Source organism: Pseudolysinimonas yzui (genome assembly GCF_014653215.1).
Taxonomy (GTDB): domain Bacteria; phylum Actinomycetota; class Actinomycetes; order Actinomycetales; family Microbacteriaceae; genus Pseudolysinimonas_A; species Pseudolysinimonas_A yzui.
The window spans coordinates 1-53,335 of record NZ_BNAI01000003.1; the positions used below are offsets into that span (position 1 = coordinate 1).

The 53,335-nt window shown below is 69.1% G+C and carries 65 protein-coding genes, 2 tRNA genes and 1 pseudogene (1 of these 68 cut by a window edge); 32 read left to right on the plus strand and 36 right to left on the minus strand.

Annotated features, from left to right (window positions below; translation table 11 throughout):
• The 5 genes and pseudogenes from IE173_RS15470 to IE173_RS08550 all read left to right on the plus strand — a co-directional run.
• Positions 1-113 (plus strand): annotated as a pseudogene (locus IE173_RS15470) (IS481 family transposase); the annotation flags it as partial.
• A 107-nt stretch (positions 114-220) separates the two neighbouring features.
• Positions 221-865, plus strand: coding sequence for a hypothetical protein (locus tag IE173_RS08535; protein ID WP_191283064.1), 645 nt, complete (start codon positions 221-223; stop codon positions 863-865).
• Between the two features lie 17 nt (positions 866-882).
• Positions 883-1,473, plus strand: coding sequence for a hypothetical protein (locus tag IE173_RS08540; protein ID WP_191283065.1), 591 nt, complete (start codon positions 883-885; stop codon positions 1,471-1,473).
• A gap of 43 nt (positions 1,474-1,516) precedes the next feature.
• Positions 1,517-2,560, plus strand: a complete 1,044-nt coding sequence (locus IE173_RS08545; RefSeq protein ID WP_191283066.1) for a hypothetical protein — start codon at positions 1,517-1,519, stop codon at positions 2,558-2,560.
• A gap of 52 nt (positions 2,561-2,612) precedes the next feature.
• Entirely contained in the window at positions 2,613-3,032 is a 420-nt protein-coding gene (locus tag IE173_RS08550) for a hypothetical protein (RefSeq protein WP_191283067.1), read from the plus strand.
• Positions 3,033-3,039: 7 nt separating this feature from the next.
• Here IE173_RS08550 and IE173_RS08555 read toward each other — a convergent pair whose 3' ends face one another.
• Complete coding sequence (locus IE173_RS08555) at positions 3,040-3,696, minus strand: response regulator transcription factor (protein WP_191283068.1); 657 nt, start codon at positions 3,694-3,696, stop codon at positions 3,040-3,042.
• On the minus strand, positions 3,693-5,006 hold the full coding sequence (locus IE173_RS08560) for a sensor histidine kinase (protein WP_191283069.1): 1,314 nt from the start codon (positions 5,004-5,006) through the stop codon (positions 3,693-3,695). The genes IE173_RS08555 and IE173_RS08560 overlap by 4 nt, the downstream gene beginning before the upstream one ends.
• A 261-nt stretch (positions 5,007-5,267) precedes the next feature.
• Here IE173_RS08560 and valS point away from each other — a divergent pair, with 261 nt between their 5' ends.
• Genes valS through IE173_RS08575 form a run of 3 tightly spaced genes read left to right on the plus strand, consistent with a single transcriptional unit; the run spans position 5,268 to position 8,801 of the window.
• On the plus strand, positions 5,268-7,853 hold the full coding sequence (gene valS, locus IE173_RS08565; protein WP_191283070.1) for a valine--tRNA ligase: 2,586 nt from the start codon (positions 5,268-5,270) through the stop codon (positions 7,851-7,853).
• The gene (locus IE173_RS08570) at positions 7,850-8,287 is read left to right on the plus strand and encodes a GNAT family N-acetyltransferase (RefSeq protein ID WP_191283071.1); all 438 of its coding nucleotides are present in this window, start codon (positions 7,850-7,852) and stop codon (positions 8,285-8,287) included. The genes valS and IE173_RS08570 overlap by 4 nt, the downstream gene beginning before the upstream one ends.
• 10 nt (positions 8,288-8,297) lie before the next feature.
• The gene (locus tag IE173_RS08575; protein ID WP_191283072.1) at positions 8,298-8,801 is read left to right on the plus strand and encodes a hypothetical protein; all 504 of its coding nucleotides are present in this window, start codon (positions 8,298-8,300) and stop codon (positions 8,799-8,801) included.
• Here the strand turns inward: IE173_RS08575 and IE173_RS08580 are convergent.
• Entirely contained in the window at positions 8,798-9,322 is a 525-nt protein-coding gene (locus IE173_RS08580; protein WP_191283073.1) for an SRPBCC family protein, read from the minus strand. The two genes, IE173_RS08575 and IE173_RS08580, sit on opposite strands and share 4 nt — an antisense overlap.
• Positions 9,323-9,345: 23 nt before the next feature.
• Here IE173_RS08580 and IE173_RS08585 point away from each other — a divergent pair, with 23 nt between their 5' ends.
• Positions 9,346-9,579 carry a hypothetical protein gene (locus tag IE173_RS08585; RefSeq protein ID WP_191283074.1) on the plus strand — a complete coding sequence of 78 codons (234 nt, stop codon included), beginning with the start codon at positions 9,346-9,348 and terminating at the stop codon, positions 9,577-9,579.
• Between the two features lie 21 nt (positions 9,580-9,600).
• Here the strand turns inward: IE173_RS08585 and IE173_RS08590 are convergent, their stop codons facing one another.
• Both IE173_RS08590 and IE173_RS08595 read right to left on the minus strand, forming a co-directional pair.
• Positions 9,601-9,825 (minus strand): hypothetical protein, encoded by a 225-nt coding sequence (locus IE173_RS08590; RefSeq protein WP_191283075.1) that lies wholly within the window; start codon positions 9,823-9,825, stop codon positions 9,601-9,603.
• Positions 9,825-10,451, minus strand: a complete 627-nt coding sequence (locus IE173_RS08595; RefSeq protein WP_191283076.1) for an ArsR/SmtB family transcription factor — start codon at positions 10,449-10,451, stop codon at positions 9,825-9,827. The genes IE173_RS08590 and IE173_RS08595 overlap by 1 nt, the downstream gene beginning before the upstream one ends.
• Before the next feature lie 105 nt (positions 10,452-10,556).
• Between IE173_RS08595 and IE173_RS08600 the strand changes: the two genes are divergently transcribed.
• Positions 10,557-12,584 (plus strand): M3 family metallopeptidase, encoded by a 2,028-nt coding sequence (locus tag IE173_RS08600; RefSeq protein ID WP_191283077.1) that lies wholly within the window; start codon positions 10,557-10,559, stop codon positions 12,582-12,584.
• A gap of 22 nt (positions 12,585-12,606) precedes the next feature.
• Here IE173_RS08600 and IE173_RS08605 read toward each other — a convergent pair whose 3' ends face one another.
• Positions 12,607-13,797, minus strand: a complete 1,191-nt coding sequence (locus IE173_RS08605; RefSeq protein ID WP_191283078.1) for a benzoate/H(+) symporter BenE family transporter — start codon at positions 13,795-13,797, stop codon at positions 12,607-12,609.
• Between the two features lie 116 nt (positions 13,798-13,913).
• Here IE173_RS08605 and IE173_RS15605 point away from each other — a divergent pair, with 116 nt between their 5' ends.
• A complete protein-coding gene (locus tag IE173_RS15605) occupies positions 13,914-14,591 on the plus strand; it encodes a hypothetical protein (RefSeq protein ID WP_191283079.1) in 678 nt (225 codons plus the stop codon).
• Between the two features lie 16 nt (positions 14,592-14,607).
• Here the strand turns inward: IE173_RS15605 and IE173_RS08615 are convergent, their stop codons facing one another.
• The gene (locus IE173_RS08615; protein ID WP_191283080.1) at positions 14,608-15,642 is read right to left on the minus strand and encodes a S66 family peptidase; all 1,035 of its coding nucleotides are present in this window, start codon (positions 15,640-15,642) and stop codon (positions 14,608-14,610) included.
• A 29-nt stretch (positions 15,643-15,671) separates the two neighbouring features.
• The gene (gene clpX, locus IE173_RS08620) at positions 15,672-16,949 is read right to left on the minus strand and encodes an ATP-dependent Clp protease ATP-binding subunit ClpX (protein WP_191283081.1); all 1,278 of its coding nucleotides are present in this window, start codon (positions 16,947-16,949) and stop codon (positions 15,672-15,674) included.
• 121 nt (positions 16,950-17,070) lie between these two features.
• On the opposite strand from clpX, the gene IE173_RS08625 reads away from it, so the two are divergent.
• The 3 genes from IE173_RS08625 to IE173_RS08635 all read left to right on the plus strand — a co-directional run bounded on the left by IE173_RS08625 (position 17,071) and on the right by IE173_RS08635 (position 18,974).
• Positions 17,071-17,643, plus strand: a complete 573-nt coding sequence (locus tag IE173_RS08625) for a hypothetical protein (protein WP_191283082.1) — start codon at positions 17,071-17,073, stop codon at positions 17,641-17,643.
• 85 nt (positions 17,644-17,728) lie between these two features.
• Positions 17,729-18,391, plus strand: a complete 663-nt coding sequence (locus tag IE173_RS08630) for a YcnI family protein (RefSeq protein ID WP_191283083.1) — start codon at positions 17,729-17,731, stop codon at positions 18,389-18,391.
• A 1-nt stretch (position 18,392) separates the two neighbouring features.
• Positions 18,393-18,974, plus strand: coding sequence for a copper resistance CopC family protein (locus tag IE173_RS08635; protein ID WP_191283084.1), 582 nt, complete (start codon positions 18,393-18,395; stop codon positions 18,972-18,974).
• Here IE173_RS08635 and IE173_RS08640 read toward each other — a convergent pair.
• From IE173_RS08640 to IE173_RS08650, 3 genes are all read right to left on the minus strand, one after another.
• A complete protein-coding gene (locus IE173_RS08640) occupies positions 18,967-19,650 on the minus strand; it encodes an ATP-dependent Clp protease proteolytic subunit (RefSeq protein ID WP_191283085.1) in 684 nt (227 codons plus the stop codon). The genes IE173_RS08635 and IE173_RS08640 overlap by 8 nt on opposite strands.
• Before the next feature lie 8 nt (positions 19,651-19,658).
• A complete protein-coding gene (locus IE173_RS08645; RefSeq protein WP_191283086.1) occupies positions 19,659-20,240 on the minus strand; it encodes an ATP-dependent Clp protease proteolytic subunit in 582 nt (193 codons plus the stop codon).
• A gap of 127 nt (positions 20,241-20,367) precedes the next feature.
• Entirely contained in the window at positions 20,368-20,955 is a 588-nt protein-coding gene (locus tag IE173_RS08650) for a TetR/AcrR family transcriptional regulator (RefSeq protein ID WP_191283087.1), read from the minus strand.
• 91 nt (positions 20,956-21,046) lie between these two features.
• Between IE173_RS08650 and IE173_RS08655 the strand changes: the two genes are divergently transcribed.
• Both IE173_RS08655 and IE173_RS08660 read left to right on the plus strand, forming a co-directional pair.
• The gene (locus IE173_RS08655) at positions 21,047-21,835 is read left to right on the plus strand and encodes an SDR family NAD(P)-dependent oxidoreductase (protein WP_191283088.1); all 789 of its coding nucleotides are present in this window, start codon (positions 21,047-21,049) and stop codon (positions 21,833-21,835) included.
• Between the two features lie 23 nt (positions 21,836-21,858).
• On the plus strand, positions 21,859-22,341 hold the full coding sequence (locus tag IE173_RS08660; protein WP_191283089.1) for a tetratricopeptide repeat protein: 483 nt from the start codon (positions 21,859-21,861) through the stop codon (positions 22,339-22,341).
• A gap of 5 nt (positions 22,342-22,346) precedes the next feature.
• On the opposite strand, the gene IE173_RS08665 is transcribed toward IE173_RS08660, so the two are convergent.
• The 4 genes from IE173_RS08665 to IE173_RS08680 all read right to left on the minus strand — a co-directional run bounded on the left by IE173_RS08665 (position 22,347) and on the right by IE173_RS08680 (position 24,892).
• Entirely contained in the window at positions 22,347-22,865 is a 519-nt protein-coding gene (locus IE173_RS08665) for a DUF1697 domain-containing protein (protein ID WP_191283090.1), read from the minus strand.
• A gap of 154 nt (positions 22,866-23,019) precedes the next feature.
• Positions 23,020-24,387: a trigger factor gene (gene tig / locus IE173_RS08670; protein WP_191283091.1), complete on the minus strand. Its 1,368-nt coding sequence runs from the start codon at positions 24,385-24,387 to the stop codon at positions 23,020-23,022.
• A gap of 39 nt (positions 24,388-24,426) precedes the next feature.
• Positions 24,427-24,503: transfer RNA gene (locus IE173_RS08675), tRNA-Pro, on the minus strand.
• A gap of 32 nt (positions 24,504-24,535) precedes the next feature.
• Positions 24,536-24,892, minus strand: coding sequence for a hypothetical protein (locus IE173_RS08680; protein ID WP_191283092.1), 357 nt, complete (start codon positions 24,890-24,892; stop codon positions 24,536-24,538).
• Between the two features lie 44 nt (positions 24,893-24,936).
• Between IE173_RS08680 and IE173_RS08685 the strand changes: the two genes are divergently transcribed.
• Both IE173_RS08685 and IE173_RS08690 read left to right on the plus strand, forming a co-directional pair.
• Positions 24,937-26,286: a D-alanyl-D-alanine carboxypeptidase family protein gene (locus tag IE173_RS08685; protein ID WP_191283093.1), complete on the plus strand. Its 1,350-nt coding sequence runs from the start codon at positions 24,937-24,939 to the stop codon at positions 26,284-26,286.
• A gap of 102 nt (positions 26,287-26,388) precedes the next feature.
• Positions 26,389-26,459 (plus strand) — tRNA-Gly (locus IE173_RS08690).
• Positions 26,460-26,562: 103 nt separating this feature from the next.
• On the opposite strand, the gene IE173_RS08695 is transcribed toward IE173_RS08690, so the two are convergent.
• Both IE173_RS08695 and IE173_RS08700 read right to left on the minus strand, forming a co-directional pair.
• Positions 26,563-28,089: a hypothetical protein gene (locus IE173_RS08695; RefSeq protein ID WP_191283094.1), complete on the minus strand. Its 1,527-nt coding sequence runs from the start codon at positions 28,087-28,089 to the stop codon at positions 26,563-26,565.
• Positions 28,090-28,209: 120 nt separating this feature from the next.
• On the minus strand, positions 28,210-28,878 hold the full coding sequence (locus IE173_RS08700) for a hypothetical protein (RefSeq protein ID WP_191283095.1): 669 nt from the start codon (positions 28,876-28,878) through the stop codon (positions 28,210-28,212).
• A 446-nt stretch (positions 28,879-29,324) separates the two neighbouring features.
• On the opposite strand from IE173_RS08700, the gene IE173_RS08705 reads away from it, so the two are divergent.
• Complete coding sequence (locus IE173_RS08705) at positions 29,325-29,903, plus strand: hypothetical protein (RefSeq protein ID WP_191283096.1); 579 nt, start codon at positions 29,325-29,327, stop codon at positions 29,901-29,903.
• A 473-nt stretch (positions 29,904-30,376) separates the two neighbouring features.
• On the opposite strand, the gene IE173_RS08710 is transcribed toward IE173_RS08705, so the two are convergent.
• The 3 genes from IE173_RS08710 to IE173_RS08720 all read right to left on the minus strand — a co-directional run bounded on the left by IE173_RS08710 (position 30,377) and on the right by IE173_RS08720 (position 31,356).
• On the minus strand, positions 30,377-30,748 hold the full coding sequence (locus IE173_RS08710; RefSeq protein ID WP_191283097.1) for a PIN domain-containing protein: 372 nt from the start codon (positions 30,746-30,748) through the stop codon (positions 30,377-30,379).
• Positions 30,745-30,987, minus strand: coding sequence for an AbrB/MazE/SpoVT family DNA-binding domain-containing protein (locus IE173_RS08715; RefSeq protein ID WP_191283098.1), 243 nt, complete (start codon positions 30,985-30,987; stop codon positions 30,745-30,747). Before IE173_RS08715 ends, IE173_RS08710 begins: the two co-directional genes overlap by 4 nt.
• A gap of 75 nt (positions 30,988-31,062) precedes the next feature.
• Positions 31,063-31,356 carry a hypothetical protein gene (locus IE173_RS08720; protein ID WP_191283099.1) on the minus strand — a complete coding sequence of 98 codons (294 nt, stop codon included), beginning with the start codon at positions 31,354-31,356 and terminating at the stop codon, positions 31,063-31,065.
• An 85-nt stretch (positions 31,357-31,441) separates the two neighbouring features.
• On the opposite strand from IE173_RS08720, the gene IE173_RS08725 reads away from it, so the two are divergent.
• On the plus strand, positions 31,442-31,579 hold the full coding sequence (locus tag IE173_RS08725; protein WP_191283100.1) for a hypothetical protein: 138 nt from the start codon (positions 31,442-31,444) through the stop codon (positions 31,577-31,579).
• A 46-nt stretch (positions 31,580-31,625) separates the two neighbouring features.
• Here IE173_RS08725 and IE173_RS08730 read toward each other — a convergent pair whose 3' ends face one another.
• The 6 genes from IE173_RS08730 to IE173_RS08755 all read right to left on the minus strand — a co-directional run bounded on the left by IE173_RS08730 (position 31,626) and on the right by IE173_RS08755 (position 34,899).
• A complete protein-coding gene (locus tag IE173_RS08730) occupies positions 31,626-32,492 on the minus strand; it encodes an AraC family transcriptional regulator (protein WP_191283101.1) in 867 nt (288 codons plus the stop codon).
• An 82-nt stretch (positions 32,493-32,574) separates the two neighbouring features.
• Complete coding sequence (locus IE173_RS08735) at positions 32,575-32,892, minus strand: DMT family transporter (protein WP_191283376.1); 318 nt, start codon at positions 32,890-32,892, stop codon at positions 32,575-32,577.
• A complete protein-coding gene (locus IE173_RS08740) occupies positions 32,892-33,239 on the minus strand; it encodes a DMT family transporter (RefSeq protein ID WP_191283102.1) in 348 nt (115 codons plus the stop codon). Before IE173_RS08740 ends, IE173_RS08735 begins: the two co-directional genes overlap by 1 nt.
• Positions 33,240-33,278: 39 nt before the next feature.
• A complete protein-coding gene (locus tag IE173_RS15680; protein ID WP_373298461.1) occupies positions 33,279-33,623 on the minus strand; it encodes a type II toxin-antitoxin system RelE/ParE family toxin in 345 nt (114 codons plus the stop codon).
• Positions 33,581-33,802, minus strand: a complete 222-nt coding sequence (locus IE173_RS08750; RefSeq protein WP_191283104.1) for an addiction module protein — start codon at positions 33,800-33,802, stop codon at positions 33,581-33,583. The genes IE173_RS15680 and IE173_RS08750 overlap by 43 nt, the downstream gene beginning before the upstream one ends.
• Before the next feature lie 53 nt (positions 33,803-33,855).
• Positions 33,856-34,899 (minus strand): DMT family transporter, encoded by a 1,044-nt coding sequence (locus IE173_RS08755; protein WP_191283377.1) that lies wholly within the window; start codon positions 34,897-34,899, stop codon positions 33,856-33,858.
• A 96-nt stretch (positions 34,900-34,995) separates the two neighbouring features.
• Between IE173_RS08755 and IE173_RS08760 the strand changes: the two genes are divergently transcribed.
• Genes IE173_RS08760 through IE173_RS08770 form a run of 3 tightly spaced genes read left to right on the plus strand, consistent with a single transcriptional unit; the run spans position 34,996 to position 36,120 of the window.
• Complete coding sequence (locus IE173_RS08760) at positions 34,996-35,586, plus strand: DUF305 domain-containing protein (RefSeq protein ID WP_191283105.1); 591 nt, start codon at positions 34,996-34,998, stop codon at positions 35,584-35,586.
• Positions 35,587-35,605: 19 nt separating this feature from the next.
• On the plus strand, positions 35,606-35,800 hold the full coding sequence (locus IE173_RS08765; RefSeq protein ID WP_191283106.1) for a PLDc N-terminal domain-containing protein: 195 nt from the start codon (positions 35,606-35,608) through the stop codon (positions 35,798-35,800).
• Positions 35,761-36,120 (plus strand): hypothetical protein, encoded by a 360-nt coding sequence (locus tag IE173_RS08770; RefSeq protein ID WP_191283107.1) that lies wholly within the window; start codon positions 35,761-35,763, stop codon positions 36,118-36,120. The genes IE173_RS08765 and IE173_RS08770 overlap by 40 nt, the downstream gene beginning before the upstream one ends.
• Here IE173_RS08770 and IE173_RS08775 read toward each other — a convergent pair.
• Entirely contained in the window at positions 36,117-36,773 is a 657-nt protein-coding gene (locus IE173_RS08775) for a response regulator transcription factor (RefSeq protein WP_191283378.1), read from the minus strand. The genes IE173_RS08770 and IE173_RS08775 overlap by 4 nt on opposite strands.
• A gap of 35 nt (positions 36,774-36,808) precedes the next feature.
• Complete coding sequence (locus IE173_RS08780) at positions 36,809-38,173, minus strand: sensor histidine kinase (RefSeq protein ID WP_229841991.1); 1,365 nt, start codon at positions 38,171-38,173, stop codon at positions 36,809-36,811.
• A gap of 150 nt (positions 38,174-38,323) precedes the next feature.
• Between IE173_RS08780 and IE173_RS08785 the strand changes: the two genes are divergently transcribed.
• Positions 38,324-38,812, plus strand: coding sequence for a Dps family protein (locus IE173_RS08785; protein WP_191283108.1), 489 nt, complete (start codon positions 38,324-38,326; stop codon positions 38,810-38,812).
• A 26-nt stretch (positions 38,813-38,838) separates the two neighbouring features.
• Here the strand turns inward: IE173_RS08785 and IE173_RS08790 are convergent, their stop codons facing one another.
• From IE173_RS08790 to IE173_RS08805, 4 genes are read right to left on the minus strand one after another with little or no spacing between them, the layout of a single operon-like run.
• The gene (locus tag IE173_RS08790; protein WP_373298462.1) at positions 38,839-40,260 is read right to left on the minus strand and encodes an amidohydrolase; all 1,422 of its coding nucleotides are present in this window, start codon (positions 40,258-40,260) and stop codon (positions 38,839-38,841) included.
• Positions 40,257-40,892: an FMN-binding negative transcriptional regulator gene (locus IE173_RS08795; RefSeq protein ID WP_191283110.1), complete on the minus strand. Its 636-nt coding sequence runs from the start codon at positions 40,890-40,892 to the stop codon at positions 40,257-40,259. The genes IE173_RS08790 and IE173_RS08795 overlap by 4 nt, the downstream gene beginning before the upstream one ends.
• Position 40,893: 1 nt before the next feature.
• A complete protein-coding gene (locus IE173_RS08800) occupies positions 40,894-41,844 on the minus strand; it encodes an Fpg/Nei family DNA glycosylase (RefSeq protein WP_191283111.1) in 951 nt (316 codons plus the stop codon).
• 3 nt (positions 41,845-41,847) lie between these two features.
• Entirely contained in the window at positions 41,848-42,333 is a 486-nt protein-coding gene (locus IE173_RS08805; RefSeq protein ID WP_191283112.1) for a ribose-5-phosphate isomerase, read from the minus strand.
• A gap of 168 nt (positions 42,334-42,501) precedes the next feature.
• Between IE173_RS08805 and IE173_RS08810 the strand changes: the two genes are divergently transcribed.
• The 6 genes from IE173_RS08810 to IE173_RS08835 all read left to right on the plus strand — a co-directional run bounded on the left by IE173_RS08810 (position 42,502) and on the right by IE173_RS08835 (position 51,254).
• Positions 42,502-43,158 carry a hypothetical protein gene (locus tag IE173_RS08810; protein WP_191283113.1) on the plus strand — a complete coding sequence of 219 codons (657 nt, stop codon included), beginning with the start codon at positions 42,502-42,504 and terminating at the stop codon, positions 43,156-43,158.
• Positions 43,159-43,276: 118 nt separating this feature from the next.
• Complete coding sequence (locus IE173_RS08815; RefSeq protein ID WP_191283114.1) at positions 43,277-44,302, plus strand: iron ABC transporter substrate-binding protein; 1,026 nt, start codon at positions 43,277-43,279, stop codon at positions 44,300-44,302.
• 83 nt (positions 44,303-44,385) lie between these two features.
• Complete coding sequence (locus tag IE173_RS08820) at positions 44,386-45,846, plus strand: ABC transporter permease (protein ID WP_229841993.1); 1,461 nt, start codon at positions 44,386-44,388, stop codon at positions 45,844-45,846.
• Positions 45,843-46,865 (plus strand): ABC transporter ATP-binding protein, encoded by a 1,023-nt coding sequence (locus IE173_RS08825; protein ID WP_229841994.1) that lies wholly within the window; start codon positions 45,843-45,845, stop codon positions 46,863-46,865. Before IE173_RS08820 ends, IE173_RS08825 begins: the two co-directional genes overlap by 4 nt.
• A 40-nt stretch (positions 46,866-46,905) precedes the next feature.
• Positions 46,906-49,473, plus strand: a complete 2,568-nt coding sequence (gene pepN, locus IE173_RS08830; protein ID WP_191283115.1) for an aminopeptidase N — start codon at positions 46,906-46,908, stop codon at positions 49,471-49,473.
• A 128-nt stretch (positions 49,474-49,601) separates the two neighbouring features.
• Positions 49,602-51,254: an FAD-dependent oxidoreductase gene (locus IE173_RS08835; RefSeq protein WP_191283116.1), complete on the plus strand. Its 1,653-nt coding sequence runs from the start codon at positions 49,602-49,604 to the stop codon at positions 51,252-51,254.
• Positions 51,255-51,337: 83 nt separating this feature from the next.
• Here the strand turns inward: IE173_RS08835 and IE173_RS08840 are convergent, their stop codons facing one another.
• Genes IE173_RS08840 through trxA form a run of 3 tightly spaced genes read right to left on the minus strand, consistent with a single transcriptional unit; the run spans position 51,338 to position 52,415 of the window.
• Positions 51,338-51,730 (minus strand): rhodanese-like domain-containing protein, encoded by a 393-nt coding sequence (locus IE173_RS08840; RefSeq protein ID WP_229841995.1) that lies wholly within the window; start codon positions 51,728-51,730, stop codon positions 51,338-51,340.
• A complete protein-coding gene (locus tag IE173_RS08845) occupies positions 51,727-52,038 on the minus strand; it encodes a rhodanese-like domain-containing protein (RefSeq protein ID WP_191283117.1) in 312 nt (103 codons plus the stop codon). Before IE173_RS08845 ends, IE173_RS08840 begins: the two co-directional genes overlap by 4 nt.
• On the minus strand, positions 52,035-52,415 hold the full coding sequence (trxA, locus tag IE173_RS08850) for a thioredoxin (protein ID WP_191283118.1): 381 nt from the start codon (positions 52,413-52,415) through the stop codon (positions 52,035-52,037). Before trxA ends, IE173_RS08845 begins: the two co-directional genes overlap by 4 nt.
• An 83-nt stretch (positions 52,416-52,498) precedes the next feature.
• Between trxA and IE173_RS08855 the strand changes: the two genes are divergently transcribed.
• Positions 52,499-52,756, plus strand: a complete 258-nt coding sequence (locus tag IE173_RS08855) for a metal-sensitive transcriptional regulator (RefSeq protein ID WP_191283119.1) — start codon at positions 52,499-52,501, stop codon at positions 52,754-52,756.
• Positions 52,757-52,828: 72 nt separating this feature from the next.
• Complete coding sequence (locus IE173_RS08860; RefSeq protein ID WP_191283120.1) at positions 52,829-52,990, plus strand: hypothetical protein; 162 nt, start codon at positions 52,829-52,831, stop codon at positions 52,988-52,990.
• A 1-nt stretch (position 52,991) separates the two neighbouring features.
• Here the strand turns inward: IE173_RS08860 and IE173_RS08865 are convergent, their stop codons facing one another.
• Positions 52,992-53,335, minus strand: the end of a protein-coding gene (locus tag IE173_RS08865) for an NAD(P)-dependent alcohol dehydrogenase (RefSeq protein ID WP_191283121.1). Its footprint extends 622 nt past the window's final position; the window shows 344 of its 966 coding nt (coding positions 623-966); its start codon lies beyond the right edge, outside the window; it ends in the stop codon at positions 52,992-52,994.

Consider the following 53,335-nt stretch of genomic DNA (forward strand, 5'->3'; position numbering starts at 1 on the left):
ACGCCGACCGCAACACAGCCCTCGGCCCCTGGCTCGATCACTACAACTACGCTCGAGCCCACACCGCCTGCGGAGGCCAACCCCCCATCAGCCGCGTGTCACCAACGCTCTGACCGAATACATCTAGGGCGGCCCGCTCCCCGGTATTGAGGCCAGCTCACCGCGAGCCCTATGCTGTGACCCGTCCGGGGGCAGCGCCCGGCTCGAGGCGAGGATCAGCATGACCGACGACACTCCCACGCAGCGACTCCCCGAGACGACGGACGCCGCCGGCGAGTTGGTCGAGGAACGCCAGAAGTCGAAGGCGCTGCTGTTCACCCTCATCGGGGTCGGCGCGGCGCTGTTGATCGCGATCATCGTCCTGCTGATCATCCTGTTCGGCGGCGGCAAGACGAGCCCCGACAGCAGCCCGACTCCGTCGGACACCCCCACGGTGAGCCCGACGCCGAGCGACTCCCCCACCCCGACGCCCACCCCCACCCCGACGCCGACCCCCACCGCGGACTCCGCTCCCCCGCCTCCGCCGCCGCCGGACACCTCGCCCGGCTTCGCCTCGTTCAGCCAGGGGCAGACCGTGTTCTGCAACAGCACGAACCCTCCCGGATACACGACCCCCGGCATCTCGTTCAACTACACGGCGAAGAACGCGTCGTCGGTGTGGTTCCTGTTCGGCGAGGGCGATGCCGCCGATGCGCAGGCATTCCCGATGCCGATCAGCGGCAACCAGAACGACGTGTACGGCGGTTCCACCGTCGAGTACCCGTGCGGTGCGGCCACGGCCAAGTTCACCCTGACGGTCGTCGGCACCAACGGACAGCACGTCAGCAAGACCTTCACCGTCACGAACACCGGCGACAAATTCTGAGCGACTGAGGAGCCCGCATGACCACCGTGCCCCTGCCGACGTCCGACCCCGGCGCGCCGCCTCCCGCGGCGGGGGGCCAGAACCGCATCATCCTCATCCTCGGGATCGTCGCGGCGGTGCTGCTGCTCACGGTGGTGGCGATCGTGTTCCTGCTCATCGGGCGCGGCACCGCCGGGCCGGGTGCGGGTGAGACCCCGACCCCGACCCTGACGGCGAGCGAGTCGCCGTCGCCGAGCCCGACGACGTCCGAGGAACCCGACGAGACCCAGGCGCCGGTCGACAACTCGACGCGCTTCACCAACTTCACCGCCGATCTCACCGTCGAGTGCGACCCGACGGGCGAGCAGGACAAGCCCGAGATCACGTTCTCGTGGACCGCCGCGAACGCCGTCGAAGCCTGGTACACCCCGAGCGACGAAGACGCGAAGAACGACAACTACATGCAGTTCCCGAACGCGAACGCGGGCAGCAACAACGACCTGACCGACGAGCATCTGTTCCCGTGCAACCACGACCAGTACCTCGACGTCACGATCACCCTCGTCGGCCCGAATGGCGAGCACGTCAGCCACCACGTCGTCTACGAAGACGTCAACTGGCAGGGCTGAGCACGCCTCGCCGGTGAGCACGGCCGGCGGTTAGGGTCGAGGGATGCGGCGCCCGCTTCTCATCGGCCTGATCGCCGGCGCGCTGGTGTTCGTCGCCCTCGTCGTCGTCGGAGTGCTCGTCACCCTCTCGCTCATCGACCGGCAGAATGCCGACGCCGACCACCGGTCCGCCACCACGCACCTGACGAATGCCGTCGAGACCTCCGAAGCCGCCGTCGCGGAGGCCGACCAGGTGCTCTCGCTCGCGACCGACCCGCTGCTGGCCGGCGATGCGCTCACCGCGGTGGCGACCGAACGGGATGCCGCAACGGGGTCGCTCGCCGAGGCGCAGAGCCTCCTCGGCACCGATCCCGAGCCGCTGGACACAGAGCAGCTCCGCGACCTCACGGCCGACCTCCGAGCGGCGGCCCGCGAGGTGGGCGACGACGTCGACCCGGTGGTCGCCGCACTCGACGAGCTGGTCACCGTCACCCAGGCCGCCGCACCCGCCGTCGAGGCGGCGAACTTCGATGCCGAGAACGCCCCGCACATCGCCTTCCGCACCGCTGTCGCCGATCTCGGCAGCGTCCCGGACGACGCGGTCGCCGAGTACCTCGTCAGCTACCTCGATGCCGCCCACGCGTTGGAGGCCTCACACGCCGAAGAGATCGCCGAGAAGGCCGGGCCGCTGCTCGACCGCCGACTTGTGGTGCAGGCCTTCGCGCGCTCGCTGGCCGGCGGTGTGCTGCTCGATTTCGACTGGGCGATGACGGTCAACGGATACGGCACCGGGGGCAGCTACGGCGGCACCAGCTACTGGTCCTCAGCCGACGGCGGCTCTGCCACCATCACGCTGTCCGACAGCGTGGCCACGATGTGGCCCGCGGCCGGGGTGCAGTCGCTCGTCGCGCACGAGGTCGGCCACGCCGTCTTGGCCCGCACGGACTGCAACGCGCTGTTCTTCGACTCGGAGTACGCCGCGGGCGGCGAAGAACCGTGGGCGACCGCGTGGGCGATCGGGTTGGGCTATACCGCCGAGGGCAACGGCGAGTCGATCTACGGCCGCCCGGCCGACGGGCTCATCCAGCTCACCACTCAGTGCCGGTGAGTCCCTCGTCCGGGGGGTCGACTGAGGGGTCTGTAGCGAGGATGATGTGGGCATGCGTTTCCCCCGCGCATCCGCCGTGATCGTCGCACTGTCGACGTTCGTCGCCGTGGCGACGGTCGCCGCTTTGGTGAGCCAGCTGTCGCCGGTCGACCGTGCGGGTGCGGTGCTGCCGGAAGGCGCCATCACGACCACCTCGCAACCGGGCGATCCGCTCGACGAGCCCGAGACTCCTGCCGCCGACGCTGCTGGTGAGTCCGCCGACTCGGGAGCCGACAGCTCGAGCGGTGGCGACCAGGGTGGAACGGCCGTGGGGCCGACCGTCGTCGCGCCCGCACCCGCCGAGCCGGTCACCTCCGGCCCCGACCCCGAACCTGAGCCCGAACCGGCCGCCCCGGGCAACAGCGGCGAGGCGCCAGGGCTGTCGGGATCGCCCGGCAACAGCGGCAGTGCGCCCGGCCAGGGGAAGCCGTAGCTTCGGCTCAGACCAGCCGGTAACCCGCCCCCCGCACCGTCTCGATGCGTTCGGCCCCGAGTTTCGTGCGCAGGTATCGAATGTAGACATCGACGACGTTCGACCCCGGGTCGAAGTCATAACCCCACACGCGACTCAGCAGTTGCTCGCGGCTGAGGACCTGGCCGGCGTGCCGCATCAGCTCCTCGGCGAGCGCGAACTCCCGGGCCGACAGCTCGATGTCGTGATCGCCGATGGTCGCCCGTCGTTCGAGCAGATCGAGCACGAGGCCGTCATGCTCGAGCCGGGTCGGCACCGCCCGGTCCCGATCCCGCAACCGCGCCCGGATGCGGGCGAGCAGCTCGTCGAAGGTGAACGGCTTCGGCACGTAGTCATCCGCACCACCGTCGAGTCCGGCTACGAGATCGCGGGCCGAGTCGCGCGCTGTCAGGGCGATCACCGTCACCATCGAGCCCTCGGCGCGCAGGCGAGCGAGCACCTCGAGACCGCTGATGTCGGGCAGTCCGATGTCGAGCAGCACCAGGTCGATTCCGCCGGCGCGCAGTAGCGCGAGCGCTTCGAGACCGGAACCGGTCGAACTGGTCGCGTAGCCGGCGGCGGTCAAGCCCCGGCGCACGAACGAGATGATCCGCTCCTCGTCGTCGACGATCAGGATGTGGGTCATTCCGCATCTCCCTTCGGAACGTTGATGACGAATCGGGACCCGTCGCCGGGTGACTCCACGCGCGCCGACCCGCCGTGCGCCCGGGCGATCCCGTCGACGATCGCCAGGCCGAGACCCGAGCCGTGCGCCGAGCCCTCGGTCGAGCGCACGAATCGTTCGAAGATCCGCGTCTCCTGCCCCGCAGCGATCCCGGGGCCGTAGTCGCGAACCCACAGGTCGAAGCCGCCCTCGACATCCCGGCTGCCCACCTCGATCGGGGTGCCGGGCGGGGCGTACTTCGCGGCGTTGTCGGCGAGTTGCAGCCAGGCCTGCGTGATGAGCGCCCGATCCACCGTGACCGTGCCTTCCGCGATCTCGGTCGCGAGCCACGGGTGACCGGGGATCGCGCTCGCCAGGTCGGCGACGTCCCGAGTGAGGCGGCCGACGTCGATCTCGCGAAGCTCGGGAACGGTCGCACGCACCTCGGCCAGGGTCGCGAGCCCGTCGACGAGCCCGGCCATGCGGTCCAGTTCTTCGATCGCGAGTTCGGCGGTGCGCCGCACGTCCCCGGGATCCGCGGGGTCGACAAGTTCGAGGTGGCCCCTGATGATCGTGAGCGGGGTGCGCAGCTCGTGCCGCACGTCGTCGAGCAGTTCGCGCTGATTGCGCAGAGCCGCGTCGAGCCGGTCGAGCATGTCGTTGACCGTCTCGGTGAGGCGCGACATGTCGTCGTTGCCTTCGACCGGGATGCGCTCCCGCAGGTCGCTCGCGGTGATCCGTTCGGCCGTGCGCCGCAGCCGACGCAGCGGCCGCAGCAGACGTCCCGCGACGAGCCACCCCGCGAGGGCGACCGCGACGAGCGTCGCGACCCCGACCACCGCGAAGATCGTGAAGGCGCGGTTCGTCGGCTCCAGTTCGCGGGCGACGTCGACGGCGACGAGATAGACGCCGGTGTCGGGTGCCCCGTCGATGAGCACCGCCACGCCGACGTAGCGGATCTCGACGCCGTCGAGAAGCGCCGTGCCGATGCGGGCGGAACCGTCGGAGACCTCGCTCACGACCCGCTCGACCAGGCCGGAGTCTTCGAGCGAGAACGCCACGGCGGTGCCGGGCACGAGCGCCGGATGACCGTCGACGATTCCGACGACGGAACCGTTCTGCGGGGCGGGCACGAGAGCGAGGATGCGGGCGAGGGCGTCGTGCGCGGTCAGCACCTCGCCGGCCTCCGCTTCGACGACGCCGCGAGCGGCATCGACCTGGCGCAGCAGCTCGGCGTCGATGTCGCGCTGGACCTGGTCGCGTTGCACGAGATAACTCACGCTCCCGGTCACCCCCAGCCCGACTAGTACGACCAGGAGGATGGCGGCAAGAATTCTGGCCCGCACGCTCCAGCGCGGTAGCCCCCATCGGCGACCGGCCCCGACCATGTGCCCAGTATGACGCCGCGACGGCGAGCCCGGGCGGAAGGCGCCAACACGGATGAGAGGACTCTCATCCGGCACTCGCCGCTAAACTGCTCGCACACAACCAGGCACCTCCCCGGAACCCTCCGAACTGACACGGTGCCGCGCATATCGAACCGGAGCACCATCATGACCTCTGCCCAGCCCGCGCACGGCATCCCCGAAAAGCCCGCCCTCGAAGGGCTCGAGCCCAAGTGGGCCGCCGAGTGGGAGCAACAGGGCACCTACCGGTTCGATCGCACCGCCGCGCTCGCGGCCGGCAGCGTCTTCAGCGTCGACACCCCGCCGCCGACGGCGTCCGGCTCGCTGCACATCGGACACGTGTTCTCGTACACCCACATGGACCTCGCGGCCCGGTTCCACCGGATGCGCGGCGAGCAGATCTTCTACCCGATGGGCTGGGACGACAACGGTCTGCCCACCGAACGCCGGGTGCAGAACTATTACGGGGTGCGTTGCGACCCCACCCTCCCCTACGTCGAGGGCTACCTGCCGCCGCTCGAGGGCGGCGACAACGCGTCCAGCAAGGCCGCCGATCAGGTGCCAGTCTCGCGCCGCAACTTCATCGAGCTGTGCGAGCGGCTGACGATCGAAGACGAGAAGCAGTTCGAGGACCTCTGGCGCGCAATGGGGCTCAGCGTCGACTGGTCGCTCACCTACCGCACCATCGGCGCGGAGGCACAGACGGTCGCGCAGCGCGCGTTCCTGCGCAACCTCGCCCGGGGCGAGGCCTACCAGGCGGAAGCGCCGACGCTATGGGATATCACCTTCCGCACCGCCGTGGCGCAGGCCGAACTCGAAGACAAGGAGCAGCCCGCCGCCTATCACGCGGTGACGTTCCACCAGGCCGACGGCGGCACGATCGAGATCGCCACCACCCGCCCCGAGCTGCTGCCGGCCTGCGTGGCGCTCGTCGCGCATCCCGATGACGAGCGCTATCAGCACCTGTTCGGCACGACGGTCACCACGCCGCTCTTCGGCGTCGAGGTGCCGATCGTCGCCCACCGCCTCGCCCAGAAGGACAAGGGCACCGGCATCGCGATGATCTGCACCTTCGGCGACGTGACCGACGTCGTCTGGTGGCGCGAACTCGACCTGCCCAACCGCACCGTGCTCGGCCGCGACGGCCGGTTCATCGCCGAAGCCCCGGCCGCCGACCTGTTCACGGATGCCGGCCGCGCCGCCTACGCGGAGCTCGCGGGCAAGACGGTGTTCAGCGCGAAGGCGCGCACCGTCGAGCTGCTACGCGAATCGGGCGACCTGATCGGCGACCCGAAACCGACGACCCACGCGGTGAAGTTCTACGAGAAGGGCGACAAGCCGCTCGAGATCGTCTCGACCCGCCAGTGGTACATCGCCAACGGCGCGCGTGACGAGAAGCTGCGCGACCAGCTGCTCGACGCCGGTCGGCAGATCGACTTCCACCCCGACTTCATGCGGGTGCGCTACGAGAACTGGGTCGGCGGTCTCACCGGCGACTGGCTCATCTCGCGTCAACGCTTCTTCGGGGTGCCGATTCCCGTCTGGTACCACCTCGACGCCGACGGCGAGCGCGGGGATGTCATCATCCCCGACGAGCACGCCCTGCCCGTCGACCCGTCGACCGACGTGCCGCCCGGATTCCGCGAGGATCAGCGCGGCGTGCCCGGCGGCTTCGAGGGCGACCTCGACATCATGGACACCTGGGCGACCTCGTCGCTGACGCCGCAGATCGCCGGCGGCTGGGAGACCGACCCCGAGCTGTTCAACCTGGTGTTCCCGTACTCCCTGCGGTCGCAGGGGCAGGACATCATCCGCACCTGGCTGTTCTCGACGGTGCTGCGCGCGCAGCTCGAGCACGGCAGCATCCCGTGGACCAACGCCGGCATCTCGGGCTTCATCGTCGACCCCGACCGCAAGAAGATGTCGAAGTCGAAAGGCAACGTCGTCACCCCGGGCGCGATCCTCGACGAGCACGGCGCGGATGCCGTGCGCTACTGGGCAGCATCGAGCCGGCTGGGCACCGACGCGGCGTTCGACCCGCAGAACCCGAAGCAGATGAAGATCGGCCGGCGTCTCGCGATCAAGATCCTCAACGCCGCCAAGTTCGTCTACTCCTTCGGCGACCTCGCCGGTCGAGTAGCGCCGGAGGCGCGTGTCGAGACCACCACCGAGATCACTAATCCCCTCGACGTCGACATGCTCGCCGAACTCGCCGAGGTCGTGCGCATCGCCACGAAGGCGTACGAAGAGTACGACCACGCCCGCGCCCTCGAGGCGACGGAGCAGTTCTTCTGGACGTTCTGCGACGACTACCTGGAGCTGGTGAAGGAGCGCGCCTACGCCGGCGACTCATCCTCGGTCGCGGCGCTGCGCCTGGCGATCGACATCATGCTGCGGCTGCTCGCCCCCGTGCTGCCGTTCGCGACCGAAGAGGTGTGGTCGTGGACCCACGACGGCTCGGTGCACACCGCGGCCTGGCCGACCCTCGACGCGGAGGCGCCGCGCGGTCTGCTGCCCGCGGTGAGCGCCGCCCTCATCGGCATCCGCCGCGCGAAGACGGAAGCCCAGGCCTCGCAGAAGACCGAGGTGCTCACCGCGACCCTCGCCGGTCCGGCGATCCTCGCCGAAGCCGCGGACGACCTGAAGGCGGTGGGCCGCATCGCCCGGCTCGATCTGGTGGACGCCGACGAGATCGAGGTGCGCGCGATCGAGCTGGCCGAGGCTCCCGCATGACGCTCCTCGTGCGCGACATCGCGCCCGCCGATCACGACGCGTGGCGGGCGCTCTTCCACGCCTACGGAGTCTTCTACGAGACCGAGCTCTCCGACGAGGTGCTCGACCACGTCTGGTCGGCTCTGCTGGGCGGCGCGCTCCGCGGCTTCGTCGCCGAGCAGAATGGCCGGGTCGTCGGCATCGCCCACGTGCGCACGCACGTCGCCACCTTCTCGGTCGGCGAGGACTGGTATCTCGAAGACCTGTTCGTCGACCCCGAGGCGCGCGCCGGCGGCGTCGGCACTGCGATCCTCGAGCATCTGATCAAGATCGCGCGCTACGAGGGCGGCGGCACGCTGCGCTGGGTCACCGCCGAGTCGAACGCCACCGCACAGTGGGTCTACGACAAGCTGGCGAAGCGCACCACCTGGGTGACCTACGAGGTCGAGCTGTAACGAGGTCGGGATGACGGCACGGATGTACGCGCAGCTCGCGATCGTGACGGCGAGCCTCGTGCTCGCGGGATGCGCACCCGGCGCGGCGCCGGCATCCGGTCCCACTCCTCCCATCCCGATCACCCACCCGCACGCGCTGCGGACCTGCCCCGGCGTTCCGACGGAGCACTTCGACGAGGATCCTGCCGAGGTCGTGGCGGTGCACCGGTGCACCGCCGACTTCCACGAGGTACAGGGCGTCCTGAACAAGGTGCAGTACGTCGACGACCTCCGCGGCGATCCGGCGGGGTTGCTGGCCGCCTACGCCGCCCCGGACGAGGTGCGCACGTCGGAGGCATGCGACGGGGACCTGCCGGATCCGCTCATCCTGTGGCTCGACCTCGAGAACGGCGAGACGATCGCGGTCTACGCGCCGCTCGACGCCTGCGGCAAACCCCAGGCGGATGCCGCCGAGGCATACGCCGCCGCCGACTTCCACCGGGTGCTCGTCGCCCGGGAGGTGGCGGAGGGTTAGGCCGCTTCGGCCAGCGACTTGAGCTTCGCGAGCGACTGCTCGAGCGCCGCCTGCATCCCCTGCTGGGCGGTCGCGTCGTAAGCGCCGGAGCCCACCTGGCTGTTCATCAGGTCGATCGCGTGGTGCATGGCGGCCTGGATCTCGGGCGACTGCTGTGCCATCTGCTTCTCCAGCTCGCTCAGGTCGGGCTTGCCCCAGTCGCTGTCGGACGACGAGGAGAGCGTCGTCGTGCCGCCCGATTCGGTGAGCGTGTACGTCGTCGTCGCGTCGCCGCCCGCGTAGGTCATCGTCACGGCGAAGCCGAGCGGCGGGTTCCAGTTCTCGATCCGCATGTGCGCGTCGCCCGCGAGGGCCGGTATCGGCCCCGACGTCTCGAACCCCGAGTGAAGCGCCGCGGGATCGGCGGGCATGAGCCCCGGGCCGCCGGCCCAGGCCGTGAGCTTCTCGGGCTCGATAAGCCAGCGGAAGACCTCGGCGGCCGGCTTCGCGATCGTGATCTGCGCGTTGGTCGTCATACCCATGATCGGGAGGTTAGCGTGAGGCCATGCAACTCGGAACCCGGTGGGAGATCGGCGCGGAACCGCCCGCGCGGCTGCCCGCCGCGATGGTGGCTGCGGTCGCCGCGGTCGAGATCGAGCTCGCCGGCGTCGACACCACCGGATGGCGCTGGACCCTGACATGGCTGGAGGGCCGGCCCGTCGTGGAACTCGATGACGGGACGACCCTCCGGTACGACCCGGTCGGCGACTCGGTGACCGTCGAGAGTCCGCTCGACTGATCCCCGGAGTGTGCTGTCGCCCTACCGGGGCTGGCGAACGAGGCGCTCACCATGCAGCATCCTCGCCTCGTTGCCGATGTGCCGTTCGTATTCGCGACGTTGCGTGTCGCGATCGATCGGCGTGGCGACCTTGCGGCCCCAACTCTCGAGTGCCCGGCCGAGCCGGACGGCGACCCCGGGCACCCCGGTGATCCGCCCCGTGTCCATGAACGTCCCGTAGGTCATGGCCGACTTCCCTTCGTTCATCACAGTTCATCTTCCGTGGAACCACCGACACTCCCGGGCTGCTCGACACCGTCGATCAGGGGGAAGACGTCGACGTGGATCTGCACCGGTCGAGCACCTGGCTTCTTCTGGTTTCGGTACTTCTTGAGGTATCCGTCCACGACCGCGGAGAGTTCCTCCCCGAGGTCGTTCATCTGCTCACGGGTGAGCTGCAGATTGGCCGTCATGACCCCGCTCGCCTCGAGCCAGTCCTTGCCGACCGCTTCGAGGCCGTGCGCGAGATAGGCGCTGAGGCGCTTCTGCCGGTTGCGCTGCCACTCCCCCATGACGAGGTCGCTCGCGGCGCGATCGGCACTCGACGGCTCGAGTTCGGTGGAGTTCAGCGAGATCGGTCGCGGCACTCGTTCCCACCAGCGTTCGCGACCGCTGCCGCGAGTGGTGTCTTCTTGCACGAACCCGTTCTTCTCGAGTTGGCGCAAGTGGTAGCTGGTCGCGCCGCTCGACTCGCCGAGTCGTTCGGCGAGGGCGCTCGCCGTCGCGGGGCCGTATGCCGACAACGCGTCGATGAGCGCGACGCGCAGCGGATGGGCCAGCCCCTTGAGGGCGGCCGTCTCGAGGACGATCTCGTCCTTGCTCTTGTGACCCATGGTGCAAAGATACCGTTGCAAAGGATTCTTTGCAAGCAGTTCTTTGCAACGGCTTTTTTGCAACGAAATCTTTGCACTCACGGGCTGCCCACGTAGGCTGGCCCGATGAAGAACCCCTTCTTCGAAGTCAGCACCCTCCCCTACCAGTTGCCGCCGTTCGCCGAGATCGCGGACGAGCACTACGAGGAGGCCTTCGAGAAGGGCATGGAAGAGCAGCTCGCCGAGATCTCGGCGATCACCCGCAAGCGCGACTTCCCGATGTTCGCCAACACCTTCCCCGCCCTGGAGTCGAGCGGGCAACTGCTCGCGCGGGTGAGCCACGTGTTCTTCAACAAGTCGTCGGCCGACTCCACCGACTTCACCAACGAGCTCGAAGAGAAGATCGCCCCGAAGCTCGCGGCGCACCAGGATGCGATCCTGCTCGACGGGTTTCTCTACTCGCGGGTGAAGACGGTCTACGAATCGATCGATCAGCAGGAGGCGCTCACCCCTGAGGACCGCTACCTCGTCGAGCGGTGGTACCTCGAGATGACCCTCGCCGGCGCCGGACTTGACGACGCCCAGAAGGATCGCCTGAAGGAGCTCAACCAGCAGCTCGCCACCCTCACCACGAAGTTCGAGAAGAACTTGCTGGCCGACACCAACGAGTTGGCCGTGCATCTCACCGACCGCGCCGATCTCGACGGGCTCGAAGGCGGCGAGATCTCCGCCGCCGCCGAAGCGGCTGCCGCCCGGGGCCTCGAGGGATTCCTGGTGACTCTCGTGCTGCCGACGGGGCATCCCTTCCTCGCCGCCCTCACCAAGCCGGAGGTGCGCGCGAAGGTGATGGCGGCATCCCGGGCCCGCGGCTCGCACGGCGGCGAGTTCGACAACCGCGAGATCCTGCTCGAGATCGTGCGCCTGCGCGCCGAGCGTGCCGAGCTGCTCGGGTTCGAGAACCACGCCGCGTACGTCACGAAGGACGAGACCGCCGGCAGCCCGGATGCCGTGGCCGCCATGCTCGGCAAGCTCGCTCCCGCGGCGGCGAAGAACGCGAAAGCCGAGCAGGCCGACCTCGAGAAGCTCGCCGGGCATCCCGTCACCGCGGCGGACTGGTCGTACTACACGGAGAAGGTGCGGCAGGAGAAGTACGACGTCGACACCGCGGCGCTTCGCCCATGGTTCGAGGCCGAGCGGGTGCTCAAACTCGGGGTCTTCGGCGCCGCGAACGCCCTCTACGGCATCACCTTCAGCGAGCGCACCGACCTCGTCGGCTACCACCCCGACGTGCGCATCTTCGAGGTCGCCAACGCCGACGGCTCCCCCGTCGGGCTGTACCTGCTCGACCTCTACACCCGCGACTCGAAGCGCGGCGGCGCCTGGATGAACCCGCTCGTCTCGCAGAACCTCCTGCTCGACCAGCCGGTCGTCGTGGTGAACAACCTCAACGTTCCCAAGCCCGCCGCGGGCGAGCCGACCCTGCTGACCTTCGACGAGGTCAGCACCTTCTTCCACGAGTTCGGCCACGCGCTGCACGGCCTGTTCGCCCGCGTGACCTACCCGAAACTGGCGGGCACGAACGTCTTCCGCGACTTCGTCGAGTTCCCCAGTCAGGTGAACGAGATGTGGATGCTGTGGCCCGAGGTTCTCGAGAAGTACGCGACGCACTTCGAGACCGGCGAGCCGATCGATGCCGGCGTCGTGCAGCGCATCCGCGACTCGGAGACCTTCAACGAGGGCTTCGCGACGAGCGAGTACCTCGCCGCCGCGCTGCTCGACCAGGCGTGGCACACCCTCTCGGCGACTGAGGCCGCGGAGGTCACCGACGTCGCCGCCTTCGAGGCTGCGGCCCTGGCGAAGGTCGGGCTCGACAATCCCGCCGTGCCGACGCGCTACTCGAGCGCCTACTTCGCGCACACCTTCTCGGGCGGCTACGACGCCGGCTACTACTCCTACATCTGGAGCGAAGTGCTGGATGCCGACACCGTCGAATGGTTCAAGCAGAACGGCGGCCTCACCCGCGAGAACGGCGACCGCTTCCGCGATCTGCTTCTCGGCGTCGGCGGCTCGAAGGATCCGCTGGAGGCCTACCGCGAGTTCCGCGGCCGCGACGCCGTCATCGAGCCGCTGCTCACGCGCCGCGGCTTGGCGTAGCCCCCGCCCACCGCAATCGTGCTCAGGGGGCCGCTGACTCCGGGTGGTGCTTGCGCCGCCAGGGCAAGAACCAGAGCATCACGAGCCCCCCGACGAGCAGCGCCCAGAACGCCGAGCCGATGCCGGCGATCGACAGCCCCGACACCGCCACGAGGAACGTGACGATCGCGACCAGCCGGTGCGCCGGTTCCTCGAGCGCGGCGGTCACCGCCGACACAAGCGCGCCGAGCAGCGCGAGCCCCGCGACGGCGGTGATGAGGATGGGCGGGCTCGCCGCGACGAGAACCGTCGCGACCCCCGACAGCAGCCCCAGAACGGCGAGCGTCGCGCCCGCGGTCACGGCGGCAACCCAGCGCTTCTCGCGCTCGGGATGGGCGTCGGGCCCGGCTGCCATCGCCGCCGTCATCGCCGCGAGGTTCATCGAGATGCCCCCAAAGGGCGCGGCGACCAGGTTGCCGGCGCCGGTGCTGACGAAGATCGCTCGGGCGGGTGCGTGCTCGTAGCCGAAGGTGCGCAGCACCGCGAAGCCCGGCACGTTTTGCCCCGCCATCGTGACCAGATACACCGGGATGCCCAGACCCAGCACGATCGCCAGGTCGAGGCCCGGCACGACGGGTGCCAGCACGGGCAGCATCCGCGCCCCCGAGAGGTCGACGCCGCTGCTGGAGATCACCACGACCACCACGGTCACGACGACCGCCGCCGGAACGGCGAGCCGAGGGGCGAGCCGGGCGAGCACGAGCCAGGTGAGCACGATCGGCAGCGCGAGCAGCGGCTCCTGCACGCTCGCGGTCACCGGCGCGAGGCAGATCGGGAAGAGGATGCCGGCGAGCATCGCGCTCGCGATCGGTTTCGGGATGCGGGTGACGGTGCGGGCGAGCCACGGCCACAGCCCGGTGATCACGAGCAGCACGCCGCAGAGCAGGAACGCCCCGACGGCACTGCGGAAGTCGTCGGTGCCGTCCGAGGCGAGCAGCAGTGCGGCGGCCGGCGTCGACCACACGATCGAGATCGGGATGCGGGAGACGGCGCTGAGCACGACGGTGAGCAGACCGGGCACGACGCACAGCACCAACAGTCCGGATGCCGCCTGATCGTCGGTCGCGCCGACGTTGCGCAGGCCGGCGATCAGCAGCGCGAACGACGACGCGAAACCGGTGACCCCCGCCACGAGCCCCGCGAAGATCGGCTGGGCGAGACCGGCGGGGCGCATCCACTCAGCCTAGAACCGCGCGTGACCCGCCGGGCTCGGCGGCCCGCGAACAGGGGAGTCGCGCTCTCGGCGACGGTTCGGGCACCATGAGTCATCGATCGGTCCGGGGGGACATCATGATCAGGAAGCTTCTGGCGTCGCGGGGGGCGCTCATCATCGCGGCGGCACTCGTCGCGGGCGTCGCGATCGCCGTGCCGACGACCGTGTTCGCCGCGACGACGCCCGGCGGCCTGCTAGCCGCGTTCACGGGTGGGGTGCCCTCCGAGACACCGGAGAAGCTCGAAGGGGTCAAGTCGGACGGGGCCGACGAGCTCGCCGAAGCACCCGCCAAACCCACGCCCACGCCGACGCCGACCCCTGAGCCGTCGAAGGACGCAGACGTGGCGCCCGGAGCGGAGCCGAAACCGAAGCCGGTCGAAGAGCCCAAGCCGGCGCCGAGCGAAGAACCCAAGCCCACGCCGAGCGAAGAGCCCAAACCGAAGCCGACGCCCGACCCGGCGTACCAGTACGAGGATCCGGCGGTCGCGCGGGCGGCCTTCGATGCTCACCGTTCGGGTTCCGCGCTCCCGGCCTTTGCGGCCTACAACGGCAACGACTGCACGAAGGTGGGGTACGCGGCCACGAAGTCGCTCGTGGGATCGGCGGCGCCGTCCGCGGTGATCATCGCCGAGTCGGGGTGGCTGGTGCTCAGTGCCGCGGGCGAGGGCCGCATCACCACCGCGAAGGTCAACGGCTGGTACGACGACAGCGGTCGCTGGCGCATCGACCTCGCGGTCTACGACTGCGCCGCCTGACCGCTAGCCGAAGACCTCAGGCGACGGCCGGCTCGAGCAGCCGCAGAGCCTTCCCGGCGACGTCGATCTCGAACAGCACGTTGTTCGGCAGGATCCACTGCGGGTCGGTGTGGCCGAAGTCGAGGTTGCTGACGACCGCCAGGTCGTCGCGGCCGAACTCGGCGAGCACCTGAAGGATGACGGCGTCCAGCTCTCGCGACTCGGCAGGGGTGTAATCGCGCGGCCGCCCGATCAGCAACCCGGCGAGACGGTCGAGGCCGCCGCCGACGCCGAAACTGCGCAGCCAGTGCTCGGTGAACGCCACGGGCGGCTTGTCTTCGCTGGTCTCGAGGAAGAGGATGCGGCCCGCGAAGAACTCGGGCTCGGGCCAGTAGGCGGTTCCCTTGAGGAACTGCAGCACCTCGATGCATCCACCGAACAGCCGTCCGCTGACCGCGCCCGACCCCTGCAGCCAGCGCCACCCGTCGTGCGGATGCTGATGGCCGATCTCGTGACCGGGCTGCCGGTGCCAGTTGGGGTAGCGGTCGACCCAGTGCGGATACGGGCGGTACTCGAGGGTCGCGGCGGGTTCGAACAGCACATCGCGCACGTGCTGCTCGAGCTCGGGAAAGTTCGACAGTTGGGCGAACCCGGCCATCACCGCCGGGCCGTTGAAGGTCACCAGGCCCGCCCGCGCGTAGGTGGTGAGCATCGTCGCGGTGTCGGAGTAGCCGAGCAGCACCTTCGGGTGCGCCACGGCGAGGTCGACGTCGAGGTGCGGCAGCAGCCGGATCGAGTCGGTGCCACCGATTTGAGCCACGATGCCGGAGATCGAATCGTCGGCGAAGGCCGCGTTGAGGTCCGCCGCGCGGAGCTCCGGGTGACGATATGAGTACTCGGGGTCGAATGTGGTGGACGGGAATTCGACGACCTCGAGCCCGAAGGTCTCACGCAGGGTGGCGAGACCCGCGGCGTAGACCTTCGGGTACACGGACGCCAGCGACTGCGAAGGCGCCACGACCGCGACCTTGTCGCCCGCGCTGAGCCGTCGGGGACGGATGACCTCGGACATGCGTTCGCCGCGTTTCGGGTCGAAGTCCGCTACGCGGATTTCTCGGTGCGCCGCGGTGCGCGCGGCACGATCGTCGGCGCGGCATTCTCGAGCACGGCGGCCTTCGTCACGACGACCCGGGCGACATCGTCATCCGACGGGACGTCGAACATGATCGGGCCGAGCACCTCTTCGAGGATCGCGCGCAGGCCGCGAGCGCCGGTCTGGCGCAGCTTCGCGAGATCCGCGATCGCTTCGAGGGCATCCGTCTCGAACTCGAGCTCGACCCCGTCGATCTCGAACATGCGCTGGTACTGGCGCACGAGGGCGTTCTTCGGCTCGGTGAGGATCTGCATGAGCGCGTCCTGGTCGAGCGGCGAGACGGTGGTGACGACGGGGAGGCGGCCGATGAACTCGGGGATGAGGCCGAACTTGTGGAGGTCTTCGGGCAGCACGTCGCTGAACAGTTCCTGCTCGTCGCGCTTGGAGTGCAGCGGGGCGCCGAAGCCGATGCCGCGCTTGCCGACCCGGGCCGAGATGATGTCTTCCAGCCCGGCGAACGCGCCGGCCACGATGAACAGCACGTTCGTCGTGTCGATCTGGATGAACTCCTGGTGCGGGTGCTTGCGACCGCCCTGCGGCGGAACGGATGCCGTGGTGCCTTCGAGGATCTTCAGCAGCGCCTGCTGCACGCCTTCGCCCGACACGTCGCGAGTGATCGACGGGTTCTCGGCCTTGCGAGCGATCTTGTCGACCTCGTCGATGTAGATGATGCCGGTCTCGGCGCGCTTGACGTCGTAGTCGGCGGCCTGGATGAGCTTCAGCAGGATGTTCTCGACATCCTCACCGACGTAGCCGGCCTCGGTGAGGGCGGTGGCGTCGGCGACCGCGAAGGGAACGTTGAGCCGCTTCGCGAGGGTCTGGGCGAGGTAGGTCTTGCCGCAGCCCGTGGGGCCGATCAGCAGGATGTTCGACTTCTGGATGTCGATGTCGTCGATCGCCGACTCGGCCGCGCTGATCGTGCCACGCGCCCGGATGCGCTTGTAGTGGTTGTAGACCGCCACCGAGAGCGCCTTCTTCGCGGGCACCTGGCCGATGACGTACTCCTCGAGGAACGAGAAGATCTCTTTCGGCTTCGGCAGGTCGAACTCGCTGTGCGTCTCCTCGCCGGCCTCGGCGAGACGCTCTTCGATGATCTCGTTGCACAGCTCGACGCACTCGTCGCAGATGTACACGCCGGGGCCCGCGATCAGCTGCTGAACCTGCTTCTGGCTCTTGCCACAGAAGGAGCACTTGAGCAGGTCGGCGCTCTCACCGATCCTCGCCATGGCGACTCCTCCCCGTAGGTTGGGTTCGAGCCTAACCCGAACCGGCGTCGTGGGCTCGCAGCGTTGAGAGAACCCTCTTCGGCGCGCCGTTCAGGCTGCCGAGCCGCCTAATCTGGATGCCGTGCAGAGCAGAGCGTCGCGGGCCGCCCGCGGCTGGATCACCGGTGCGTTCGCCACGGTGGCCGCCGCGGTGTCGCACGGCGTCGCCGACGGCGGGGCGCCGAGCGCGCTCGCCCTGGGATGCGCCCTCGTGTTCGCCGGGGTGCTCGGCACGTTCCTGGTCGGAGGCCGCGCGTCGCTCCCCCGCCTCGTCGGCATCGTCGCCGGTTCGCAGCTCGCGTTCCATCTCGTCTTCTCGTGGCTGACGCCCGGCACCGCGACCGGTGGCGCGCACCACGGCACGGCGGCGGTGCTGGAACCCGCGGCCGCGCACCACGGAACAGACCCGGGGATGTGGGCCGCCCACGCCCTCGCGATGCTCGCCACCATCGTCTTCCTGCGTCGCGCGGAACTGGCGCTGTGGGGCCTCCTCCGTGACGCCGTCGCGGCGGTGCGCGTCGACCGGATGCCCGCGATCGGGCCCCGGCCCGCCGTCCTGCGGGCTGCGCAGTCAGCCGCGCCGCGGCATCCGGTCTCTTCTGTCGTTCGCTCTGCGCTGCGCGGCCGCGGTCCGCCGGCCCTCGCCTGCGTCTGACCCGACTCCCCGGAACCCGGGTCTCTCGACGCACGCGCCTCACCCGGTCCGGCGGGCCACTTTTCGTTGAGAGAGAACCCATTCCATGAGATCCACGAAGTCTTTCGGTGCCGTCGCGCTCGCGCTCGGAGCCGGCACCCTGCTCGCCCTCGCCCCCGCGGCGGCCGCGAGCGCCCATGTCAGCGCGAGCGCCAGCTCGACCGCGGCGGGGTCGTCGAGCGTCGTGACGTTCAGCGTTCCGCACGGCTGCGACGGGTCACCGACCACCGTCGTCACGATCGAGATCCCCGAGTCGGTGCCGGCGGTGACCCCGACGGTCAACCCGAACTGGACGGTCGAGAAGGTGATCGAACAGCTCGACGAGCCCCTCACCGATGCGCACGGCAACGAGATCACCGAACGCGTCACCGCCGTCGCGTACACGACGATCGGCGCCGGGCTCGCCGACGGGTATCGCGACACGTTCGACCTGTCGCTCCGGCTGCCGGAGGGCGAGGTCGGCGACGTCGTCGAGTTCCCCGTCGTGCAGACCTGTGCGGTCGGTACCGCCGAGTGGGTGGGTGAGGAAGCACCGTCGGTGACGCTGACGGCGGCCATCGAGGATGACGGGCATGACGCGGAAGCCCCCGCCACGGTGGCGACGGCCGGCGGGGATGTGCTCGCCCGCGCCTTCGGCATCGGCGGCCTCGTCGTCGGCACCGTCGCCGTCGTGATCGCGGTGCTCAGCCGCCGGTCGGCGAAGGCCTGACATGCGCCGCACCCTGAGTGCGGCCCTCGTCGGGGCCGTGGCGGCAGCACTCGTGCTCGCCGCCGCGGCCCCGGCGTCGGCGCACAACTACGTGGTCGAGTCGACCCCCGACGAGGGCGAGGTGCTCACCGCACTTCCCGAGGCGTGGGAGGTCGTCACCAACGAGGCGATGCTCTACGTCGGCAACGACGCGGTGTTCGGCCTGTGGGCGCGCGACGCCGACGGCCGTTACTACGGCGACGGGTGTGTCGAGGTGAGCGGCAGCGGGATGTCGGCCGCCCCCGTCATCGGGGAGACGGGCAGCTACACCCTCGTGTACGCGCTGATCTCGGCGGACGGGCATCCGCTCACCGGCGAGATCCCGTTCGAGTGGGCACCCGCGGTCGCGACCGAGGCCGCAGTCGGCACGAGCGAACCGGCGCGCTGCGGTGAGGAGGTGCCCGCCGAACCCGGGGGCACGACGCTCTCCCCCGACGTCTGGTGGATCGCCGCCGCGGCCGGCGCGGTCGGAGTCGCGGTGGTCACCACCGTGCTCCTCGCGCGCCGCCGACGGCCCGAGAGTGGGGACGACCCGTCTACTTGACGAGCGCCGCCGGGATGTTCTTGCGGCTCGTGAGCACCTGGTCGATGAGGCCGTAGGCGAGAGCGTCATCGGCCGAGAGGATCTTGTCGCGCTCGATGTCGCTGTTCACCTCTTCCTGCGTCTTGTTGGAGTGCTTCGAGAGCGTGAGCTCGAGCCACGTGCGCAGGCGCAGCACCTCGGCCGCCTGGATCTCGATGTCGGACGCTTGACCGCGCCCGGCGTCACCGACGGCGGGCTGGTGGATGAGCACGCGCGCGTTCGGCAGGGCGAGGCGCTTGCCCGGGGTTCCGGCGGCGAGGATCACCGCGGCGGCCGAGGCGGCCTGGCCGAGAACGACGGTCTGGATCTGCGGACGGATGTACTGCATCGTGTCGTAGATCGCCGTCATCGCCGTGAACGAGCCGCCGGGGCTGTTGATGTACATGACGATGTCGCGGTCGGGGTCCATGCTCTCGAGCACGAGCAGCTGGGCCATGACATCATCCGCCGACGCGTCGTCGACCTGCACCCCGAGGAAGATGATGCGGTCTTCGAACAGCTTCGCGTACGGGTCCTGGCGCTTGAAGCCGTAGGCGGTGCGCTCCTCGAAGGACGGCAGGATGTAGCGGCTCTGCGGCATCGTGCCGCCGATGGCGGCGGGCAGGGTGCCGGCGGCGCGGAAGGTGGGGGTCTCCATGATCGTCCTTACTTGGTGCCGCCGCCGCCGATGACGTCGGCAGCAGACTCGCGGATGTGGTCGACGAAGCCGTACTCGAGGGCTTCCTGGGCGTTGAACCAGCGGTCGCGGTCACCGTCGGCGTTGACCTGCTCGACCGTCTTGCCGGTCTGGGCGGCGGTGATCTCGGCGAGGCGCTTCTTCATGTCGAGGATGAGCGCCGCCTGGGTCTGGATGTCGGACGAGGTTCCGCCGAATCCGCCGTGCGGCTGGTGCAGCAGCACGCGCGCGTTCGGCGTGATGTAGCGCTTGCCCTTGGTGCCGGCGGTGAGCAGCAGCTGCCCCATCGACGCGGCCATGCCGATGCCGACCGTGACGATGTCGTTCGGCACGAACTGCATCGTGTCGTAGATCGCCATGCCCGCGGTGATCGAGCCGCCGGGGCTGTTGATGTACAAGAAGATGTCTTTGTTCGAGTCTTCGGCTGCGAGCAGCAGCAGCTTGGCCGCGATCTCGTTGGCGTTCTCATCGCGCACCTCGGATCCGAGCCAGATGATGCGGTCCTTGAGGAGTCGGTCGAAGACGCTCGGCGGGAATGCCGTATCGGCCATGAGGGGAAGCTCCGTTCGCTTGATTCCGAGGTCGAATCTACTTGGGGCGCCGGAGGCCCCGTTGCCATGTTCGCCCTGGGCATAGGCACGAGGTGGGGTGCGCGTTCCCTTCCGACGAACGGTTCGCTCAGCCGGGTCGCGCCGGGAGGGTCGCGACGAGTGCCGCCACCTCATCGGCGAGCGACGTCGGCCAGTCGAGGTCGGGCTTGTGGATGCGCAGCGAGGCGATGCCGTGCAGTGCCGCCCAGACCTGGAACGCGAGCCGTCGACTGCGTTCGGGTGATGTGCCGAGCGCGGCGCCGATGAGGTCGGCGGCACCGCGGATCAGATCCCAGCGCGACTCCGACTCGTCGTGCGGCGCCGCGACGTCGAGGCGATCGGCGCTCTCGAACAGCAGTTGGTAGGCACCGGGGTTCGCGATCCCCCATTCGACGTACGCGAGTCCGAGCGCCGTCAGGCGTTCGGCGGGGGTGCCGTCGGCGTCACGGCCGGCGACGGCGGCACTCATCCGCGCGAGCTGTTCGTCGATGACCGCCTGGATGAGCGCGACCTGGGAGTCGAAGTGCAGGTAGACGGCGGCGGGTGAAACCTCGCACGCCCGCGCGACGGCACGCAGCGACGGGACGGCGATCGCCTGCGGATCGGTGAGCATCGCGCTCGCCGCCTCGACGAGGCGCGCCCGAAGGAGGTCGCCCTGCCCGCGTGGGTTCGCCATCCTCGCGCTCCTCGTTCCGATCGGCTTGACGCATTCGGTGTACAGGTGTAAACCTTACTCGGTGAACACCCGTTCAGTGAAGGGAAGACGCATGACCATCGACTACCGCGGTACGACCGCCCTGGTGACCGGAGCCAGTTCCGGCATCGGCGAGGAGTTCGCCCGGCAACTCGCAAGCCGCGGGGCGAACCTCGTGCTCGTCGCCCGCCGTGCCGAGCGCCTCGAGGCACTCGCCACCGAGCTGCGGGCCGAGCGCGGCGTGACGGTCGACGTCATCCCGCTCGACCTCGCCGCCCCCCGCGTCGGCCGTGCGCTCGCCGCCGGCCTCTCGGAACGCGGGATCACGATCGACACCGTGGTCGCGAACGCCGGTTTCGGCACCCACGAACGCTTCGAAGACGAAGACGGCGACCGCATCGCCGACGAGATCGCGGTGAACGTCGCGGCGGTCGTCGACATCGCGCACGAGTTCTACCCCGGGATGCTGGCCCGCGGCCGGGGCGCGCTGGTCACCGTCGCCAGCACCGGGGCGTACCAGCCGGTTCCGCACATGGCCGTGTACGGGGCGACCAAGGCGTTCGTGCTCAGCTTCACCGAGGCGCTCTGGTACGAGGCACGCCACTCGACCCTCAGGGTGCTCGCCCTCTCGCCCGGCGCGACCGGCACCGAGTTCTTCGATGTCGCGGGAGACGACGCCCAGGTCGGCCCGCGGCGTCAGCCCGTCGCCGAGCTCGTGGAGTTCGCGATGCGCACCCTCGACCGGCCGAACGGTGCGGGCAGCGTCATCGCCGGCTTCGGCAACCACCTGACTGCCGCCGTGAGTCGGCTGCTCCCGCGCCGCGCGCTCACGAGTCTCACCGGTCGCGTGATGAAGGCATGACCGGCACCACGTATCGTCGACGCGTGGATGACTGGACGACGCGAGTTGCGGCGGTGTGGGCGGATGCCGGGAGCCGGCCCGAACCCGAGGTCGAGGCGGCGATCGAGTCGCTCGTCGCAGAACGTCCCGCCGACGACGCGATCGCGGTCTTCGAACTCGCCGGTGTCCGCGACTACGTCGGACGTGAAGCCGAGGCGGAACCGCTGTACCGACGCGCGCTCGAACTCGGCCTCGATGAGCCGCAGCACGGGCAGGCGGTCATCCAGCTCGCCAGCACCGTGCGCAACCTCGGACGCCCCGACGAGGCGCTCGCGCTGTTGCGGGAGGAGTTCGCCGGGCATCAGGAGCATCCACTCGCCGACGCGGCGACCGCGTTCGCCGCCCTCGCCCTCGCCGACCTGGGCACCGAGCGGGAGGCGCTCGTCGCCGTGCTGCGCGCCCTCGCCCCGCACCTGCCGGCCTACGGGCGCGCCGTCACCGCCTACGCCGACGAGCTTCTCGACTAGGTCGTCTACCGAGAGAGCAGCTTCTCGAGGGTGTTGAGGTTGCGGGTCGTCAGCCACGGCTTGTGCTTGCTCGAACCCTGCGCCTTGCCCATCGCCGAGTCGAGCGTCGAGCCCTTCGGGGTCGACCAGTAGAGCACCCCGTCGCCGCGCTGCGCCCGGTCGATGGCGGGGTCGAGTTCGACGGCGAGCAACTGGTCGAGGAGCTCGGGCTTGAGCACGAAGACGACGTAGGCGTGCCGGTCGGCGGTGCGCTCGAACGGGTACGCGTCGACGATCGCCCGCACCGTGTCTTGGGTGAGCACGTGCACCCAGGCGTCGTAGCCGAACCGCTCGCGCAGGGCGGCCTCGAGCTTCTCTTTGACCGCCGATGCGGCATCCGTCGTGGTGAACAGCACGTTGCCGCTCGCCAGCACCGTCTTCACGTCGTCGTAGCCGAGCCCGCGCACCACCTCGGCGAGGTCGGCCATCTTCACGGTGACCCCGCCGACGTTCACCCCGCGCAGCAGCGCCACGAACCGCGTCATCCCGTCAGGATGCCACGCGCCTGCGACGCAACTCTCGGAAATCCGGGGCTTCGTCGACGTCTCATGGATGAACCACGGGATTTCCGAGAGTTAGGACGCGGACCCGGAAACACGAATGCCCCGGCCACGCGGGCCGGGGCATTCGGGACGAACGTCAGTGCGAGTGACCCTCGTGGTCGTCGTGGTCGTGACCGTCGTGCTCGTCGATCTCGAACACCTCGCCGGCCTCGTCACCGGTGCCGAGGGCGCGGGCGAGGAAGTCGGAGACATCGACGGCCTTGCCCTTGGTGTCGACGACCTTCGCCTTGCTCAGTACGACGGCGAGCGCCTTGGAGCGGGCGATCTCGCCGACGACGCCAGGAAGCTGGCCGTTCTGGTCGAGGATCTTCACGAACTCGCCGGGCTCCATGCCGTACTGCTGGCTGGCCTGCACGACGTAAGAGGTGAGTTCGTTCTGGCCGACCTTCACCTCTTCGGCTTCGGCGATCGCGTCGAGCAGGATCTGCTGACGGAACGTCTTCTCGCTCGACACGATGACCTCGGCGCGGTGCTCGTCGTCTTCGAGGCGGTTCTCGTTCTCGAGGTGACGGTGCACCTCCTCGTCGATGAGCTGCTGCGGAACCGGGATGTCGAGCTTCTCGAGCAGCACATCCACGATCTTGTCCCGCGCCTCGATCGACTGGCCGAACGCCTTGCTCTTCTCGAGCTGCGCGCGCAGGTCGGCGCGGAGTTCGCCGATGGTGTCGAACTGGCTGGCGATCTGCGCGAACTCGTCGTCGGCATCCGGCAGCTCGCGCTCCTTCACGGACAGCAGGGTGACGGCGATCTGCGCCTTCTCGCCCTCGTGGTCGCCGCCCAGCAGGTTCGACTCGAAGGTGGTCGACTCACCGGCGGTGAGGGTGTCGAGGGCGTCGTCGATGCCTTCGATGAGTTCGCCCGAGCCGAGCTCGTACGAGACGTTGCTCGCGGTGTCGACCTCCTGGCCGCCGATGGTGGCGTGAAGATCGAGGGTGAGGAAGTCGCCGGTCTTCGCGGGGCGGTCGACGGTGACGAGGGTGCCGAAGCGGCTGCGCAGGTTCTCGAGCTCGGTCTCGACCTCATCGGGGGTGACGGCGACCGGCTCGACTTCGAGCTTCAGCCCGTCGTACTTCGGCAGCGTGAAGTCGGGGCGCACGTCGACCTCGACGGTGATCTTGAGGTCGCCCGAGAAGTCCTTCTCGTTCGGCAGCTCGACGATGTCGGCCGACGGGCGGCCGAGCGGCTTCAGGTTCTCTTCGCGTGCGGCGTCGCGGTAGAACTTGTCGAGGCCCTCGTTGACGGCGTGGCTGATGACCTCGCCGCGTCCGACGCGCTGGTCGATGATCGGCGGCGGCACCTTGCCCTTGCGGAAGCCGGGGATGTTCACCGACTCGGCGATGTGCTGGTACGCGTGGGTGATGCTGGGCTTGAGCTCTTCCGGCGTGACGGTGATGTTCAGCTTCACGCGGGTGGGCGACAGGCGCTCGACGGTCGTCGTGACCATGGGAATACGTCTCCTGAGTGGATGAAAGGTGAGGGCTGGTGGTCGGGGCGACAGGATTTGAACCTGCGACCTCCCGCTCCCAAAGCGGGCGCTCTACCAAGCTGAGCTACGCCCCGAGGCAGAAACGGCCCGGCACAGTCTAACGGCTCTACAGGGTGCAGGCGCCGGGAGGCCCTGAGCAGGCGATCATGACGGTGTACCAGATGAATGCGGCGAACGCGACGTAGCCGAGTCCGGGCAGCGAGAAGATCATCGCGGTGATCGCCGGCCATCCCGGGGCCTCGCGGCGGATCGCCCCGGTGATGCCCAGCACCAGCCCGAGGAAACTGAGGATGCCGACGGGCAGCGCCGCGAGCTGCGAGGTGAGCGCCCACCACGGCGGACCCTGGATGAAGGCATCCACCGTCTGCCCGTAGGCGTAGAACACGATGCCCGCCGCCGCCAGATACGCGACCACGACCAGCGCGAACGCGATCCAGCCGAAGATGGGTCGCCGCCTGATCACACGCCGATGCTATCGGCCCGATGGGCGGTGATAATGTCTCAGGAATGGGGCCGCGTGACGGGATTTCCCAGCTCACCGAGCTGATGCGCTACGAACCCGTCACCCCGACTCCGGTCGGCCCGCCGCCGGTGGACCCCGCGCGGCGCCGCCGCCAACGCCGGCGTCGCACGACGATCGCCCTGATCGTGACGTTTGCGATCCTGGCGAGTTCGGGCGGCTACGCGGCCTACGCCCTGACCGCCCCGATCGGCACCGCGACCCTCGACGCCGAGGCCCCGTACGTCGACGCTCCCCCGCTCGCGCCGATCGCCCTGCCTGTCGACGGCGCCTACGCCGTGAGCATCGCCGGGGCCGACGACTACCTCGGAGCGACGGCGAGCGGCATCTGGGCATCCGGGGGTGGCGACGGGGTGCGGCCCATCGCGAGCATCAGCAAACTCATCACCGCGCTCGTCGTGCTCGACGCGAAGCCGCTCGCCGACGCGAGCGACCCGGGGCCCACGCTCACCTTCGACCGCGCCGACCACGCCCTCTACGACAAGTACTACGTGCTCGGCGCCACGATCGCGGCGATGCCCACCGGCAGCTCGATGACGTTGCACGACGCCCTCGAGGCGATGCTCATCGTGTCGGCCTGCAACTACGCCGAGGCGGTCTCGACCTGGGCGTACGGGTCGCAGAGCGCCTTCCTGCGCGCCACGAAGAACTGGCTCGCCGCCAACGGCCTCACCTCGACGACGATCGTCGAACCGACCGGCATCGACCCCCGCAACACGAGCACCCCAGCCGATCTAGTCGCGCTCGCGAAGATCGCGATGGCGAATCCGGCGATCGCCCAGATCGTGGGGATGACGACGCTCAACGTTCCGAGCATCCCCGCCGCACTCAACACCAACGACCTGCTCGGTGTCGACGGAATCACCGGCCTCAAAACCGGCACGCTCGAGGAGAGCGGCTCCAACCTGCTGTTCTCGTCGACCCTCGACGTCGGCACTTCGCAACCGTTGAGCATCGTCGGCGTGATCCTCGGCGGCTACACCCACGACTCGGTCAACGGCGAGGTGCGGGCGCTGCTGCGCAGCATCCAGGCCGGCTTCCAGACCGTGACGCTCGGCGAAGCCGGTCAGCTGATCGGCACGTACTCGACGCCCTGGGGCGAGTCTGCCGACATCGTGCTCGGCGCGTCGACCTCGCTGCTCATCTGGTCGGATACCGAGATCGACGTGTCGTTCACGGCGACGTCGCTGACGACCGGCTCCGACGGCGACACGGTGGGAAGCGTCACCTGGACGGCCGGCCCCGACACCGTCACCGCTCCGCTCGTGCTCGACGGCACGATCGAGCCGCCCGACGCGTGGTGGCGACTCACGCATCCCTTCGACCTCGGAGAATGAGCTCGGCGCCCGCGGGTTGAGTGCCGCCGCAGGCGGTGTATCGAAACCCCTTGGGGCGACGAAACCCCGTGGCGACTCCGGTTAGACTCGGGGACGCATCACGGGGATGTAGCTCAATGGTAGAGCCTCAGTCTTCCAAACTGATTACGCGGGTTCGATTCCCGTCATCCCCTCACAGTAGCCCTAGGCGCTTCTAGCCCCAGAGGTCTACCCAAGTAGCCCCAGAGCTCAACCCCTTTGGGAGCCTCCGGCCCGTGGCCTCGCAAGAAATGACGATCATGCGGAGTCGGGATCAGACCCAGCGTCCGGCGTCTCGGCTTTGCGGGTATCCAAGTAGCGCATGATTGGGTTTGCTCTCCATGCCCCGTCGATGATGGCGTTGCGGCCACCGGGATGCTTGCGAATGACGCCTTCGAGATTCTGGATCAGGTCAGGCACGTCTGAGTCTGCGAGTCCATCCAAGATGAGGCTGGCCACCTGATCGGCGGAGCGCATCACCAGTTCCTCCAACTCTCCCACGTTCACAAACGAGAGCGGGATCTCGCTTTTCCCGAGCTGCCCCATTCGGTAGGCCATGACCGCGCTCGGGAACGCCCCAAGGGTCACGACCAAGCCGACGACGGGCCTATCTGTCGGCACCTCCGCGAAAGCCTCCCGGTCGTTGACGATGGCTCGCGCGGTCTTGTTCAGCTGCTCGATACCCTCCGCGACCTTCGCCCTCACTCCGGCGAAGAGATCGCCAACGCTTTGCCGGATCGCCTCGGTTGGAGATGAAGCCTTCACCTCAATCAACACCACGAGCTGATCCGTGATGAGAATCCAGTCGGTCGAGGTGTCGGGATTCCTTCGGGTTCCAAACTCGATCTCGCCAAGCAACTTCGCCCCCTCAATGAGCATGAGATGGCGCCCGACGTAGGCCTCAAAGAGCCTCCCGAGATCCCGCGAAAACTTGGTCCCCCAGCGATCCATCCCGAGATAGGTGATCCCCGCGACGCTCAGCTTCTGTTCAATCAGGTCAGTCGACGGGGCGAGCCAGGCGCCCTGGACAACGTCGGTCAGGAAGGGTCGAGCGATCAGCGGATTGAGCGCGTGTTTCTCGGAAGCCCGATTCAGTGAGGGTCTCGCCCGTCTGGCGGCCTTGACGCTCTCAATCGTCGTCGTGAAGTGCGCCCTCCCGATCTCTTGCATACGCGCGCTGGGGAGCACTTCGAGGAGCCCGCCCAGCGAGTCGTCCCATTGCGCCGGGTTGAAGCGCCCGTCGGACGCCATCGCGCTCGCCCACAAGGCGAATCCCGTTGCGGAGTATTCCGCGACAGTAACCCCGCCCAGGAGGTCCTTAGCCCAACCCGGCTGCATGACTTCGGGCACTCGCTCGGGCGGGAACGGGGTGTCCACGAAGAGCGCCTGAACGCGCGACCATTCATTCAGCGCGTGCCGCTGATACGGCAGCTGTTCGTGGAACATACGCTCCAACGAGTGGAGGAGATTGTCCTGGTCATCGAGCGGCCCGTCTTCGATGTTGCCGAACTGCCAGACCAATTCGCGGAACTGGTCGACGGACGGAACAGGGCCATGCGGCGTGCCCCGGCAAATGGCCGTGACAGCCATCCCAGCGATGTTCCACGGCAGCCAGTCAGAGGCCGCATCGTTGACGATGACGCGACCCTGGTTCCTCGCAGACGCCCACCCCGCGAGCCGGATCAGCGAGTCCCGATCCCACTGGCGGACGAGGGCGACGTATCGCCAATAGCTGATCATCGGCGGATCGGTCGGCAGATGCCGCACCGCGCTGTGATCGCTCATGCGCACACCGTAGCGAGACGGGCGGGCAATTGGCCCCAACAGGTGCCAGGAGCCCTTTAGTCGGGGCGGGCTAGTTCTTGATCTCCACCGATGCCCGATACGCGGAGGCCCGGCTGATCCCTAGCGACGGCGGCCAATGAAGATTGATGCGAGGGCGCCGAGAATTCCGCCGAACTCAACCCCGACGCCCCCGAGCACGCTGGCCACTGGAGACCAGATTGTTCCGTCCGTCTCGACCGGACGCAGTTCCTTTACATCCGTGTCGACCAGGGGGGCATCCACGTTCACCTCCGGATGGCCGGAGATGACGGCGCTGAACGACCATGACTCTCCGCGCTTTAGCAACAGGGGGGCCATCGTGACCACGGCGTCTTCCGCACTAGTGCCGATTGCCGGGCTGATCAGCTTCGCTGTGCCATCCGTTCGGGTGACGCCGTAGAACTTTGCTCCGACCTCGACCCGGATCGGTCTCCGGTCATCGAACATGCTGGATGCGATGTCTCGGGGGCCAGAGTTGACCAGAACGACGGTCAACAGCACAGGTTCGGGAACGGGAATATCTCGATAAGAGACCTCCAGGTGTGACGCGACCTTCGGCATGAGCGGGGTGGCTTCCATGAACCACGTGAGTACGGCACGCCTGTTGCCGAACTGCCGCGTCACGATGACGGTCACCACGATGGCCGCAACGGCAATTAGTGCCGTCACGGTCCAGCCGACGATGGTCCAGTCGACCATCGCCCAGTCGAAGATGCTTGCGGTCTCGCCGGGCGTCGGCGTTTCAAGCATGAGCAAGCCCTGATCTCCTCGCGTTCGGGTAGCGCTCATTGTGTCGGATGGGAGCCGCCCGCGTGTAGCGTTCGACGCCTTCGGCAGAGTGCGACCTGTGGCCACCCCATCGCCAACGCGTTAGCCATGGGCGTTAGCCTGCTCCCTGGAGAGATCCCTTCGCTTCTAGAAGCAAGCGGGCTCGGGGCCGGAACCGAAGGTTCCGGATCAGTCTTCCAGACTGATTGCGCGAGTTCGATTCCCCATATCCCCTCGGCCCAACTTTGGACGCCCCGTGCGTGGGCATTTCCGCCGAGCACGCCCCCCGGATGCAGCCCGCGACAGGGTGAGGGGTTGCGATAGTGTCTGGCCATGCGGACAGGGCTAGGGGTGTTTTGGCGACCTCGGAGTGTCAAAGCCGAGGAGGCCGGGGCCTGACGGACGAGCTCATGGATCCTGGATTCGGGGTGGCCGCGTCCGACGGTGACGTTGTCTGGTCAGGCTATGAGGTGCACGAGCTCTCGAAGGCCTTTGACGAACTCACCCCGTCCGAGGCTCGTTCTCTCTTCGCTCGTTTGATGGATGGGCGGTCGGAGCGGGCTGAGATGATCGCGCGCTTCGCGAGGGCAAATGGCCTCCGCTGGTCGGGTAAGGAAGAGGACCTTCAGCCCCTGAACGACCTCTTCATCGAGGGTGTCGACTTCTATGCGGACAGCGGGCTCCCGACCTACTCCTGGGTGTCGATTGCATGGGACGTGGCGCTTCTTGTCGGTGACTTCGCCATCGCACGCGACCCGCATCTGAAATGGGCGATCGGGCGCGGCGGCAAGCGGATGCAAGGTTTCCAGAGTCCTGTCATCGTCGGACACCCGGGCGCGGTACCCGGCTATCAGGCGGCCCCATTCATTCTCCTGCAACGCTATGTCGCGCATTGCGCGGTAGTGAAGTGGGATCCCATCACTGCGCGGTCTGCCCCGCGACCCGACATGTTTGTGCGCGCCATCGACGGAGTGGTGAAATCGGTGCAGCCAAACAAGATGGACTGAGGGGCTTGAAGTTCCCGGGCTCGCCTGCCACCCGTACTCAGCGAGCGACCTTCCCTCTAGGTCTGAGGACGACTCCAGCGCGGCGGAGGTGATTGAGCACCGCAGTCGCCGAGACTCCAAACTCCGACGCAATCTGCGCCGCCGTCTGACCGGCCTCGTATCTCTCCTGAGCCTTCTCGATATCGACCTTTCGAGTCCGCCAGTCCCGACGCTCAATCCCTTCATGATCTACCGCCCGCCGAATCGCACTGCGATGGCAGCCGAAGACGACAGCCAGCACGCCCATACTCTCGCCGGCCGCGTAGCGCCTTGCAACCTCAGCACGCTCTCTGCGGGTGAGGCGCTTCTGACGCTGAACGACCCTCGGCGACGTCTCAACCCGCTTCACCCCCATACGCCGAGACCGCTCGAGCAGGCCTACTAGGGCGGGACCTCTGTTCCAGAGCGTTTCCGTTAGGACCTCCAAGCTGAGTTCAGCGCTCTCGGATCAGGCGCACTCGAGGATGATCGCGCCAGGCAGCATCCGCCGTCCATGCAGTGGCATCCAGCCGCTCAGCAAGGGCGAGACAGAGCCGGTCCGCTAGCGACAGCGGCGACCCGTGACGCCACGCGGCGGCGGCAGACTCGGCGTCATCGACGGTCACCGATTCCACGACAAGCTCATAGCCGAGCAACAGCCCTCGGGCGAGATCCCAGTCGGCGCCCGCCGAGCGGACCTTTTGAGCGACCTCCGACCAGTTGGCGGCACAGCAGGCGCCACCCTCCTCGAGTGCGGCGCGAACCTGCTCGGCACCCGGCTCCCCGCGCAGATAGGCGAGCAACGCGGAGGCGTCGAAGACGTTCACCCCGCCTCGCCGCGTGCGGCGGCCCGGCGCTCTTCGATCAGTTCCGTCACGAGATCGCGTCCGGCTAGCTGCCCGGCGACGATTCGCTCGAGTTCGTCACGGCGGGTCAACAGCACTCCGGAGGACGTCTCGACCGCGACGAGCGCAGTGCCGCGAGACCAATGCTGGCGCGCGCGAAGGCCGGCCGGCACGACCAAACGACCCCGATCTCCCATCACTATGGTCTGCGTCCCACTCATCTTGGTAGCGTACCACCGCCCCTTCAGGCAGCCGAGGAACGCGGTCGCGCCCGACTCAACGGGTCGCAGCCTCGCTCAGCAGCTGAACCCCGGGGCGGCGCCGCAGACCTCCGTTGACTTCGGACCTTCTTGACCGGCAGAGTCGACGGCTCGCACCCGGTAGTACGCGACCGTCGCCTGGGAATCGACGAATGGCACGTACTGGAATTGGGTCACTTCCAGGCGCGACACCGTGCCGATCTGCGTCAGCGATCCTCCCGGGGTCGTCGCCCGCAACACGATGTAGGAGACGACATCCGGCTCGGGGTTCTGCGTCCAGCGCAGCAGCACCTCGCCACTTCCGCCTCCCGTCTCGGCGGTGAGACCCACGACCTTTTGCGGTGGCGGGTTGGAGACCGGGGGTGTGCTGGGACTGGGCGTACTGGAGGGGGTCGGCGTCGCTGATGCGGACGGCGTGGCCGTGGCCGTCGCCGTCGGAGTCGTGGAGGGGCTCGAGGTCGGCTCGGGCGGTGGCGTGTTCACGCACGCGGTGAGCGCAACGGCGATCAGTGCCGACGCGATGACGTGGGATGCGCGCAGTTTCATGCAGTGAGCCTCCACCTCCGAGCCTGCCGATCCCAGGGGCGAAGGTCCCAGGTCTAGCCGTGCTCCACTGGCAGCCACAATTCGCAGGTCGCCGTGCTGAAGTCAGCGGCGCGCTCGAGTACGGCCACGATCGACGGACCGGGCCGCAGCCGCCACGGGTTGGACGGGAACCAGTCGGTCGCCGTCGCCGCCCAGGTGGACTGCAGCGCGTCCGGGTACGGGCCGGCCGTACGGAACACCGCCCACGTCCCCGCGGGGACGTCGATCACGGTGAGGTCCTCGGGCACCGGAGTCGTCTCGCCGACCGCGACCCCATGGAGGTAGGTGAGTTCACTGCCCTCCGCGTAGTCGGGGTCGACGTCGGCGCTCACCTGCAGAAGACCCGCCGGCTCGGTGTTGCTCAGGTCCTTCAGGCGCGCGTGTTCGGCCGCGGGAAGCGACGCGATGTGTTCTTGGATGTGCGGATTGATGCCGCGGTGGAACAGCGGCACGAGGGTGGAATGTCCAACGAGCCGGAATGCCGGTTGATCTGCGATGCGGGTGTCCATGGGGGTGTTCCCTTCTACGGTCAGGCGGAACCTGAGCTGCTGTTGTGTGCGAAGGGGACCTCCGTTTCGACGCACGTCGCCTGGGCTGGCACCGTGAACCGCGGAGAACGCTCGGCCGAACGCCTCGGTTGAGCCGTAGCCGTAGCGCACCGCGATTCCCAACAGGTCGCCCTCGCCCAGGACCTCCGCAGCGGCGACCGCCATGCGGCGGCGGCGGACGTACTCCGACAACGGCATCCCGGCCAGAGACGAGAACATCCGGCGGAGGTGATACTCGGTCGTGCTGAGGTCACTCGCCAGCCGGGCGATGTCCAGGTCGTCGGCGAGTTGGTCCTCGATGCGTTCGACGAGCCGATTGAGAGCTGCGATCACGGGTTCCCCTTTCACCGTCAACTCTGCGCACCCGCTTCAGCACGCACCCGACTTTCGCGGTCCGATTCGATCGCGCCGCGCCTCAGTGCGCTCCGACTTCGATGAGCAGCACCCCACCGGCGATGAGGGCGACGCCGAGCGCCATCATCCACGTGAACGGCTGCTTGAAGATCACCTTGCCGAGCACGGCGGTGAAGGCGACCCCGGCGGCCGTCCAGATGCCGTACGCGACGCCCAGCGGCATCCCCTCACCCAGGGAAAGGGACAGCATCGTGAAGGCGACGACGTAGCCGGTGGCGACGAGCAGGTACCACCAGCGGCTGCCCTTCACCGCGGCCTGCAGGGCGAGGGTCGCGGTGACCTCGGTGAGGATCGCGACGACGAGGAACAGCCAGGCGATCACTCCACCGCCTCCGTCTTGCGGGCGGCGTGCCCCGAACCGAGTTCGACGCACAGCACCCCGGCGATCACCAGCGCCATGCCGACGACCATGAGCGGGGTGAGCAGCTCGCCGAAGATGATCGCCGAGAGCAGTGCGGTGAGCGCGACGCCGAGGGCACCCCAGATGCCGTAGGCGACCCCGACCGCAACCCCGGCGCGCAGCACCAGGGTCAGCAACACGAACGCGGCGAGGTAGCCGACGACCACCACGATGTAGAGCAGCCGATGATCGAGCGCCCCCTTGAGCGAGAGGGATCCGGCCACCTCGGTGACGATCGCGCCGCCGAGCAGCAGCCACTTCAGCATGGGTGCGCCATGACGAGCTGAGACGCGACCTCATGCGGGTCAGTGAAGTCGATCAATTAGTCGCCCCGGATCCTGCCGTGCATGAACGACTGCAAGCACTTCGATGACGCGTGGCTCGACGTGGACTCGATACCAGAGCTCGTATGGGAACACCCGAAGGGTTGCCCGGCGCGCGTCCTGCCGCAGTGGCCGAAAGACCTGTGGAGAGTCCCGAAGGCGGTCGATCGCCGCCGCAAGTTGATGGAGGAACCGTGTGACCTGTTCAGGTGCATGTTCGGCGTACCAGTCGCGTGCGCGATCGATGTCCTGACGCGCAGGTGCGCGGATCAGAACGGAGAAGGTCACGTCAGCCGGGCGCGTAGCTCGGCCTCGACTTCTTCCCACGGTCGACCCTCGAGCGGACGGGCATCGGCCTCCCGGAGCCGTTCATCAATGAGGGTGGCGATTTCGGGCGTGACGGGCAGGTCGTTCTGGTCGATCGAGTCCCACAGCTCGTTGATCAGCTCGACCCGGTCGGCGACATCGAGCTGTTTAGCCTGTGACAGCAAACCCGGGTCGACCATGCCCCCATGGTAGCTGGGGGCCCTGACGCCGTTCGGAATTGACCACAGGTTCTTCAATGGCGGTGCCGATGGTGCGCGTCGGGGTAGTGCTCGTGGCTGTGCGTCACAGGGTCGTGGGTGTGCACGTGGCGGTGCCGCACTCCGGGGGCGACGGGTTCGTCGTGGTCGTGGTCGTGGTGCCCGTCGTCGTGACGGTGCCAGTGGTCGTGGGTGACCGCCTCGTGGGTGTGCTCGTGCTCGTGCCGCTCGGTGAGGTGCAACCAGACCCCGAGCGCCATCAGCAGGGCGGCGATCACGAGCGGCAGGGTCACCGCCTCACCCAGCACGACGGCGAGCGCCGCCCCGAAGAAGGGGGCGACCGAGAAGTAGGCGCCGGCGCGGGCGGTGCCGACGTGCCGCATCGCGACGATGAAGAGCACGAGGCTCACCCCGTAGGCGAGCAAGCCGACCGCCATCGCGGCGCCGATGGCCCAGACGGATGGCAGGGTCGCGCCGAGCAGGAACGCCAGCGTCAGGTTGACCGGGCCGGCCACCCCGCCCTTCACCGCGGCGAGCCAGGTGGCGTCGGTGAGGGCGATCTTGCGGGTGAGGTTGTTGTCGATGCCCCAGCACAGGCACGCCCCGAGGATGGCGAGGGCGGGCCACACCGATCCGAACTCCGCGCCCGTCGGGATCGAGAGAACCACGGCGCCGGCGACGATCGCCGCCATGCCCAGGGCGATGCGCCGGTCGACGTTCTCGCGGAACACGAACCACGCCAGCAGCGCCGTCGCGACCCCCTCGGCGTTGAGCAGCAGCGAGGCACCGGATGCCGGCATCCCGCTGAGCCCGAACATCAGCAGCACCGGTCCGGCCAGGCCGCCGAAGAACACGGCCCCGGCGAGGGGCAGCACCTCGGAGCGGCTCAGCCGTACGCGCGGGGACCGGCGGATGAGGCGGTACAGCCCCAGCCCGACGCCCGATCCGAGGTAGAGCAGCCCGGCGAGCAGCCACGGCGACACCTCACCCAGCAGCAGCTTCGCGATCGGGGTTCCGGCGCCGAACAGCAGCGCCGCCGCGAGCCCGGCCTGGACTCCGATGTTGCGCAGCGCCGACATCCTCACCGCTCCAAGCTACTCGTCGCGCCGGGACCTTCGGCCCTTCGGTCACGAGAATCAGCGGCGTAGCGTCGGCCTCGATCGAAGGAGAAGATCATGCGCACCAGAGCTGCGATCATCCCGGCCATCGGCGTCGCGCTGCTGCTGACGCTCACCGGGTGCGTGGGCTTCGGGATGCGCGGCCCCGGTCAAGGCCCGGGGCAGGGTCCGGGGCCCGGCACGCCGACGGATGTCGTCGACTTCAACATCTCCGACGTGCACTTCAACATGATGATGATCCCGCACCACGAGCAGGCCATCGAGATGTCGCAGATCATCCTCGCCGCCGACGACATCCACCCCGACGTCACCGACCTCGCCACCCGCATCGCGGAGGCGCAGGCTCCCGAGATCGAGCAGATGGAAGCCTGGCTCGACGCCCGCGGCTACCCGACGCCGCCCGACGGGATGCCGGGTCACGGGATGATGTCGGACGGCGACCTCGACCGGCTGCGCGACCTCGACGGGGTGGACGCCGAGGTGCTGTTCCTCACCGCGATGATCGACCACCACGAGGGTGCGATCGAGATGGCGGAAGACGAGATCGACGACGGAATCGATCCCGAGACGATCGCCCTCTGCGAACGCATCATCGAGAGCCAGACCGCCGAGATCGAAGAGATGCAGGCGCTGCTCGCCGCCCGCTGAACGTCGCTAGGCTCGCAGCATGGAGCCCATTTCCGCCAGCATCGGCGGCCTGATCGCCCTCATCGTCTTCATCGTCACCGTCGTGTCGATCGTGAACAACCCGAACCACGGCGGCTTCGGCAAGTTCGTCTGGATCGTCGTGGCGTTCTTCCTGAGCATCCTCGGGTCGATCCTGTGGCTGATCTTCGGGCGCGGCCGCGTTCCGAAGCGCTGACCCCGGCAGTGGGCACCCTCGGCCGCGTGCTGACGATCGTCGTCGCCCTGGTCAACCTCGGCGACATCGTGCTGCACGTGGCGATCGATCAGGCGGAGCCGCTGCGCATCGCCGGCAACGTCGTCGTGATCGCCGCCGCGGTCGGGATGCTCGTGGTCGCCGCGCTGCGGAAGCCGGCCGTGCCGATCGTGGCCGGCTCGGTGAGCCTCGTGCTCAACCTGGTGTTCATCGTCACCTCCGGCATCGGCGGGCTCGGCGCGGTGCTGATCGCGCTCACCACCATCCTGCTGGCGCTGCTCGCCGGCAGCTTGCGCCGCTAACGCTGAAGCCAGGCGATCACCGCGAGCACGCGACGGTGATCGGTGCCGGAGTCTTCGAGCGCCAGTTTCGCGAAGATCGAGGTGACGTTCTTCTCGACCGCCCCCACCCCGATGAAGAGGGCCTCGGCGATCGCGGTGTTGGTGCGACCCTCCGCCATGAGTTGCAGCACCTCGCGCTCGCGGGGCGTGAGGGTCGCCAGCGGGTCATGACGGCGGCCGATGAGCTGCGCGACCACCTCCGGGTCGAGCACCGTGCCGCCGTCGGCGATGCGGTCGATGGCATCCACGAGTTCATCGAGCGAGGCGACCCGGTCTTTCAGCAGGTAGCCCACTCCCCCGGTCCCTGACCCGAGCAACTCTTGCGCGTAGGCGACCTCGACGTACTGCGACAGCAGGAGGATGCCGGCGCGCGGCACCAGCGACCGCAACCGGATCGCGGCGCGCACCCCCTCGTCGCGGAACGTCGGCGGCATCCGCACGTCGAGCACCGCCAGGTCGGGGTCGAGCGACTCGACTTCGGCGAGCAGGGAGTCGGCGTCGCCGAACGAGCCCACGACCTCGTGGCCCGCTTCTACGAGCACCCGCACGAGTCCCTCGCGCAGCAGCACCGAGTCATCCGCAACGACAACCCGCAGTCCGCTCACGTGCTCCATTGTGGTGCCTGGTCTCGACACGCCCGCTCCGCGGGCTACTCGACCACCGAAGCGGGGAGGGGCAGATGCGCCGCCACGACGGTGGGGCCGCCCTTGGGGCTCGAGATGTCGAGGGTGCCGCCCTGGCCGAGCACGCGCTCCTGGAGTCCCGCGAGACCGTGCTCGGGCACCGCCTTCGCGCCCCCGCGGCCGTCGTCGGTGACCGTGACATCGAGCCAGGTCTCCTCCGAGTCCGGCAGGCGACGCAGGTCGATGCGCAGGTCGATCGCCGTGGCGCCGCTGTGCTTCACCGCGTTGGTGAGGCCTTCGGCGGCGATGAAGTAGGCGTTGCGCTCCAACTCGGTCGGCAGGTCGGTGCCTTCCGGCAGCGACGACACCACCCGCACCGTGACCGCCGACCGCACCGCGAGCGACTCCAGGGCGGCGACGAGACCGCGGTCGAGCAGGATCGGCGGCGCGAACCCGCGCGACAGGGCACGCAGCTCCTCGAGGGCGTCCTTCGACTGCTGGCGAGCTTCCTCGAGCAGCCGGCGGGCGGCATCCGGATCGGTGTCGAGCTGCCGCTCGGCCGCCGCGATGTCCATCTGCAGGCGCACCAGCCGCTGCTGCGGGCCGTCATGGATGTCGCGCTCCAGTCGCCGAAGCGCGGTGCCCTCGGCAGCGACCGCGGCCGAGCGGGACTCGGTGAGGGTCGCGACCTCCTTCTCGAGGGCATCCGTGCGGAACGCGCCCAGCAACCCGCGGGCCACGCCCCAGTGCATCCAGGTGAGGCCCCGGGTGACGAACGGCAGGGTTGCCGTGAAGATCAGGCCGACGACCAGCCAGAGCAACGAATCGAAGAGCAGCGGGTCGACCCGATCGCCCAGGCCGAACACCCGATCGGCGACCCAGCGTGAGACCGAGAAGTCACGGTCGCTGTCGGGAACGAACCCGATCCAGATCCACCCGGTGATGCCCCCGAGCGCGATCGAGAACCAGACGACGGCGATCGTGAACGAGATCGTCGTGATGATGAAGTTCACGATCATCGTCCACACCAGATAGAGCCAGTAGTGCCCGTTGGCGAACAGCACCTTCAACCAGCCGAGGAACCCCGTCTTGGCCGTGCGGTCGTTCCAGTCGGGACGCGGGATGACCGGTCGCCCCACCCAGCCGAGCAGCGCGAGCTCGACGGTGCCGGCCCCACGCGCGAGGTAGAGCGCGCCGACCAGGAAGATCACGCCCAGGAAGAACGTCGCGAACGTTCCCGCCGCCGCCGAGAACAGGCCGATGCTCACCGCGAACATCACCACCCCGAGCGGGAAGGCGATGAACAGGAACAGCAGCTCCTTCGGAACCCCGGCCCACAACCGCAGGTAGAGGGGGGTGGTGCGGGCGTCGGGGCTCATGGTCGTCTCCATTGTTGCGGGCATACCCCCACCCTCGCGACGACGGCTCCGAAGCGACATCGTGCCCGCATCCCGAACCCGGTGGGGATATCCCCCGCCTGCACAAGATGAGGACAGGCTCAACTCCCTTGCGGAACAGAACCTCACGACTAGCGTTGAACCATGACCGACGTGAAGACCGTACCGACCAGCGCCATCGACCCCGACGTCACCTCGGGAGTCGCCCAGTTCCTCGAACCGGTCGTCATCGACCTCGAAGCGATGGTCGTCGACTCCAAGCAGGCGCACTGGCACGTGCGCGGCGCCAACTTCCAGGCCATCCACGAACTGCTCGACACCCTCGTCGCCCACGTGCAGGACTACGCCGACACCGCCGCCGAGCGCGTCGTCGCCCTCGGCCTCCCCATCGACGCACGCCTCGCCACCGTCGCCGCGAAGACCACCGTGCCGCCGCTCACCGCCGGCTTCCAGCAGTCCGAGAAACTCATCCCCGAAGTCATCGCGCAGATCGACGCCACCCTCAAGAGCGTGCGCACCGCGATCGACGAACTCGCCGAACTCGACCCCGCCTCCCAGGACGTCGTCATCGAGATCGCTCGGGGGCTGGAAAAGGATCGTTGGTTCTTGTTCGCGCACATCGCGACCAAGTAACTCTGGGGTCGGAGGCCCTCCACGGGCTACGCGGCGTCGGGGCCGTGGGTCCAGGTGCCGGCGACCATCGTCGCGTGCACCGGCATATCGCGCAGGTTGTCGGGGTCGAGCGGGTCGGCGTCGACGATGACGAGGTCATCGGCTTGGACGTGGGTGGATGCGGCGAGCGCGGCTTCGGGCGAGATCGACTGCTCGGGATGCCACGGGTCGCGCCCGTCACGCGAGCGCGTCACTGCGGCGGCCATCGTGATCCAGGGGTCGAGCGGTGCGACCGGAGCATCGGAGCCGAGCGACAGCTCGGCGCCCGCGTCGAGCAGGGAGCGGTACGCGAACGCCCGGCCCGTGCGACCCGACCAGTAGCGGTCGGCGACGTCGCGGTCATCCATCGCATGCTCGGGTTGCACCGAGGCGCGCACCCCCAGCGCGGCGAGACGCGGGAGGTCGGCATCCCGGATCAGCTGCACGTGCTCGATCGAACCCGGCACGCGGAGCTGCGCGAAGACGTCGAGCGCTTCGGTGACGGCGCGGTCGCCGATCGCGTGGATGGCGGGGGTGAGCCCGCGCGCGACCCCTTCGCGCGCTGCGGCGAGCAGCCCGCCCGGCGCGTAGGTCGGCAGACCCTGACCGCCGCCGCCGGGATAGTCGTCGAAGCACCACGCGGTGCGGGTGTTGAGGGAGCCGTCGGTGAACAGCTTGTACGGGCCGACCTCGTAGAGCGGCGACGCGACCTCGGGCAGGGCCGAGGTGTGCGGGTAGACGGCAGCGCGCACCCGTAACCCCGAGAACCCGCCGGCGAACCGACGCGCCCACGAGCCCGGCGCATCCTCCATCTCGAAGTCGACGATGCCGGTCACCCCGCGCGCTGCCGCCGCCCGGGCGGCGTCGAGCGCCCAGCGGTCGAGCACGTCGGGCGACACCTCGGTGATGCGGCGGGTGAGGTCGAAAGCCGCCTGCTCGCGCAACAGCCAGTCCCCATCCGGGCGCCCCAGCATCCGCAGTGCCGCCCGGTTCGTCCACAGGCAGTGCACGTCACCCGACAGCAGAGCGACCGGGATGTCGCCGAACTCGAGCAGCTCGGGACTCGGCACGTCGGGCCACAACCCGTCGCGGAACCCGGACGCGAGGAACACCACGCCGGGCTCCGGCGGCGTGTCGGCCAACGCGTCACGCACGAGCGACGCCGCCTGGGCCGCCGACGTCGCCGACGAGACGTCAAGTCTGCGAGCGGCCATCGCCCACTGCCCGAAGTGCACGTGATGATCCCAGAGCCCCGGCAGAACCCACCGCCCCTCGAGATCGACAACCAGCCCCGCAGGACCGGGAACCGACACGTCGGAGACAGGGATGCTGAAGGACGTTCGCGAGTCAATCGGGGTAGGGGTCCCCGCTCTTGACTCGCGAACGTCCTTCAGCAGCCCGCCCAGGAACCGGCCGTTGCGGAGGATCACTCCAGCCGCCGCATCTCAGCAGCGAGCGCGGCATCCGAGTAGGGGCCGTCGCCGGAGAGCGCCGCGATGATCGCCTCCCGCACCTCGGGGGGTTTGTTCTGGGAGAGCTTGGCGCGCGCATCGAAGCGGGTGACGCGGATGCGCAGGCCGACGGTCCCGCGGGCGATGCGGCGGGCCTTCTCTTCGTCGATGTCGAGCGAGACGGGGGTCGGCATCCGTTTCTCGAAGTGATCGACGAGCTGCTCGAGGATGCGGAAGTTCTCGTCATCCGAGAGGATCTCGGGCACCCCGTAGAGGTGGGCGGTGACGTGGTTCCACGTCGGCACGAAGTCGCCCTCCGCGTACCAGTTGGGCGAGATGTACCCGTGCGGACCCTGCGCGATGACGAGCACCTCGTGCTGCCCGAGTTCGTGGGCCAGCTCGTCGGGGCGCCCGAAGTGGCTGACGAGCACGATCTCGTCGTCGCGCCGCCCTGAGCCTGTCGAAGGGTCGGTCTCCTCCAGCAGAGTCGCGTAGTGCGAGGCGACGAGTCCGGTGGATGCCGGTGACACGTAGGTCATCCACGGGTTGCGGCGGATGAGCCGTTTCACCTCCGCCGGATCGGTGAGCAGGTAGTGGGGGGTGTTGCGCATGTCAGACCTGATCTTTCGGGCACCAGTAGAGGTTGCGTCCCGCCATGACCGCCATCGCGATGGGGGTGCCGCACACCCGGCAGGGCTCGCCGGTGCGGTGGTAGACCCAGTGGCGGTCGTCGCGGGATGCCTTCGCCCGTTCCAGATCCTCGCCCTCAAGTCCGTCCATCGTGAGCATCTGACCGGTCTCGACCCCGAGTTTCAGCAGGTACGCCCAGTCCCGCCAGAGTGCCCGGGCGACGTCGGTGGGCAGGTCTTTGCCGGGCGTGTACGGATCGAGTCGCGCGCGGAACAGCAGTTCGGCGCGGTACACGTTGCCGATGCCGGCGACCACCTCCTGATCCATCAGCAGTTGCCCGATCGCGACGTTGCGTCGCCGCACGTTCTCGACGAAACGTCCTTCACCGTCGGGATCGACGAGCGGGTCGGGCCCGAGCCTGGCGATCGTCGCATCCACCTCTTCGATGGTCTGCACCTCGCACACCGTCGGGCCGCGCAGGTCGGCGACCGCGACCGGGGTCAGCAGCCGCACCCGCACCTGGCCGATCGGCTCGGGCGGCCACACGTTGATCTCGGGCTGCAGCTGTTCGCTTTCGGCCATGCGCAGCCGGGTGCGGCGCGGCGCACCGATCGACCACGGCGAGTCCTCGTTCGCCCCGACGACCTTCGCGGCCCGCCCGCCGCGCTCCCCCGGCGACACCGGGTCGACGGCGATGTCGCCCGCGAAATCCCACGCCCCGTACATGCCGAGGTGCACGCGCAACCACAGGTGGTGGTCGAACTCGAGGAACATCTGCTTGCCGACCGCGCGGGACTGCACGATCGCGTGCCCGTCGAGCCGAGCGGCTCCGGCGGTGAAACGCCCCTGCGGTGACGACACCGCCACGGGCGGACCGGTGAACGACCGCGCGAACTGCCGCGCGATGCGGTGGACCGAATGACCCTCCGGCATCCGTCAGACGATCTCGTGCCCGGAGATCGCGCCCGTCTGCTCGTATTCGGCGAGCTGCGCGATACGCCGGGCGTGCCGCTCCTCACCCGAGAACGGCGTCATGATGAACGCGTCGATGAAGCCCTTCACCTCATCGAACGAGTGCTGACGGGCGCCGATGGCGATGACGTTGGCGGCGTTGTGTTCGCGGGCGAGTTCCGCGGTGGCGAGGCTCCAGACCAGCGCCGCGCGGATGCCGTGCACCTTGTTCGCCGCGATCTGCTCACCGTTGCCCGAGCCGCCGAACACGATCCCAAGAGCTGCCACCCCGGCCTGCTCGTCGCGCACCACCGCGCGGGCGGCGTTGATGCAGAAGCTCGGGTAGTCGTCGAGGGGGTCGTACTCGGTGGGCCCGTGATCGACGATCTCGTGACCCTGCCCCGCGAGGTAATGCTGCAGGTCGGTGCTGAACTCGAGGCCGGCGTGATCGGTGCCCAGATGGATGCGCATGGTGCCGCCAGCTTAACGATCCGCACCTCTTGCCAGAGCCCGACAGCGGGAGCAGAATCACAGCAACGCGCCGGAATCCACCAAGCCGGCGCCCCTGATCGCGACGGCGGGGTCGCCCTGGACCCCGCCGTCGCTTCTCGGCCGGGTCGTCGAGGAAAGGAACAGGGCATGAGCACGATAGAGATCCACACCGTTCCCGACGGGATGCCGCGCCTCTCCCGCGGACGACACCGGTCGGCCAAGACGGGTGCGTGTTTCATGGAGTTCGCCTCCTACCTGGCCGGCGAGCAGTGGAGCGATTCGCCGCAGTGCACCGACCCGCTGCTCGCCCACCTCGCGCGCGCCGTCAACGATCAGTTGAGCGACGCCCGGCGCGATGAGATCGCCCGCGACATCCCGCGCGTCATCGGGCTGCGGGGTGACCATCGCGTGTTCGCCCCGGTCATCGCCGTGCGCGCCGCGGCGGCCGCGCTGCCCGTCGCGAGTGCGGGTCGGCAGAAGGCGCTCGCGGGAGCCCTACTCGCGCTTCCCGGTCTGCTTCCGGCCGATGCGGCGTCGCGGGTGCAGCACACGGCACGCCTGGCGCTCGACGCCGCACCGCACGCGGAACAGTGGGCACGGGAGCACCTGCGCCGGCAGCCGGTGCGCGAACGCGACCTGCGGCGTTCGGGCTGCGCCGCGGCGATCAGCCTCGCGGTCACCGGAATCGCGGAGGCGTGCATCGACGATCCGGAGTCGCTGCTGATCCACCTGCTGCGCGACGCGATCTCCGACGCGGAGCGACTGCTCGCCCCTGCCCGCGTGCCCGACCTCGTCGCGGTCTGAGACCCGCATGAGCGGGGGCGCATCCCCGCTCACGTCGGTGTGCGGCGCCCACGATCGATTAGGGTAGCCTTACCTTGTCGCATTCGCGGCATCCTCCTCCTCGAAAGGTTCTCTCGCTATGCGCGCTCTGCGCCCGACGATCGCCCTCGCCGCAGCGGCCCTCGTGCTCACCGGATGTTCGGTGAGCCCGGCCGCTCCCGACGCCGACGAGGAATCGACCCTCGTGGTGTACTCGGGGCGCGACGAAGAACTCGTCGGCCCGCTGCTCGACGCCTTCGAGGCCGAGAGCGGCATCACCGTCAAGGTGCGCTACGCCACGAGCGTCGAGATGGCCGCGCAACTGCTCGAAGAAGGCGACCGCACGCCGGCTCAGGTCTTCCTCTCCCAGGAGCCGGGCGCGCTCGGCGCGCTGAGCGCCGAGGGACTGCTCACCGAACTCCCGAGTGACATCACCGACTCCGTCGACCCGCAGTACACCTCCACCGACGGCACCTGGGTCGGTCTCACCGGTCGCGCCCGTGTCATCGCCTACGACGGCGACGAGCTGACCGCGGACGAGGTTCCGACCTCGGTGTTCGACCTCACCGACCCGCGCTGGCGAGGCCAGGTCGGCATCGCCCCGTCGAATGCGTCGTTCCAGTCGTTCGTCACCGCCCTCCGCGTTCTCGAGGGCGAAGACGCCACCGAGGCCTGGCTGCGCGGTCTCGTCGCCAACGAGGCGCAGATCTTCCCCCGCAACGGCGCCATCCTCGAGGCCGTCAACACCGGCGCCATCGATGTCGGGCTGATCAACCACTACTACTGGTTCCAGCAGGCCGCCGAGGTGGGGGCGCAGAACATGCGTGCCCAGCTGCAGTACGGCGAGCCGGGCACCTCGAGCGCGCTGGTGAACGTGACGGGAATCGGCATCCTGGCCGGCTCCGCCGACGACGCCGCCGCACTCGAGTTCGTGCGCTACCTGCTCTCGGCGGAGGGTCAGGACTACTTCGTGACCCAGACCACCGAGTACTCCGTCGTCCCCGGCGGCCCCACCCCGGCGGACGCGCCCGCGCTCGACGACATCCGCGGCCCCGAGCTCGACTTCGCCGACCTCGCCGACCTCGACGGCACGATCGCCCTGTTGCAGAAGGTCGGCCTCCTCTGACCCTCACCGGCACCGTCGCGCAGCGCGGGAGGACGACCCGTCGGCCTCCCGCGCTGCTGGTCGTCGCCGCGACGGTGCCGGCCGTGGTCGCCGCCATCCCCCTCGGGTACCTGGTGCTTCGGCTCTCGCAGTCCGATCCGGAGCGGCTGCTGGCGTCGCTGTGGCGCACCCGCACCCTCGAGCTCGCCGCCAACTCGCTCGGGCTCTCGGCAACCGTCGCGATCGGCTGCCTCGTGATCGGCATCCCCACCGCCTGGGCGATCACCCGGCTGCGACTCCCGTTGCCCGGCCTGTGGCGCGCGGTCGCGACCCTGCCGCTCGCGATCCCGTCGTACGTCGCGGCCTTCGCGTGGGTCGCGACCTGGCCGGGGCTCTCCGGCTTCTGGCCGACCGCCGCCGTCATGACTCTGGCCTGCGCCCCCTACGTGACCCTGCCCGTCGCGGCCGCCCTGACCATGGCCGACTCGCGGTACGCGGATGCCGCCCGCACCCTGGGCGCCGACCCCACGCGCGTGCTGCTGCGGGTCACCCTCCCTCGCATCGCGCCGGCCGCCGCCGCCGGGGCGCTGCTGGCCGCGCTCTACACGCTCGCCGACTTCGGCGCGGTGTCGATCCTGCGGTTCGAGACGCTCACCTGGGGCGTGCACTCGGCGTTCGAGGGCAGCCTCGATCGCGTGCTGGCGGCGGCACTGTCGGCCGTGCTGGTGACCATGGCCTTCGTCTTCGTCGCCGTCGAGCAGCTGATGCGCCGTCGGGCGGCGCGCGTCGTGCCGGCGACGGGAGCCGAACCGACGACGCTCTCCGGCACCCCGCGCTCCCGGGTCATCGCGATCGCCGGCCTCCTGCTCGTCGCCGCCCTCTCGATCGGCATCCCGCTCGGCGCTCTCGTGGTGCGGCTCGTCGGCGGAGTGGGAATCGAGTTCGACTGGCCTCGACTCGCCGAGAGCACCGCGTCGACGCTCGGCCTGGGGGTGGCGGGAGCCGCCGTCGCGGTCATCCTCGCCCTGCCGATCGCGACCCTCGCCGCGCGCTATCGCTCGACCGTGGGTGCCCTTCTCGAGTCGGTCGCCTACCTCGGCCACGTCGTGCCCGGTGTCGTCGTCGGGTTGTCGCTCGTCGTCTTCACCCTTTCGATCGCTCCCGCGCTCTACCAGACGGTGTTCGCCCTCGTCTTCGCCTACGGCGTGCTCTTCCTTCCGAAGGCTCTCGGCTCCTCGCGTTCCGCGATCCAGAGCGTTCCCCCGGCACTCGAAGACACGTCGCGCACGCTCGGGCTGGGGCGCCTCACCACCTGGTGGCGCGTGACGGCGCGCATCGCGATTCCGGGCATCGCCGCGGGTGGGCTCCTCGCGGCGGTCACCGCGATGAAAGAGCTGCCCGCCACTCTGATGCTGCGACCCATCGGGGTCGAGACCCTCGCGACCGAACTGTGGCAGAAGACCGCCATCGCCGCCTACGGTGCCGCGACCCCGTACGCCATCGCGCTCGTGATCGTCGCGAGCATCCCGACCTTCCTCCTCGCGCGATCGGGGTACCGCTCGTGAGCCTCGTCATCGAATCGCTGAGCGCCGAGGTCGGTGAGGGCGGCGAGCGCATCCGGGTGCTGCACGACGTCTCGTTCCGGATCGAGGCGGGAACCCTCGGCGCGGTGCTGGGACCGAGCGGAAGCGGCAAGAGCACCCTGCTGCGGTGCATCGCCGGACTGCATCCAACCGTGAGCGGTACCGTGCGATCCGGAAGCCGCGACCTCCACGGCGTGCCTCCGGAACGCCGCCGCATCGGACTCGTGCCGCAAGACGGCGCCCTGTTCCCGCACCTGACGGTCGGCGAGAACGTCGCCTTCGGCCTCACCCGTTCCGGGCGCCGAAGCCGTCGCGTCGAGGAGCTGCTCGACCTGGTCGAACTGCCCGGGATGGCGGGGCGGCTCCCGCACGAACTGTCCGGCGGGCAGGCGCAGCGGGTCGCCCTCGCCCGGGCCCTCGCCCCCGCGCCCGATGTCGTGCTACTCGACGAGCCGTTCTCGGCGCTCGACGCGACCCTGCGCGGGGCCGTCCGTGAGCAGGTGCGGCGGGCGCTCGCCGAAACCGGGACGACCGCCATCCTGGTCACGCACGACCAGACCGAGGCACTCTCGATCGCCGATCGGCTCGTCGTGCTCAACGACGGCGCCGTGCGCCAGGTCGGATCGCCGCAGGAGGTCTACGAGCACCCCGTCGACCTCTGGACCGGCCGTTTCGTCGGGGAGGCGATCACGGTCGCCGGGCAGGCGGACGGCATCCGGGTCACCACACCGCTCGGTGACCTGCAACTCGAGAACCCCGCCCTCGGGCCGGTCGCCGTGCTGGTGCGACCGGAACAGGTACACCTCGTGGACGGTCCCGGAACGGCCGCACGCGTGGTCACCGTCGACTACTTCGGGCACGACGCCCTCGTGCAACTCGACGTCGCCGGCGGCGCCGGCATCCGCATCTCGGCTCGCCTCGCCACCCCGGTGACGCTGCACGAGGGCGACACCGTGCGCATCCGGATCGCCGACCGCGTGCTCGCCTACCCGGAACCGTGACTCGGCCCCTCCGGTCACCACCTCCCGATATCGTGGACGGATGCCTGGAGAGAACCTCACCCGCGTCGAAGCCCAAGAGCGCAAAACGCTCGTCTCGGTCACGTCGTACGACGTCGAACTCGATCTGACGACCGGACCCGACACCTTCCGATCGATCACCACCGTCGTCTTCGACGCCACCGAGGGCGCCGCGACGTTCATCGATGCCCTCACGGCGAAGGTGCACGCCGTCACCCTCAACGGCACCGCTCTGGATGCCGGGGTTGCGGATGGCGCACGCATCGCCCTCAGCGGGCTGGCGGCATCCAACACCCTCGTCGTCGACGCCGACTTCGCGTACACCAACACCGGTGAGGGCCTGCACCGGTTCGTCGACCCGGTCGACGGCGAGGTGTACCTCTACTCGCAGTTCGAGGTGCCCGACAGCCGCCGGGTGTTCGCGGTGTTCGAGCAGCCCGACCTCAAGGCGACCTTCACCTTCACCGTCACGGCACCCGAGAACTGGGTCGTCGTCTCCAACTCCCCCACCCCGACTCCCCGGGCCGCAGACGGCAAGAAGGTGTTCGCCTTCGAGACGACGCCGCGCATCTCGTCGTACATCACGGCGATCGTCGCCGGCCCCTACGAAGCGGTGCACAGCGAGCTCACCAGCAGCAGCGGCCGCGTCATCCCGCTCGGGGTGTACGCCCGCAAGTCGCTCATGCAGTACCTCGACGCCGACTACATCTTCGACATCACCCGCAAGGGCTTCGCCTACTTCGAGGAGAAGTTCGGCTACCCGTACCCGTTCGCCAAGTACGACCAGCTGTTCGTGCCCGAGTTCAACGCGGGCGCGATGGAGAACGCCGGAGCCGTGACGTTCACCGAGACCTACGTGTTCCGGTCGAAGGTCACCGACGCGATCAAGGAGCGCCGGGTCGTCACGATCCTGCACGAGCTCGCGCACATGTGGTTCGGCGACCTGGTCACCATGAAGTGGTGGAACGACCTGTGGCTCAACGAGTCCTTCGCCGAGTGGGCGTCGACGATCGCCACCGCCGAAGCCACCGAGTGGACCGAAGCCTGGGCGACGTTCCAGGCGATGGAGAAGAGCTGGGCCTACAAGCAGGACCAGCTGCCGAGCACCCACCCGATCGTCGCCACGATCAACGACCTCGAAGACGTGCAGGTGAACTTCGACGGCATCACCTACGCCAAGGGCGGGTCGGTGCTCAAGCAGCTCGCCGCGTGGGTCGGCGTCGAGGCGTTCTTCGCGGGCGTGGGGGCGTACTTCCGCAAGCACGAGTACGGCAACACCGAGCTCTCCGACCTGCTGCGCGAACTGGAGATCACCTCCGGCCGCGAACTCACGTCGTGGTCGCAGGCGTGGCTCGAGACGGCGGGCGTGAATACCCTGAAGCCGGTCGTGTCGGTCGACGAGAACGGCGTGATCACGTCGTTCGAGATCACGCAGACCGCGATCGACGAGCAGCCGACGATCCGCCCGCACCGCCTCGCGATCGGCTTCTACGACGTCGTCGATGGCTCGGGCAACACCGGTGTCGACGGCGACCTGTCGCCGAAGGTCGTGCGCACCCACCGGCTCGAACTCGACATCGACGCGGACGCCTCGACCTCGGTTCCGGAACTGGTCGGCATGAAACGTCCCGCGCTCATCCTGCTCAACGACGACGACCTCGCCTACGCGAAGATCCGCATGGACGACGCGTCGTGGGAGTTCGCGCTTCGACACCTCGCCGACATCGAGGATCCGCTCGCTCGCGCGCTCGTCTGGGGTGCCGCCTGGGACGCGACCCGGGATGCCGAGGTCGCCTCGAGCGATTACGTCGACCTGGTGCTCGGCAACATCGCCACCGAGACCGAGTCGACGACGATGCGCCTGTCGCTCACCCAGCTCACGCAGGTCGCCCGGCTGTACGTCGCCCCCGAGAAGCGGGCCGCGACGATCGAACGCGTCGGCGACGCCCTGTGGGAGCTCGCTCGGGGGGCTGCCGCAGGAAGCGACGCGCAGTTCCAGTTCGTGAAGTTCTTCGCCAACATCCCCTCCACTGACCGGCACGCGGCGACCCTGAAGGCGCTGCTCGACGGGTCGATCAAGCTCGACGGGCTCGAGATCGACGCCGACCTGCACTGGGAACTGCTCGAAGGCCTCGTGCTGCTCGGCGAAGCCGGCGAGGCGGAGATCACCGCCCAGTTCGAGGCCGACATGACCGCGAACGGGCAGCAGGCCGCCGCCCGTGCCCGCGCGACCGGTGACAAGAAGGCGGCGCTGGATGCGGCGCTCACCGACGCCTCGATCCCGAACGTCATCCTGCGTTCGTCGGGGATGGGCTACCACCACGTCAACGACCCCAGCGCCCTCGAGCCGCTCGTCGCGCCGTACTTCGACGCGCTCGACCGCATCTGGAAGGAACGCTCCTACAAGATCGCCGAGTATGTCGCGCTCGGCTTCTACCCCACGCCGCTCGCGTCGCAGGAGCTCGTGGATGCCACCAACGCCTGGCTGGAAGCGCACCCCGACATCCCCGCGCTGCGTCGCCTGGTGATCGAGAATCTCGCGGGCGTCGAGCGCGCCCTGCAGGCCCAGCAACGCGACCGCTCCGAGTAGCTCCCTCGGTGGTCGAGTAGCGCCGCAGGCGCGTGTCGAGACCGGCCGTGGGTCTCGACACGCCGCTTCGCGGCTACTCGACCACCGAGATTGATATACCCCGGGGGGTATCTGATACCCTTGGGGGTATGACTTCACAGCGCATCCTCATCGTCGGCGGCGTCGCGGGCGGAATGTCCGCGGCGACCCGGCTGCGCCGCCTGCTCGAAGATGCCGAGATCGTCGTGTTCGAACGCGGCGGTCACGTCTCGTTCGCGAACTGCGGCCTGCCCTACTACCTCGGCGGCGTCATCGACGACCGCTCGAGCCTGCTGCTGCAGACCCCCGCCTCACTGCGGTCGCGGTTCGAACTCGACGTTCGGGTGCGGCACGAGGTCGTCGCGATCGACCGGGATGCGCGCACCGTTCGCGTGCGCGACCTCGAAGCCGGTACGGAATCCGACGAACGCTACGACGCGCTCATCCTCTCGCCCGGCGCGAACCCCGTGCGCCCCGAGATCCCCGGCGCCGACCGCATGCTCACCCTGCGCGACATCGACGACGTCGACACCGCGATGGCGGCGCTGACCCGGGCGCCGCGCACCGCCCTCGTGCTCGGCGGCGGATTCATCGGTCTCGAGATGACCGAGAACCTGCTGCACCGCGGCATCGCCGTCACTCTCGTCGAACGCAACCCGCAGGTGCTGACCCCTCTCGACCCCGAGATGGCCGAGCCCGTGGCCGCGCGCCTCCGCGCCGCCGGCGTCGACCTCCGACTCGGCGCCGAAGTGGTGGCGCTCGGTGCCGACACCGCGACCCTCGCCGACGGCGACACGATCGCCGCCGACCTCGTCCTCGCCGCGATCGGCGTGCGTCCCGAGACGACCCTCGCCGCGCAGGCCGGGCTCGCGCTCGGGCCGCGCGGCGGCATCCGCGTCGACGACCAGCTGCGCACGAGCGATCCGGCGATCTACGCGATCGGCGACGCCGTCGAGAAGGTCGACGCGTTGAGTGGCGACCAGCGGCTCGTGCCGCTCGCGGGCCTCGCGAACCGGCACGGCCGACTCGTCGCCGATGTGATCGCCGGCACCCCCGTCATCGTGCGGGACGCCCTCGGCACCGCCGTCGTCGGCGTGCTCGGCCTCACGATCGCGGTCACCGGCTGGAACGAGAAGCAACTGCGCGCCGCGGGCCGCGAGATCCGCGTCATCCACACCCACCCCGCCTCGCACACCGGCTACTACCCCGGAGCGCAGCCGATGGCGCTGAAGCTGCTCGTGGATGCGCGCACCGACGAGATCCTCGGCGCCCAGGCCGTCGGCGGCGACGGCGTCGACAAGCGCATCGACGTGATCGCGACGGCCATGACCGGGCGGCTCACGGCATCCGACCTCGCCGACCTGGAACTCGGCTACGCCCCGCAGTACTCCTCGGCCAAGGACCCGGTCAACATGCTCGGCTACGTCGCGCACAACGCCCGCGCCGGCCTCACCCCGTCGATCCAGTGGCACGAGCTCGCCGCCGAACTCGCGGCGGGTGCGACCCTGATCGACGTGCGCACCCCCGGCGAGTACCGGGGCGGCGCGATCCCCGGGTCGCTCAACATCCCCCTCGACGACCTCCGGGAGCGCATCGGCGAGATCCCGGCGGGGCGGCTCATCGTGCACTGCAAGGTCGGACAGCGCGGGCACACCGCCGTGCGGCTGCTGACGCAACTGGGCCGCGAGGCGGTCAACCTCGACGGGGGCTATCTCACCTGGAGCGCGGGAAGCGCCGCGGCGACCCGACTCGTCGCCGCCTGAGACCCCGGCGTGACACCCGCACGCGACACAGCGAAACCCCGCCGGCATCCGAGCCGACGGGGTTTCGTGCTGTTCGGGAGAACTCAGCCGACGATGTCGAGCCCCGTGATCTGCGCCGCCTGCTCGACTCCGCCGCCGTTCGCCAGAGAGCCGAAGCCCTGGGCCGCCATGCGGTCGATCGCCGTCGCCGCGCGGTTGCCCGATCGGCAGTAGACGAGGTACTCCGCGTCGGGGTCGAGGTCGGCGATGAGCGCGTCGAACTCGGCGGATTGCACGTCGATGTTCACCGCGCCCTCGAGGTGGCCCTCGGCGAACTCGGCGGGCGTGCGCACATCCACGATGATCGTGTCGGCGCTCACCTCGACGGATGACGGTGCCGAGGCGGGCGCGCAGCCCGCGACGGTGAGCGTCAGCGACGCGGCGACACCCACGGCGACCAGGAGTCGCGCACGCCGCGATGACCGGGTGGCGCTCACGCGGCGACGCCGGATTCGACCGGGAAGCCGGCCTGATACCAGCGCGAGATGCCGCCCTCGACGTCGATCGCGTCGAAACCTTCGGCGCGCAGGAACGCGGTCGCGCGGGCGCTGCGCCCGCCCGACAGGCACATGACGTGCAGCGTGCGATCGCGCGGCAGTTCGCCGAGCCGTGCCGGAAGGCTGCCGAGCGGCACGTTGGTCGCGCCTTCGACGCGGGCTTCGGCGAACTCGTCGGGTTCACGCACGTCGACGATCATCGCGTCGGTGCCGAGAGCAGCCAGGTCGGCTGCGGTGATGGTGCTCATGCTGCTCCTTGTGAGGGGGATGCCGCGGCGCCGGCAGAGCCGGACCGCGGGGCGACATCGAGTGCACGGATGGCTTCGATGAGTTTCTCGAGGCTGGGCGCGGGGAGCGCGCCGGGTTGCGAGAAGACCGGAACTCCTGACCGGAAGGCCATGAGCGTGGGGATGGCCTGGATGCGCGCGGCGGCGGCCAGCTGCTGTTCGACCTCGGTGTCGACCTTGCCGAACACGATGTCGGGGTGCGCCTCGGAGGCGCGCTCGAAGATGGGCGCGAAGGCGCGGCACGGGCCGCACCAGGCGGCCCAGAAGTCCACGAGCACGATGTCGTTGTCGATGACGGTGCGCTCGAAGTTGGCGGCGGTGAGGGTGATGGATGGCATGCACCCATGCTACCAGATACCCCAGGGGGTATAGTGGGAGCGGCCCGGTACCATTGCCGTGCCCACGGAGAGCGGAGGATGCCATGGACCTCGACCCGACCAGCCTCAAGCCGGTGCTCAACCGACTGCGCCGCGCGCAGGGTCAGCTCAACGCCGTCATCCGGATGATCGAAGAGGGCAAGGACTGCACGAGCGTCGTCACCCAGCTCGCCGCCGCCTCGAGCGCACTCGACCGGGCCGGGTTCGCGATCATCGCCGACACCGTCGAGAAATGCGCCAAGCAGGACGAGCCCGAACTCGACCGGGAACAGCTGGAGAAGCTCTTCCTCTCGCTCGCCTGACGCCGCCGGTCTTGGATCCGATACCCCTGGGGGTATACTGGGGATCTCGACCCCCGACGATCGGAGACCATCATGTGTTCAGCAGCAACCTGTCGCACCTGCGGCAAGACGACCTGGGCGGGCTGCGGTCAGCACGTCGACCAGGTGATGCGCAAGGTTCCCGCCTCGCAGCGTTGCCCCGGCCACCCGAAGTCCGAGCGCATCGGATTCTTCGCCCGCTTCTTCGCGCGGTGACTCACGGGATGACGACGGCCTTGCCGGGGATGAGTCCCGCGGCGAGGTCGTCGAGCGCCCGCGGGGCGTCTTCGAGGGCGTAGGTCACCCCCACCGGCGAGCGCAGGTCGCCCGCCTCGAAGTGCTCCCGCAGCTGCTCGAAGTCGCGCCCGTCGTCGCTCGCGGTGAGGGTGATGAAGCGCTGCGACACGAACGGCGACCACAGCGCCGCCCGCAGGTTGCGCCCGAGGCGCCCCAGCATCCGCCCCCCGCCTTCCGCGCCGACCAGCACGATCGCGCCGCGTCGACGGGTGAGCCGCCGCAGCAGCCCGAGCGGTCGCGCCCCGGCGATGTCGAACACGACCG

Bases quoted from the DNA above. Each gene is read 5' to 3' on its own strand.
- IE173_RS08535 (WP_191283064.1), top strand. From the start codon at position 221: ATGACCGACGACACTCCCACGCAGCGACTCCCCGAGACGACGGACGCC.
- IE173_RS08540 (WP_191283065.1), top strand. From the start codon at position 883: ATGACCACCGTGCCCCTGCCGACGTCCGACCCCGGCGCGCCGCCTCCC.
- IE173_RS08545 (WP_191283066.1), top strand. From the start codon at position 1,517: ATGCGGCGCCCGCTTCTCATCGGCCTGATCGCCGGCGCGCTGGTGTTC.
- IE173_RS08550 (WP_191283067.1), top strand. From the start codon at position 2,613: ATGCGTTTCCCCCGCGCATCCGCCGTGATCGTCGCACTGTCGACGTTC.
- IE173_RS08555 (WP_191283068.1), bottom strand. From the start codon at position 3,696: ATGACCCACATCCTGATCGTCGACGACGAGGAGCGGATCATCTCGTTC.
- valS (WP_191283070.1), top strand. From the start codon at position 5,268: ATGACCTCTGCCCAGCCCGCGCACGGCATCCCCGAAAAGCCCGCCCTC.
- IE173_RS08570 (WP_191283071.1), top strand. From the start codon at position 7,850: ATGACGCTCCTCGTGCGCGACATCGCGCCCGCCGATCACGACGCGTGG.
- IE173_RS08575 (WP_191283072.1), top strand. From the start codon at position 8,298: ATGACGGCACGGATGTACGCGCAGCTCGCGATCGTGACGGCGAGCCTC.
- IE173_RS08580 (WP_191283073.1), bottom strand. From the start codon at position 9,322: ATGGGTATGACGACCAACGCGCAGATCACGATCGCGAAGCCGGCCGCC.
- IE173_RS08585 (WP_191283074.1), top strand. From the start codon at position 9,346: ATGCAACTCGGAACCCGGTGGGAGATCGGCGCGGAACCGCCCGCGCGG.
- IE173_RS08590 (WP_191283075.1), bottom strand. From the start codon at position 9,825: ATGAACGAAGGGAAGTCGGCCATGACCTACGGGACGTTCATGGACACG.
- IE173_RS08595 (WP_191283076.1), bottom strand. From the start codon at position 10,451: ATGGGTCACAAGAGCAAGGACGAGATCGTCCTCGAGACGGCCGCCCTC.
- IE173_RS08600 (WP_191283077.1), top strand. From the start codon at position 10,557: ATGAAGAACCCCTTCTTCGAAGTCAGCACCCTCCCCTACCAGTTGCCG.
- IE173_RS08605 (WP_191283078.1), bottom strand. From the start codon at position 13,797: ATGCGCCCCGCCGGTCTCGCCCAGCCGATCTTCGCGGGGCTCGTGGCG.
- IE173_RS15605 (WP_191283079.1), top strand. From the start codon at position 13,914: ATGATCAGGAAGCTTCTGGCGTCGCGGGGGGCGCTCATCATCGCGGCG.
- IE173_RS08615 (WP_191283080.1), bottom strand. From the start codon at position 15,642: ATGTCCGAGGTCATCCGTCCCCGACGGCTCAGCGCGGGCGACAAGGTC.
- clpX (WP_191283081.1), bottom strand. From the start codon at position 16,949: ATGGCGAGGATCGGTGAGAGCGCCGACCTGCTCAAGTGCTCCTTCTGT.
- IE173_RS08630 (WP_191283083.1), top strand. From the start codon at position 17,729: ATGAGATCCACGAAGTCTTTCGGTGCCGTCGCGCTCGCGCTCGGAGCC.
- IE173_RS08635 (WP_191283084.1), top strand. From the start codon at position 18,393: ATGCGCCGCACCCTGAGTGCGGCCCTCGTCGGGGCCGTGGCGGCAGCA.
- IE173_RS08640 (WP_191283085.1), bottom strand. From the start codon at position 19,650: ATGGAGACCCCCACCTTCCGCGCCGCCGGCACCCTGCCCGCCGCCATC.
- IE173_RS08645 (WP_191283086.1), bottom strand. From the start codon at position 20,240: ATGGCCGATACGGCATTCCCGCCGAGCGTCTTCGACCGACTCCTCAAG.
- IE173_RS08650 (WP_191283087.1), bottom strand. From the start codon at position 20,955: ATGGCGAACCCACGCGGGCAGGGCGACCTCCTTCGGGCGCGCCTCGTC.
- IE173_RS08655 (WP_191283088.1), top strand. From the start codon at position 21,047: ATGACCATCGACTACCGCGGTACGACCGCCCTGGTGACCGGAGCCAGT.
- IE173_RS08665 (WP_191283090.1), bottom strand. From the start codon at position 22,865: ATGACGCGGTTCGTGGCGCTGCTGCGCGGGGTGAACGTCGGCGGGGTC.
- tig (WP_191283091.1), bottom strand. From the start codon at position 24,387: ATGGTCACGACGACCGTCGAGCGCCTGTCGCCCACCCGCGTGAAGCTG.
- IE173_RS08685 (WP_191283093.1), top strand. From the start codon at position 24,937: ATGGGGCCGCGTGACGGGATTTCCCAGCTCACCGAGCTGATGCGCTAC.
- IE173_RS08695 (WP_191283094.1), bottom strand. From the start codon at position 28,089: ATGAGCGATCACAGCGCGGTGCGGCATCTGCCGACCGATCCGCCGATG.
- IE173_RS08700 (WP_191283095.1), bottom strand. From the start codon at position 28,878: ATGCTTGAAACGCCGACGCCCGGCGAGACCGCAAGCATCTTCGACTGG.
- IE173_RS08715 (WP_191283098.1), bottom strand. From the start codon at position 30,987: ATGAGTGGGACGCAGACCATAGTGATGGGAGATCGGGGTCGTTTGGTC.
- IE173_RS08740 (WP_191283102.1), bottom strand. From the start codon at position 33,239: ATGCTGAAGTGGCTGCTGCTCGGCGGCGCGATCGTCACCGAGGTGGCC.
- IE173_RS08750 (WP_191283104.1), bottom strand. From the start codon at position 33,802: ATGGTCGACCCGGGTTTGCTGTCACAGGCTAAACAGCTCGATGTCGCC.
- IE173_RS08755 (WP_191283377.1), bottom strand. From the start codon at position 34,899: ATGTCGGCGCTGCGCAACATCGGAGTCCAGGCCGGGCTCGCGGCGGCG.
- IE173_RS08760 (WP_191283105.1), top strand. From the start codon at position 34,996: ATGCGCACCAGAGCTGCGATCATCCCGGCCATCGGCGTCGCGCTGCTG.
- IE173_RS08765 (WP_191283106.1), top strand. From the start codon at position 35,606: ATGGAGCCCATTTCCGCCAGCATCGGCGGCCTGATCGCCCTCATCGTC.
- IE173_RS08775 (WP_191283378.1), bottom strand. From the start codon at position 36,773: ATGGAGCACGTGAGCGGACTGCGGGTTGTCGTTGCGGATGACTCGGTG.
- IE173_RS08780 (WP_229841991.1), bottom strand. From the start codon at position 38,173: ATGGAGACGACCATGAGCCCCGACGCCCGCACCACCCCCCTCTACCTG.
- IE173_RS08785 (WP_191283108.1), top strand. From the start codon at position 38,324: ATGACCGACGTGAAGACCGTACCGACCAGCGCCATCGACCCCGACGTC.
- IE173_RS08795 (WP_191283110.1), bottom strand. From the start codon at position 40,892: ATGCGCAACACCCCCCACTACCTGCTCACCGATCCGGCGGAGGTGAAA.
- IE173_RS08800 (WP_191283111.1), bottom strand. From the start codon at position 41,844: ATGCCGGAGGGTCATTCGGTCCACCGCATCGCGCGGCAGTTCGCGCGG.
- IE173_RS08805 (WP_191283112.1), bottom strand. From the start codon at position 42,333: ATGCGCATCCATCTGGGCACCGATCACGCCGGCCTCGAGTTCAGCACC.
- IE173_RS08810 (WP_191283113.1), top strand. From the start codon at position 42,502: ATGAGCACGATAGAGATCCACACCGTTCCCGACGGGATGCCGCGCCTC.
- IE173_RS08815 (WP_191283114.1), top strand. From the start codon at position 43,277: ATGCGCGCTCTGCGCCCGACGATCGCCCTCGCCGCAGCGGCCCTCGTG.
- pepN (WP_191283115.1), top strand. From the start codon at position 46,906: ATGCCTGGAGAGAACCTCACCCGCGTCGAAGCCCAAGAGCGCAAAACG.
- IE173_RS08835 (WP_191283116.1), top strand. From the start codon at position 49,602: ATGACTTCACAGCGCATCCTCATCGTCGGCGGCGTCGCGGGCGGAATG.
- IE173_RS08845 (WP_191283117.1), bottom strand. From the start codon at position 52,038: ATGAGCACCATCACCGCAGCCGACCTGGCTGCTCTCGGCACCGACGCG.
- trxA (WP_191283118.1), bottom strand. From the start codon at position 52,415: ATGCCATCCATCACCCTCACCGCCGCCAACTTCGAGCGCACCGTCATC.
- IE173_RS08855 (WP_191283119.1), top strand. From the start codon at position 52,499: ATGGACCTCGACCCGACCAGCCTCAAGCCGGTGCTCAACCGACTGCGC.
- IE173_RS08860 (WP_191283120.1), top strand. From the start codon at position 52,829: ATGTGTTCAGCAGCAACCTGTCGCACCTGCGGCAAGACGACCTGGGCG.